The organism is Billgrantia sp. Q4P2 (assembly GCF_052806135.1).
In genome coordinates, this window is the sequence record NZ_JBRBAI010000016.1 from 1 (window position 1) to 57,671 (window position 57,671).

General features: G+C 63.7%; 48 protein-coding genes and 1 CRISPR repeat array (1 of these 49 running past the window's edge). Of the genes, 28 read left to right on the forward strand and 20 right to left on the reverse strand.

Annotated features, from left to right (window positions below):
• Positions 1–134: 134 nt before the first annotated feature.
• The gene (locus ACUY1T_RS20045; RefSeq protein WP_446025332.1) at positions 135–1,109 is read right to left on the reverse strand and encodes a GlxA family transcriptional regulator; all 975 of its coding nucleotides are present in this window, start codon (positions 1,107–1,109) and stop codon (positions 135–137) included.
• 106 nt (positions 1,110–1,215) lie between these two features.
• Here ACUY1T_RS20045 and ACUY1T_RS20050 point away from each other — a divergent pair, with 106 nt between their 5' ends.
• On the forward strand, positions 1,216–2,106 hold the full coding sequence (locus tag ACUY1T_RS20050) for an alpha/beta hydrolase (RefSeq protein ID WP_159548474.1): 891 nt from the start codon (positions 1,216–1,218) through the stop codon (positions 2,104–2,106).
• Between the two features lie 29 nt (positions 2,107–2,135).
• Positions 2,136–3,008, forward strand: coding sequence for an amidohydrolase family protein (locus tag ACUY1T_RS20055; RefSeq protein WP_446025333.1), 873 nt, complete (start codon positions 2,136–2,138; stop codon positions 3,006–3,008).
• Positions 3,009–3,093: 85 nt separating this feature from the next.
• On the opposite strand, the gene ACUY1T_RS20060 is transcribed toward ACUY1T_RS20055, so the two are convergent.
• The 7 genes from ACUY1T_RS20060 to ACUY1T_RS20090 all read right to left on the reverse strand — a co-directional run bounded on the left by ACUY1T_RS20060 (position 3,094) and on the right by ACUY1T_RS20090 (position 9,804).
• Positions 3,094–3,939: a nitrilase-related carbon-nitrogen hydrolase gene (locus tag ACUY1T_RS20060; RefSeq protein WP_446025334.1), complete on the reverse strand. Its 846-nt coding sequence runs from the start codon at positions 3,937–3,939 to the stop codon at positions 3,094–3,096.
• Positions 3,940–3,970: 31 nt separating this feature from the next.
• Positions 3,971–5,296: an MmgE/PrpD family protein gene (locus ACUY1T_RS20065; protein WP_446025335.1), complete on the reverse strand. Its 1,326-nt coding sequence runs from the start codon at positions 5,294–5,296 to the stop codon at positions 3,971–3,973.
• A gap of 73 nt (positions 5,297–5,369) precedes the next feature.
• Positions 5,370–6,254, reverse strand: coding sequence for a glycine betaine ABC transporter substrate-binding protein (locus tag ACUY1T_RS20070; protein ID WP_446025336.1), 885 nt, complete (start codon positions 6,252–6,254; stop codon positions 5,370–5,372).
• 36 nt (positions 6,255–6,290) lie between these two features.
• Entirely contained in the window at positions 6,291–7,034 is a 744-nt protein-coding gene (locus ACUY1T_RS20075) for an ABC transporter permease (RefSeq protein ID WP_446025337.1), read from the reverse strand.
• Positions 7,035–7,038: 4 nt separating this feature from the next.
• Positions 7,039–8,199 carry an ABC transporter ATP-binding protein gene (locus ACUY1T_RS20080; RefSeq protein ID WP_446025338.1) on the reverse strand — a complete coding sequence of 387 codons (1,161 nt, stop codon included), beginning with the start codon at positions 8,197–8,199 and terminating at the stop codon, positions 7,039–7,041.
• Between the two features lie 46 nt (positions 8,200–8,245).
• On the reverse strand, positions 8,246–8,911 hold the full coding sequence (locus ACUY1T_RS20085) for an ABC transporter permease (protein WP_446025339.1): 666 nt from the start codon (positions 8,909–8,911) through the stop codon (positions 8,246–8,248).
• Between the two features lie 302 nt (positions 8,912–9,213).
• Entirely contained in the window at positions 9,214–9,804 is a 591-nt protein-coding gene (locus ACUY1T_RS20090) for a DUF4202 domain-containing protein (protein ID WP_446025340.1), read from the reverse strand.
• Between the two features lie 160 nt (positions 9,805–9,964).
• Between ACUY1T_RS20090 and ACUY1T_RS20095 the strand changes: the two genes are divergently transcribed.
• Complete coding sequence (locus tag ACUY1T_RS20095; RefSeq protein ID WP_446025341.1) at positions 9,965–10,360, forward strand: DUF6746 family protein; 396 nt, start codon at positions 9,965–9,967, stop codon at positions 10,358–10,360.
• Between the two features lie 73 nt (positions 10,361–10,433).
• On the forward strand, positions 10,434–11,435 hold the full coding sequence (locus ACUY1T_RS20100; RefSeq protein WP_446025342.1) for an aldo/keto reductase: 1,002 nt from the start codon (positions 10,434–10,436) through the stop codon (positions 11,433–11,435).
• Positions 11,436–11,550: 115 nt separating this feature from the next.
• Positions 11,551–19,108: a CRISPR direct-repeat array (repeat unit 29 nt; unit sequence CGGTTAATCCCCGCTCCCGCGGGGATCGG).
• Between the two features lie 110 nt (positions 19,109–19,218).
• On the opposite strand, the gene cas2e is transcribed toward ACUY1T_RS20100, so the two are convergent.
• From cas2e to cas3, 8 genes are all read right to left on the reverse strand, one after another.
• Positions 19,219–19,512 (reverse strand): type I-E CRISPR-associated endoribonuclease Cas2e, encoded by a 294-nt coding sequence (gene cas2e / locus ACUY1T_RS20105; RefSeq protein ID WP_446025343.1) that lies wholly within the window; start codon positions 19,510–19,512, stop codon positions 19,219–19,221.
• Between the two features lies 1 nt (position 19,513).
• Positions 19,514–20,434, reverse strand: a complete 921-nt coding sequence (gene cas1e, locus ACUY1T_RS20110; protein ID WP_446025344.1) for a type I-E CRISPR-associated endonuclease Cas1e — start codon at positions 20,432–20,434, stop codon at positions 19,514–19,516.
• A 10-nt stretch (positions 20,435–20,444) separates the two neighbouring features.
• Positions 20,445–21,143, reverse strand: coding sequence for a type I-E CRISPR-associated protein Cas6/Cse3/CasE (cas6e, locus tag ACUY1T_RS20115; RefSeq protein ID WP_446025345.1), 699 nt, complete (start codon positions 21,141–21,143; stop codon positions 20,445–20,447).
• Positions 21,143–21,886: a type I-E CRISPR-associated protein Cas5/CasD gene (gene cas5e / locus ACUY1T_RS20120; RefSeq protein WP_446025346.1), complete on the reverse strand. Its 744-nt coding sequence runs from the start codon at positions 21,884–21,886 to the stop codon at positions 21,143–21,145. Before cas5e ends, cas6e begins: the two co-directional genes overlap by 1 nt.
• 8 nt (positions 21,887–21,894) lie before the next feature.
• Positions 21,895–22,968 carry a type I-E CRISPR-associated protein Cas7/Cse4/CasC gene (gene cas7e, locus ACUY1T_RS20125; RefSeq protein WP_446025347.1) on the reverse strand — a complete coding sequence of 358 codons (1,074 nt, stop codon included), beginning with the start codon at positions 22,966–22,968 and terminating at the stop codon, positions 21,895–21,897.
• A gap of 34 nt (positions 22,969–23,002) precedes the next feature.
• Entirely contained in the window at positions 23,003–23,674 is a 672-nt protein-coding gene (gene casB, locus ACUY1T_RS20130; RefSeq protein ID WP_446025348.1) for a type I-E CRISPR-associated protein Cse2/CasB, read from the reverse strand.
• On the reverse strand, positions 23,671–25,353 hold the full coding sequence (casA, locus tag ACUY1T_RS20135) for a type I-E CRISPR-associated protein Cse1/CasA (RefSeq protein ID WP_446025349.1): 1,683 nt from the start codon (positions 25,351–25,353) through the stop codon (positions 23,671–23,673). Before casA ends, casB begins: the two co-directional genes overlap by 4 nt.
• A gap of 537 nt (positions 25,354–25,890) precedes the next feature.
• Positions 25,891–28,569 (reverse strand): CRISPR-associated helicase Cas3', encoded by a 2,679-nt coding sequence (cas3, locus tag ACUY1T_RS20140; RefSeq protein ID WP_446025350.1) that lies wholly within the window; start codon positions 28,567–28,569, stop codon positions 25,891–25,893.
• Positions 28,570–28,720: 151 nt separating this feature from the next.
• Here cas3 and ACUY1T_RS20145 point away from each other — a divergent pair, with 151 nt between their 5' ends.
• Positions 28,721–29,587, forward strand: coding sequence for a WYL domain-containing protein (locus tag ACUY1T_RS20145; RefSeq protein WP_446025351.1), 867 nt, complete (start codon positions 28,721–28,723; stop codon positions 29,585–29,587).
• Between the two features lie 30 nt (positions 29,588–29,617).
• Here the strand turns inward: ACUY1T_RS20145 and ACUY1T_RS20150 are convergent, their stop codons facing one another.
• Both ACUY1T_RS20150 and ACUY1T_RS20155 read right to left on the reverse strand, forming a co-directional pair.
• Positions 29,618–30,211 carry a malonic semialdehyde reductase gene (locus ACUY1T_RS20150; RefSeq protein WP_446025352.1) on the reverse strand — a complete coding sequence of 198 codons (594 nt, stop codon included), beginning with the start codon at positions 30,209–30,211 and terminating at the stop codon, positions 29,618–29,620.
• A 57-nt stretch (positions 30,212–30,268) separates the two neighbouring features.
• Positions 30,269–31,303: a LacI family DNA-binding transcriptional regulator gene (locus ACUY1T_RS20155; protein ID WP_446025396.1), complete on the reverse strand. Its 1,035-nt coding sequence runs from the start codon at positions 31,301–31,303 to the stop codon at positions 30,269–30,271.
• A gap of 109 nt (positions 31,304–31,412) precedes the next feature.
• Here ACUY1T_RS20155 and ACUY1T_RS20160 point away from each other — a divergent pair, with 109 nt between their 5' ends.
• The 6 genes from ACUY1T_RS20160 to ACUY1T_RS20185 are packed head-to-tail and all read left to right on the forward strand — an operon-like array spanning position 31,413 to position 37,202.
• A complete protein-coding gene (locus ACUY1T_RS20160) occupies positions 31,413–32,417 on the forward strand; it encodes a TRAP transporter substrate-binding protein (protein WP_446025353.1) in 1,005 nt (334 codons plus the stop codon).
• Positions 32,418–32,420: 3 nt separating this feature from the next.
• Positions 32,421–32,918: a TRAP transporter small permease gene (locus ACUY1T_RS20165; protein WP_446025354.1), complete on the forward strand. Its 498-nt coding sequence runs from the start codon at positions 32,421–32,423 to the stop codon at positions 32,916–32,918.
• Positions 32,915–34,192, forward strand: coding sequence for a TRAP transporter large permease (locus ACUY1T_RS20170; protein ID WP_446025355.1), 1,278 nt, complete (start codon positions 32,915–32,917; stop codon positions 34,190–34,192). Before ACUY1T_RS20165 ends, ACUY1T_RS20170 begins: the two co-directional genes overlap by 4 nt.
• A gap of 6 nt (positions 34,193–34,198) precedes the next feature.
• Entirely contained in the window at positions 34,199–34,744 is a 546-nt protein-coding gene (locus ACUY1T_RS20175; protein ID WP_446025356.1) for a VOC family protein, read from the forward strand.
• Positions 34,741–35,988, forward strand: coding sequence for a RuBisCO large subunit C-terminal-like domain-containing protein (locus ACUY1T_RS20180; RefSeq protein ID WP_446025357.1), 1,248 nt, complete (start codon positions 34,741–34,743; stop codon positions 35,986–35,988). The genes ACUY1T_RS20175 and ACUY1T_RS20180 overlap by 4 nt, the downstream gene beginning before the upstream one ends.
• A 2-nt stretch (positions 35,989–35,990) precedes the next feature.
• A complete protein-coding gene (locus ACUY1T_RS20185; protein WP_446025358.1) occupies positions 35,991–37,202 on the forward strand; it encodes a four-carbon acid sugar kinase family protein in 1,212 nt (403 codons plus the stop codon).
• 20 nt (positions 37,203–37,222) lie between these two features.
• Here ACUY1T_RS20185 and ACUY1T_RS20190 read toward each other — a convergent pair whose 3' ends face one another.
• A complete protein-coding gene (locus ACUY1T_RS20190) occupies positions 37,223–37,699 on the reverse strand; it encodes a TspO/MBR family protein (protein WP_446025359.1) in 477 nt (158 codons plus the stop codon).
• A 118-nt stretch (positions 37,700–37,817) separates the two neighbouring features.
• Between ACUY1T_RS20190 and ACUY1T_RS20195 the strand changes: the two genes are divergently transcribed.
• The 13 genes from ACUY1T_RS20195 (at position 37,818) to ACUY1T_RS20255 (ending at position 52,733) form a co-directional block, all read left to right on the forward strand.
• Positions 37,818–39,350, forward strand: coding sequence for a winged helix-turn-helix domain-containing protein (locus ACUY1T_RS20195; RefSeq protein WP_446025360.1), 1,533 nt, complete (start codon positions 37,818–37,820; stop codon positions 39,348–39,350).
• A gap of 160 nt (positions 39,351–39,510) precedes the next feature.
• On the forward strand, positions 39,511–40,347 hold the full coding sequence (locus tag ACUY1T_RS20200; RefSeq protein ID WP_446025361.1) for a class I SAM-dependent methyltransferase: 837 nt from the start codon (positions 39,511–39,513) through the stop codon (positions 40,345–40,347).
• Positions 40,348–40,457: 110 nt separating this feature from the next.
• Positions 40,458–41,120: a hypothetical protein gene (locus tag ACUY1T_RS20205; protein ID WP_446025362.1), complete on the forward strand. Its 663-nt coding sequence runs from the start codon at positions 40,458–40,460 to the stop codon at positions 41,118–41,120.
• 142 nt (positions 41,121–41,262) lie between these two features.
• Positions 41,263–42,162, forward strand: a complete 900-nt coding sequence (locus tag ACUY1T_RS20210; RefSeq protein WP_446025363.1) for a metal ABC transporter permease — start codon at positions 41,263–41,265, stop codon at positions 42,160–42,162.
• A gap of 141 nt (positions 42,163–42,303) precedes the next feature.
• Positions 42,304–42,453, forward strand: coding sequence for a hypothetical protein (locus tag ACUY1T_RS20215; protein WP_162832591.1), 150 nt, complete (start codon positions 42,304–42,306; stop codon positions 42,451–42,453).
• Positions 42,453–43,187, forward strand: a complete 735-nt coding sequence (locus tag ACUY1T_RS20220) for a metal ABC transporter ATP-binding protein (protein WP_446025364.1) — start codon at positions 42,453–42,455, stop codon at positions 43,185–43,187. The genes ACUY1T_RS20215 and ACUY1T_RS20220 overlap by 1 nt, the downstream gene beginning before the upstream one ends.
• A complete protein-coding gene (locus ACUY1T_RS20225) occupies positions 43,184–44,074 on the forward strand; it encodes a metal ABC transporter permease (protein ID WP_446025365.1) in 891 nt (296 codons plus the stop codon). The genes ACUY1T_RS20220 and ACUY1T_RS20225 overlap by 4 nt, the downstream gene beginning before the upstream one ends.
• Positions 44,075–44,111: 37 nt before the next feature.
• On the forward strand, positions 44,112–45,245 hold the full coding sequence (locus tag ACUY1T_RS20230; protein ID WP_446025366.1) for a metal ABC transporter solute-binding protein, Zn/Mn family: 1,134 nt from the start codon (positions 44,112–44,114) through the stop codon (positions 45,243–45,245).
• Positions 45,246–45,621: 376 nt separating this feature from the next.
• Positions 45,622–46,845 (forward strand): ABC transporter substrate-binding protein, encoded by a 1,224-nt coding sequence (locus tag ACUY1T_RS20235; protein ID WP_446025367.1) that lies wholly within the window; start codon positions 45,622–45,624, stop codon positions 46,843–46,845.
• A gap of 243 nt (positions 46,846–47,088) precedes the next feature.
• Entirely contained in the window at positions 47,089–48,633 is a 1,545-nt protein-coding gene (locus tag ACUY1T_RS20240) for a fatty acyl-CoA synthetase (protein ID WP_446025368.1), read from the forward strand.
• A 3-nt stretch (positions 48,634–48,636) separates the two neighbouring features.
• A complete protein-coding gene (locus ACUY1T_RS20245) occupies positions 48,637–49,794 on the forward strand; it encodes an acyl-CoA dehydrogenase family protein (RefSeq protein ID WP_446025369.1) in 1,158 nt (385 codons plus the stop codon).
• A 52-nt stretch (positions 49,795–49,846) separates the two neighbouring features.
• Complete coding sequence (bktB, locus tag ACUY1T_RS20250; RefSeq protein ID WP_446025370.1) at positions 49,847–51,037, forward strand: beta-ketothiolase BktB; 1,191 nt, start codon at positions 49,847–49,849, stop codon at positions 51,035–51,037.
• Positions 51,038–51,080: 43 nt separating this feature from the next.
• Positions 51,081–52,733, forward strand: coding sequence for a fatty acid--CoA ligase (locus ACUY1T_RS20255; protein ID WP_446025371.1), 1,653 nt, complete (start codon positions 51,081–51,083; stop codon positions 52,731–52,733).
• A 1-nt stretch (position 52,734) separates the two neighbouring features.
• Here the strand turns inward: ACUY1T_RS20255 and ACUY1T_RS20260 are convergent, their stop codons facing one another.
• Positions 52,735–53,751, reverse strand: coding sequence for an AraC family transcriptional regulator (locus ACUY1T_RS20260; protein ID WP_446025372.1), 1,017 nt, complete (start codon positions 53,749–53,751; stop codon positions 52,735–52,737).
• On the opposite strand from ACUY1T_RS20260, the gene ACUY1T_RS20265 reads away from it, so the two are divergent.
• The 4 genes in view from ACUY1T_RS20265 to ACUY1T_RS20280 are tightly spaced (at most 48 nt apart) and all read left to right on the forward strand, a layout consistent with a single transcriptional unit that may run on beyond the window.
• Positions 53,732–54,127 (forward strand): nucleotidyltransferase domain-containing protein, encoded by a 396-nt coding sequence (locus ACUY1T_RS20265; protein WP_446025373.1) that lies wholly within the window; start codon positions 53,732–53,734, stop codon positions 54,125–54,127. The two genes, ACUY1T_RS20260 and ACUY1T_RS20265, sit on opposite strands and share 20 nt — an antisense overlap.
• Complete coding sequence (locus ACUY1T_RS20270) at positions 54,124–54,651, forward strand: hypothetical protein (protein ID WP_446025374.1); 528 nt, start codon at positions 54,124–54,126, stop codon at positions 54,649–54,651. The genes ACUY1T_RS20265 and ACUY1T_RS20270 overlap by 4 nt, the downstream gene beginning before the upstream one ends.
• A gap of 48 nt (positions 54,652–54,699) precedes the next feature.
• Positions 54,700–55,398: an ABC transporter ATP-binding protein gene (locus tag ACUY1T_RS20275; protein WP_446025375.1), complete on the forward strand. Its 699-nt coding sequence runs from the start codon at positions 54,700–54,702 to the stop codon at positions 55,396–55,398.
• Positions 55,398–57,671: the 5' portion of an FtsX-like permease family protein gene (locus tag ACUY1T_RS20280; protein WP_446025376.1), read on the forward strand. It continues 228 nt past the right edge of the window; only the first 2,274 of its 2,502 coding nucleotides appear in the window; it begins with the start codon at positions 55,398–55,400; its stop codon lies beyond the right edge, outside the window. Before ACUY1T_RS20275 ends, ACUY1T_RS20280 begins: the two co-directional genes overlap by 1 nt.

A 57,671-nucleotide genomic window follows, 5' to 3' on the forward strand; every position in this document is an offset into this window, starting at 1 on the left:
CGAGGATGAGGCCAACCGCGGCCGCCTGCTGGCCACCGGCTACTCCTGTCGCAGCCAGGCCAAGCGGCTCTCCGGCCACGCCTTGCCGCACCCGCTGCAGGGGCTACTGGCTGAGATCAAGCAGCACGGTTGAGTCAAGTCTTGCGCCGCTCTTTGGGAGAGATACCGAAGAACTTGCGATAACACTTGCTGAAATGGGAGGTAGAAGAAAAACCGGTTGCTGTGGCGATATCTATGATGGGCATCGACGTGTACCTCAGCAATCGATCGCCGTGCTCCAATCGAAAATTCAGGTAGTAGTTTGCTGGCGTGATCCCGAAATGCTGCTTGAAGAGCCGCTGCATCTGACGGTGAGAGACATCCACCAGCATCGCGATGCTCTCACAACTCAAGGGGTCTTCAATATGAGATTCCATGATTTTAATGGCAGCTATGAGCGTGGAGTTGTGAACCCCAAGTCTGGCTTCGTGGCTCATCCGCTGCTTCTCATGAGCCGAGCGAATATTCGGATGGATACACTGTTCAGCAATCTGCTTGGCCAACTCACTACCGTGCTGCCTCTCGATCAAGGAAAGCATCATATCCAAGCCAGCGGTACCTCCCGAACAGGTCATGATACCTTGATCGATCTCAAAGAGCTCATTGGAGACTATTATTTCCGGGTATTCCTCCTGAAGGCTGGCTTGGTTTTCCCAATGAATAGTGCAGTGCTTTCGATCAAGCAAGCCCGCCTTGGCCAGTAGAAAACTGCCAGTCGAGGTTGAGCCTAGCAAGCGGCGACTTCGCCCAACCTTTTTCAGCCACTGAAAAAGCCGCTCATCGGCGATCAGGTTGGTACCCAGACCAGCGACCAGAATGAGGGCATCGAGTTCTTGCCAATCCTCCATCGCTAGAGTTGGCATGAAAGGGAGACCATTACTAGCTTCCAAAGCTCGGTCGTCCAGACTCATAAGATGCCAGCAATAAAGTGATTTCCCGCTCATGCGATTAGCAATACGCAGCGGCTCAATTACGGAGCTGAACGACAGCATGGCGAACTGCGGAAAAAGGAGAAAACCCACCATAAAGGGAGAGTCGTCGTCTCGGAAAGGTTGATTATGGCGTGTCATGATCCTACCCACACATGTCGCTTTTGAACCTTAAACTCTGATTGGACTGCCGCAAGATGTCAATACTGCTCGGACAGGCATTAGTTTCATAACAGGAGATGAAAAAATGAATTCCGAAAGTATTTCGATCATTAGCGATGGTCTCAGGCTGGACGGCTCCTTCTACTGGGAGGAGTCGTCTCTCAAGAAGGACACTCCCCTGGTGATCGTCTGCTCCGGCTTTACCGGCTTGAAGCGGATTCACCCGGAGCGCTTTGCGCGTTTTCTCACCAAGCAGGGCTTCATGACGTTTGGCTTCGACTATCGCGGATTCGGCGATAGTGAAGGAGAGCGTGGCAAGGTTCTGCTCGAAGAACAGGTGCGCGATATTGCCAATGTGGTGGCGCTGGTCAGCAACCGCGCCAAGAATGAGGGGCGCAAGCTGGTGCTGGCCGGCTGGGGAATGGGCGGAGGGCTGGTGCTGGATGCCTATCAACATGCCGAGGAACTCATCGATGGCCTGATTTCCATGAATGGCTTCTTCGATGCGGTACGCGTTCAGAAAGCATTGCGAGGTGAACTCGGGTGGAAACAGTTCCGGGCCTTCATGAACGAGGAGCGTCGCTATCTGGCTCAGGGTGGCGAGCCGCGCAAGATCGATCCCTTTGATATCTATCCGCTGGATGAGATTTCCCGGGGGTACGTGGACGAGGTACTGCGCAAGACGCCGGGCTATGGCCTGACCTCGGTTCTGGACTTTGCCGACTCGCTGATTGCCTTCTGCCCGGAGGCACACATCGACGAGCGTTATGCCAATACGCCGCTGCTGATCGCCCACGGTGCCGAAAACGACCTGCACCCAGTCAGCGAGGCGCGGTCGCTGTATGCCATCTATCCGGGTCCCAAGTCGCTCTACCTGCTCCCCGAAGGGGGCCATACCGAGTGGATGCTCGACGACGACCCCAAATTCCAGACCTTCGCTGGACACGTCGCCGACTGGCTGCAGCGTGAATTCTGAGCCAAGCACGGCATGAGGAGAATGCGCCGATGATTCCCCTGTGTGCAGCTGCCGATCCTGCTCCGCGTATGCCTGGCTTCACCGTCCCTTCGGGGGCGGTGGACTGTCATGCCCATGTGTTCGGCCCGGAGGATCGCTATCCCTATCACCCCGAACGAACCTATACCCCGCCCGACGCGAGTCTGGGGGACTATCTGGCTCTGCACCGCACCCTGGGAATAGAGCGTGGCGTGCTGGTGCAGCCCAGCGTTTATGGCCTCGACAACAGGGCCACCCGTGATGCGCTACGGACCCTGCGTCGGTGCGGGCTGGATTACCGGGGCGTGGCCGTCGTGGATGGCAGCGTCGAGGAAGGCGAGCTGGATGCGTTGCAGCAAGACGGCTTCTGCGGGGTTCGTCTCAACCTGCTGTTCAAAGGCGGCATCGACTGGCAGGACGTGGAAGCGCTGGCGGGGCGGCTGGCGGAGCGCGACTGGCACCTGCAGTTCCTGGTGGATGTCTCGACCTTCGAAGACCTGGGGGCGCGGGTGCGGCGCCTGCCGGTGCCCGTCGTCGTCGACCACATGGGGCACATGCCCTGTGCGAAGGGGGTGAACCATTCAGGCTTCCTGGCCTTGTGCCGGCTGCTGGAAACCGGCAATGCCTGGGTCAAGCTATCCGGTGCCTATCGCATCACCGATGGCCAATTCCCGCCCTACGAGGATGTGCTGCCTTTCGCCAGGCAACTGCTCTCTGCCAATGAGGAGCGTTGCGTCTGGGGTTCGGACTGGCCACATCCCCATATTCCGGTGGCCATGCCCAATGATGGTGATCTTCTGAGCGAACTGGCACGCTGGGCTCCTGATGAGCGCTTGCGCCAGCGCATCCTGGTGGACAACCCGGAGCGCCTCTACTTCAGTTGAGCCAACACAACTTGTTCCTTTCGCACGACTCGACAGCGCCAGATGCTGCCGAGTCGTTACGTATTGGGCTGGGTCAGGACGGGGGTCAGGAAAGCCGAGCGGCCAGCAGTTGCTGGATCAGGGGGGTGTCGGCATCGCGATGGGTTGGCAGCTCGAAACGTGCCTTGGCAATCTCACGCCGCGACAGCGACGCAGTGATCAGCGCCTCGGCGTCCTCTGCCGTGATGAGAGTCTCGCCGCGCGGCCCGAGGATGCACGAGCCACCCCAAAAATGGCTTGTTCCCTCGGGGCCGAAGCGGTTGGCCATGATGACTGGAGTGCCGTAAGTCATGGCATAGAAGCGAACGTTGAGCAGCCAGTTACGCTCGTTGGAAAACTCGTCGCTGACGATGCCCGAAGCCGAGTTGATCGGCGCACACAGTACCGCCGGACGTGAGAGCAGGGCCGCATGCACCAGCGCCGGATTCCACAGGTCGGCACAGATCAACGACGTAGTGGTCCAGCCGGGGCATACGTCCGCATAGGTCAGCCGCGCACCCCGGCAGAACCATTTGCCCTCTTCGAGCCCCCCATAGGTCGGCAGGTTTAACTTGCGGTGAACGGCCACGACGCGACCGTGCTGCAGCACGCCGAGGGCATTGTAGTACTCCCCGGGGCCGGCCTCCTCCACGAAGCCCACGATGGTCTGCATCGCCTCGGCGGCCTCGGCCAGGGCGACAAGGCGTGGATCCTGAGCCGGCATGGCCACCTCCATCACCCGAGGGCCGAGCGCGTAGCCGGTCAGTGACAGTTCGGGGAAGACCAGCAGCTCGAGCTTCTGGCGGCGAGCCTCGGCAATGTACTCCTTGTGACGGGCAAGGTTGTGGTCCACGTCGCCCAGCTCCGCATTGAGCTGTACGGCGCCGACCAGCAGGGTGTCTTGATGGTGCATGGTGACCTCGAAAGAATGGAGGACTCGAGCCTCAGGCAACGGTAGCGGGGTCAGGGGCGCGCAGGCAACGCAGCAGGGCCGAGGCGGGCAGTTGTTCGAGCCGCGATACCACCTCGAGCAACCGCCGGGCATCGGCACCGAGCACCGGTTCGGCCAGAGACAGGAACTTGGCGTGTAACTCCTCATCGGACAAGGGCGAATGCGGATCGCCCCGGGCTTCCCGCGGCTCACTCTCTACGACACGGCCGTCGGCCAGATGGACTCTGGCGATAGCCCAGCGCTCACGCGGGAAGCGAAGATTGAAAAGCTCGCTCTCCTGGATCTCGACCCGAGCGGCCAGCGCCGTCAGCCTGGCATCGTCCAGGGCTGTCGTCACAGACTCGACATCTATACCGCCTGAAAGCAGGGCGCAGGCCACCGCCCAGGGTAGGCTGTACTGGGCCTCCTCCGTGGTGCGGGGGCGCACCGTATGCAGGCGCTTCGCCTCATGAAAGGTGACGATCTCGATGCGCCTGATCCGGGTCGGATCCCCTACCCCACCGCGCAGTGAGCGTACCGCCTCGACGGCGGGCTGGGCCCAGCGGCAAACAGGATAGGGCTTGAAATACTGTTCGTGGAGGTACCAGCGCGCTCCGAGATCTGCCCACAAATGGGCCACCTCCGGAGCGCTGACGCAGAGCGCCGGAGCGCCGGTGAAACCGTCCTGTGCCAGCAGGGCGGACGAAACCCCAGCCAGCGCTCCCCACCCCGAGCCGTCCTTGAGCATGGTGGGCGAATCGATGCAGCGCATCATCTGGCTGCGCGGTCCATAGAATTCGGCGATACCCAGGGCGTGATGGAGTCGCGGCGCATCAAGGCGTAGCAGGCGTGATGCCACTGCGGAAACGCCCAAAGCGTTCCAGGCGCCCGACGTATGGTAATCCGGGCTAGTGGCATGGAGCGCAATACCTGCTCGGGTCGCCACCTCGTAACCCATTGCCAGCAGCCCCAGCCACTCGCGCCCGGAGAGCGTTTCGGCCTCGGGCAGGGCGAGCAATCCGGGAAGAAGCGCAACCCCAGCGTGTCCCTTGGTCAGGGCCTGACCATCATGGGCATCGAGGGCATCGATTAGCCAGGCACCATGCAGGGCGGCACCGCAGGGTGAGGCGCGCCCCTCGGAGAACAGGAGGGGGCGAGCCCCCGGATATTGGCTAAGAGTGAAACGTCTCGCCTTGTTCGCCAGCGGCGTTCGCGTGGCGGCGGCGGCCACGCCGAGCAGATCGAGCAGGCAGCGCTTGGCCTGCGCCAGATGAGCATCAGCCAGCCGCCCTGGATCCTGGCCGATCAGCCAGGCCAGCAGTGCAGGAGCGGGGGTCATCTCGCTGTCTCCCGGTTCGCCCTATGCGTATCGAAGACCGGGGCCATCCAGTGGAGGCCCCGGCCGGTGGAGGTCAGAGCAAGCCATGCTCCTCGAGAAAGGTTTTCGCCACTTCCTCGACCGACAGGCGGCGCACGTCGACCTGAGCGTTAAGATCGGCCATGACATCATCGTCGAGCAGGGACGACAGGGCGTTCATCTGGTCTTCCAGTTCCGGGAAGGCCTCCAGGGTTTCCTCGCGTACCACCGGGGTCAGGGCATAGGCAGGAAAGAAGTTTTGGTCGTCTTCCAGCACCTTGAAGGCGAACGCGGGGATGCGACCATCGGTGGCAAAGACCAGGCCGACATCAACTTGTCCATCACGCAGCGCCTGGTAGACGAGACCGGAGTCCATGCGGTTCACATCGCGCCGGCCCACCTGGAAGCCATAAGCCTCTTGAAGCGGACGCCAGCCATCGTCTCGGGCATAGAACTCGGCATTGAGAGCGAAGCTCAGCGGCTCACCGTCATTGACGGCCCGGGCCAGATCGGAGAGAGAGTGAATGCTTCGCTCTTCGGCCACCCCAATGCGCATGGCCAAGGCGTAAGTATTGTTGGCAGCAGAGGGGTTCAACCATACCAGGCCCTTCTCTGCATCCAGCTCCTGCACGGTGGCGTAGGTCTCTTCCGGGCCAAGTCTCTCACTGATGCCGTTGAAGCTGATCAGCGAAGTGCCGGTGTATTCCCAGTAAAGATCGATCTGCCCGTTCTCCTGTGCCTGGCGCAGCACCGCCGAGCCCATGCCAGCCCGAGTATCCACTTGATAGCCAAGGCCTTCCAGGTACTGGCCGGTCATGCTGGCAATGATCTGCTGCTCGGTGAAGTTCTTGCCACCTACCACCAGATCGGAGGCGTGGGTGATGGAGAGAACGCCGGCCAGAGCCAGCCCGATGAGAGAGGGGGAAAATCTATTGAGCATGGAGGTGTTCCTTGAGTTGTTTGTTGTGGATGTCGCTCAAGCTTGTGCTGCTGCACGAGCGGGGTTAACACCGCGAGGCACCACCAAAAAGGCGATGGCGGCAACTAGGGCATCGACGCCGATGGCCAGCAGCGCGGTGGGAATGGCACCGGCCAACATCATGACGGGGTCATAGAGATCGATACCGGTGAAGATCAGCTCCCCAAGGCCGCCAGCGCCGATCAGGAAGGCCAGAGGAACCGTCCCAACGTTGATAGCCAGCGCCGTGCGGATGCCGGCGAAGATGACGTAGAGCGCATTGGGCAGCTCGACACGAAGCAGGCGCTGAACAGGCGACATTCCGATGCCAGCCGCCGCCTCCTTGAGGGCCGGCGAGACTCCCTTGAGGCCGGTGTAGGTATTGCGCGTAATCGGCAGCAAGGTGGCGACGAACAAGCCGAAAATAGCGGGCACCACACCAATCCCCAGCAGGCTCATGGAGAGTGCCAGCACTGCCAGGGTCGGAATGGTAGTGCCAACATTGAGTATCTGCATCGCCGATTCAGCCCAGCGTGCCATGCTGGGGCGCGACAGCAGCACGCCCAACGGAATAGCGACCAAAATGGCCAGACTGCCAGAAACAGCGGTGAGCCAAAGGTGCTCGGCCGCCAGGAACTGAATGTCAGGCAGATAAAACAGGAAATCATCGATCAGGCCGCTGGCATGGCTCCATGCACCGACGAAGAAGATGGCCAGCAGGAACAGAGCGCGCAGTGCCCCTTTCAGGGTCTGGATGGGCATCGGCTCACCCCTCCGTCAGCAGGCTGGTCGGCTGTGAGGCATCCTGCTGAGAGCGAAAGCGGGCACCCAGGTGATGCGTCATGTCGCGCTGCGTGATCTGCCCGCAGAGCCTCCCCGCGTCATCGGTGCAAGGGAGCCAGGTCATATCGTTGGCCAGCATCAGCGATACTGCCTTGCGCAGGTCATCACCGACATGCACGGTGGCCGGTACTTGCTGCGCATGGTCATGGCAGATGCCCCGGCTGGCCTTAGCCACCGCGCGGGGAATGATGCCAATGGGCTGGCGTTTCTCGTTGACCATGACGATGGCGTGCTGGTAGCCATAGTCATCGAGCCGCTTGAGTGCGGTCTCGAGGCTATCGCTGGGCGTCACGGTGGCAAATTCCCCACCGATCACTTCCTGGACCTTGACGAGATTCAGACGCTTCAGCGCCCGATCCTCACCGAGGAAAGACTCCACGAAGGCATCCTTGGGCGCCGCCAGCAGCTCGTCCGGTGGGGCGTACTGAACCAAGTGGCCTTCACGAAAGATAGCGATGCGATCACCCATCTTGATCGCCTCGTCGATATCATGACTGACGAACATGATGGTCTTCTTGAGTTCCTGCTGCATCTTGAGGAACTCGTCCTGAATTACGGCCCGGTTAATCGGATCGATGGCGCCGAACGGTTCATCCATCAGCATGACCGGCGGGTCGGCCGCCAGTGCCCGAGCCACACCGATACGCTGCTGCTGCCCTCCGGAAAGCTCGTTCGGATAACGCTTCAGGAAGGCATCCGGCTCCAGTGCAATCATTGCCATCAGCTCCCGGGCGCGCTCCCGATACCTGGATTTGTCCCAGCCGAGCAGCCGAGGCACGACGGTAATGTTCTCCTCGATCGTCATGTTGGGAAACAGGCCAATCTGCTGGATCACATAGCCGATATTGCGGCGCAGCGTCTGGGTATCCATGCCGGTGGTATCCTCACCGTCGATGAAGACCTTGCCGGAGGTCGGCCTGATGATGCGGTTAATCATCTTCAGCGTGGTCGTCTTGCCGCAGCCCGAAGGCCCCAGCAGAATACAGATCTCTCCGCTAGACACTTCCATGTTGATATGGTCAGCGGCCACCACCGCACCCTCAGGGGTATCGAAGACCTTGGTCAAGTTGTCCAGTCGAATCATTTCAGTATTCCTTATTATTGGATGGAGGTATCAGGAGAAGTGAATATCAGGCCCCAGCGGGAACTCCCTCCATCCCTTTTGGCGTCAAGTATTTCTGAAGACAAAGCAAAGCAAAATCGACAATGATAGCCAACAGACTGACGGCCACAGCACCGACTATTAACTGACGAGGGTCGGACTGAGAAATACCACGACTGATGAAAGTTCCAAGACCTCCAGCGCCGATATAGGCGGCAATTGCCATGACGCCAATATTGAGCACCACGGCGGTTCGTACACCCGCCATGATGACCGGAACGGCTAGTGGAATTTCCACCATGCGCAGGCGCTGATTGGGGCTCATGCCAACACCCCGTGCCGCCTCGCGCAATGCCGGGCTTACGTTATTGATCGCTGTATAGGTATTACGGATGATAGGAAGCTGCGAGTAGAGCAGGACAGCAATGATGGCAGGCACATAGCCAATTCCATGCCCGACAACCGAGAGCAGCGGAATCATTAGACCGAAAAGTGCAATGGAGGGAATGGTCACAATGATAGACGCAACATAGAGCACATGCTTAGCCAAGCGCTCATTCTTGGTGATGGCGATACCGATCGGCACTCCAGTCAGTGTGGCGATGCCCACTGCTATCCCGACAAGTACAATATGCTCAATAGTGCGTGAAACGAGCAGATCGAGATTAGCAATTGTAAAATGCATCAGCTCCATGACGTAGCCTCTTATTAGATTTGCTGGGTGCAGGCTAGACTCTATCCTAGTGCCATGAAGCAACACGGACTAACCAAAAGGCGACATAAAGGAACATAATCCTGTCATTGGCAGCGCAGCAGGAGGTCAGAACAGCTCCTGTGCTGCCTGAGCGAGACAAGAACTCATGGATTGGCTCGTCTTCAGTAGTCGGCAGCTGCACCCACCCACCTCTTCAGGCAGGGCCTGCATCACGCGATGCAGCACCGTGAAAGGGAGCGAATGCGCGAGGGGAACGATCCAAGGCGCCTTTGGGGAATCAGCTACCCCGCCAGCGCCTCTTCCACCACGGCCCGCGCCTCACTGCTCATGGGCAGCTCCAGCGCCAGTTCCCGGGCGCGTGGCGACATCTTCTTCCAGGTCATCTGCACGATGCGCACCAGGTGCTCGTGCTCCACCTGCTTGGAGAAATCGGCGAAATAGTTCTCGAGGAACACCAGGCAGGCGCAGTCTTCCACCGCCTGGGTGCCCGGGTCGCGGCCCAGGCCCTGCTTGCGGATCATCCTGGCCACCTCGGCGGCGTCTTCAGCGGAGTAGCCTTGCGCTTCCATCACCCGCGCCGTGGTCTCGCCGGCCCGCTTACCCTGGTCGCGGCGCCAGGTGAGATAGCCCACGCGCCCCTCCGGGTATTCATTGCGTGGCACCTCCCAGCGCTGCAGATGCTGCGAGCGCACCGCGATCTGCACCAGCTCGCTCGGGGCTTCCTCCACCCGCTCCAGCCAGGCACTCATGCGCCCCGCATGCCACAGCTCCAGGGGCAGGCTTTCACCCTCGACATCCACCCGGCGCGGATCCTCGGCGTGCAGGGCGTCAAGCTCGGCCATGGCACGCTGGAACGGAGTTTGATCTGACATCAGGTAGTCCTTGCAAGTCATTATCGCCACAGCATACCGCAACAGAGCAGGGCACCGACAATTTCTCCTTCTTCAAGGCGCCCCTTTGTAAAAACTTGTAAGCAACTGAATCTCAACTAACTTAGGTAATATCACACGAACGCCAAGGAGGGATTAAGACATGAAAACGACACTGGCGGCTCTCTTAGCCATACTGCTGACCTTGGGCCTCGCTCATGCCGAAGAAGAGGCACTGGAAGAGGATCTCGTCGAACAACTCGAAGAAGCACAGGGCCAACCCATCGACACCCTCCAGCAGGCCGTGGACGCCCTGCAGCTGCGCAACGACCTGCTCGACGTACTGATGCAAAAGGAGGAACTGACCGACGGCGACCTGGCCATCATCCAGCAGCTCACCGAGACCATCGAGAACGCCCTGGCCAAGGTCGAAGAAGAGGTCGGCATCATGCGTGAACGCGTGCAGGAAGTGCGTGCAGGCGCCGAAAAACAGGGCCAGGAAGACATCCGCGAGAGCGGCAGGGAGTACCTGGACCAGGTCAGAACGCTGATGCAGTAAGGCATGTTCTGTCTTGCGAGGTAAGCTCCGGGCTCGGCATGATACAAAGCCCCACCCCTGACCCGGAGCCTGTATGTCATTCTTCTCTCGCCTCAAGGAAGTGGCCTCGCCCAGCATCGGCCTGGGCTGCATGAACCTCTCTCACGGCTACGGCAACCCGGTTGCCGAAGCCGAAGCGCTGCGCGCCCTGGCTGAAGCCTTCGAGATGGGCTATCGCCACTTCGACACCGCCACCCTTTACGGCGCCACGGCCAACGAGCGGGTGGTGGGCAAGGCATTGGCGGGCAAGCGCCACCAGATCCTGCTGGCCAGCAAGTGCGGCATGGCCATGAACCCTGAGCTGGGCAAGAAGGTGATCGACGGGCGCCCCGAAACGATCCGCCGGCAGTGCGAGGCGAGCCTCGAACGCCTGCGCACCGACCACCTGGACCTCTACTACCTGCACCGCCTGGACCGCAACGTGCCCATCGAAGAGAGCGTCGGCGCGCTGGGGCGGCTGGTGGAAGAAGGCAAGGTGCGCGCCATCGGGCTCTCGGAAGTTTCCGCCGCCACCCTGCGCCGCGCCCGGGCCGAGCACCCCATTGCCGCGGTGCAGTCCGAATACTCGCTATGGACCCGCAACCCCGAGATCGCCCTGCTCGACGCCTGCCGCGAAGCCGACACGGCCCTGGTCGCCTTCAGCCCCCTGGGCCGCGGCTTCCTGGCCGGCGCCGTAACGGAAACCACCCAACTCACCGAGAACGACGTGCGCCGCGGCATGCCGCGCTTCAGCGCCGAAAACCTGCCGCGCAACCTGCGCCAACTGGAAAAGCTCCGGGCCATCGCCAGCGAACGGGACGTGACCACCGGCCAACTGGCACTCGCCTGGCTCAAGGCCCAGGGCAACGACGTGATCCCCATCCCCGGCACCCGCTCCATCGCCCACATGCGCGAAAACCTAGCGGCAGAAGAACTACGCCTGGATACCGCCACCCTCGCGCGGCTGAACGAACTGCTGACACCGGACCAAGTGGCCGGCGCCCGTTACAGCGAAGCGCTGCAGGCGGAAATCGATACGGAGGAGTTTGGAGGGTAGAGTGCGGTGGGAGTGGTGAATGTAGCTCTACCATTGAGCTGCACCCAAGACGGTTTGTTTTCCCCGCTACTGCGGGGGAACGAAGTCTCACCAATGAGACAATAAGCCGGTATTACGGTTTATCTCCGCTCCCGCGGGGAACAGCCGGCAGCAAGCGCTCGACTGCATCATGATCGGCGGTTTACCCCCGCTTCCGCGGGGATCGGTCGCAGTATTGCGCGATGTCGTAGAGCGCCCACGGTTAATCCCCGCTCCCGCGGGGATCGGTCGTCGAGCAGGCCATCGCTGAACCGGATGCTCGGTTAATCCCCGCTCCCGCGGGGATCGGTTCTTTTATCCTTTTATCCTTTCCTAAAATTCCGGTTAATTCCCGCATCATAGTACGGTTAATCCCCGCTCCCGCGGGGATCGGAGATCCTGCTTGCGGTCGATCACCACGCCGTACGGTTAATCCCCGCTCCCGCGGGGATCGGCTCCCACGACACCTCGGTTTTCGTTGTGAGGGCGGTTAATCCCCGCTCCCGCGGGGATCGGTACCGAGTTCGAGGAGGACCAGACTCCCCAGCCGGTTAATCCCCGCTCCCGCGGGGATCGGGCAGTGATAATTATTGTCACTGCAGCAGGTATCGGTTAATCCCCGCTCCCGCGGGGATCGGGGTTTAGCCAGCCATTTCAGTGGCTTGCCAATCGGTTAATCCCCGCTCCCGCGGGGATCGGTGCTTTTGCAGCGGCTGGCCTGAGCCGTCTGCCGGTTAATCCCCGCTCCCGCGGGGATCGGCAGCGCATTACTGGTAAGTACGGCAACAGAAACGGTTAATCCCCGCTCCCGCGGGGATCGGGTCTTGCGGTCGAGCATCACGTCGAGCTGATCCGGTTAATCCCCGCTCCCGCGGGGATCGGACGCGGCTGAGCTGCGTTGCGCTGTAGTAGGTCGGTTAATCCCCGCTCCCGCGGGGATCGGGCTAGCCTGCCCTGGTGTGACTTGAAGGTTGCCGGTTAATCCCCGCTCCCGCGGGGATCGGCTGATCGAGCGCATCCTCGAAAAGGTCGAGGACGGTTAATCCCCGCTCCCGCGGGGATCGGCCTGCGTTGGTCGAGGCATTGTCGATGAGCGTCGGTTAATCCCCGCTCCCGCGGGGATCGGGCGAGCTGGCCGGCGGCCTGGGCGGTCATCTGCGGTTAATCCCCGCTCCCGCGGGGATCGGCTCGAGGACGCCTATGCCGACGTGCGCGCGGCCGGTTAATCCCCGCTCCCGCGGGGATCGGACGCGCTGATTCGAGACTACTACCGCATCGAGCGGTTAATCCCCGCTCCCGCGGGGATCGGTTGCGAGGCCTGCCGGGTGGGCGGCCAGTGGGCGGTTAATCCCCGCTCCCGCGGGGATCGGTTGCGAGGCCTGCCGGGTGGGCGGCCAGTGGGCGGTTAATCCCCGCTCCCGCGGGGATCGGGGCGAGAAGGCCGGGGCCTTGTGGAATTGGGCCGGTTAATCCCCGCTCCCGCGGGGATCGGCTCCTCACTTTCATCGAAGATGGCGCTATTGCCGGTTAATCCCCGCTCCCGCGGGGATCGGGCGGTGCCCTTCTTCGGGTCGATGGTCACGGCCGGTTAATCCCCGCTCCCGCGGGGATCGGCCGGCGATACAGCAGCGGATAGACGCCGGGGGCGGTTAATCCCCGCTCCCGCGGGGATCGGGCTCTCATCAGCGTGGCAAAGAAGCTGCGCGCCGGTTAATCCCCGCTCCCGCGGGGATCGGTGTGTAGGACCATGTTCCTACTCAGACGAGAGCGGTTAATCCCCGCTCCCGCGGGGATCGGGCCGTGGGCAGAAGCACCAGTGCCGGCCGAACCGGTTAATCCCCGCTCCCGCGGGGATCGGAGTTTCCCCATGGGCTGTCGCGGCACTCATGGCGGTTAATCCCCGCTCCCGCGGGGATCGGGCACTACGAGTTTATCGTGGAACTCCGGTGAACGGTTAATCCCCGCTCCCGCGGGGATCGGGGGCAGGTGGTGAGCACGACCTCAACCTGAAGCGGTTAATCCCCGCTCCCGCGGGGATCGGGCGTTCGCGGCGGCCTGGTCGGCGATAGTCGACGGTTAATCCCCGCTCCCGCGGGGATCGGGGTCCGACATCAATATCGAAAAGCGCACGTGGCGGTTAATCCCCGCTCCCGCGGGGATCGGTTCGCCCGCCTTGGCCGCTCCGCGCAGAAACGCGGTTAATCCCCGCTCCCGCGGGGATCGGACGGCCGGTGACGGCGCGGCGACCTTGAATATCGGTTAATCCCCGCTCCCGCGGGGATCGGAAGCCCATCATCCGCGTCCGTGCCGGGGAGTCCGGTTAATCCCCGCTCCCGCGGGGATCGGGTCCTCAACGAAGCGAGTGAAAAGCTCAACGGCGGTTAATCCCCGCTCCCGCGGGGATCGGAATCCCCGTTTCGTCGATGCGGGCGATCTTGGCGGTTAATCCCCGCTCCCGCGGGGATCGGGAGTCAAGCGGCCTCCGGCACGTATTTGGTGGCGGTTAATCCCCGCTCCCGCGGGTATCGGATCGAGACGCTCGGCATCGGCCCCTACTACGGCGGTTAATCCCCGCTCCCGCGGGGATCGGGCGACGAACTCCATCTGCGTGGGGCTCTTGAGCGGTTAATCCCCGCTCCCGCGGGGATCGGCGGCGCTGGCGTGCCTGCTCGGCGGCCTCGGCCGGTTAATCCCCGCTCCCGCGGGGATCGGGAACACCGGCGCGTAGAGGCCGTAAGTGTCGTCGGTTAATCCCCGCTCCCGCGGGGATCGGCCTTCGGTCTTGGTGACCCGCGAGTAGACGACCGGTTAATCCCCGCTCCCGCGGGGATCGGGTTCGGACAGAGAAAGTCAGGAAATGCGGGGGCGGTTAATCCCCGCTCCCGCGGGGATCGGGGCACGCGAAGCGCCTCTTGTTCGATGCGTCGCGGTTAATCCCCGCTCCCGCGGGGATCGGAACGTCCGACTGGCACTCGCCCTACTGGCAACCGGTTAATCCCCGCTCCCGCGGGGATCGGCTGGTTGATATCGAGGATGACAAGGCGGCCGACGGTTAATCCCCGCTCCCGCGGGGATCGGCATGTCGAACACGCGCGACGAGCCGGGCAGGGCGGTTAATCCCCGCTCCCGCGGGGATCGGGTGCCCAGACGCTATTCGCAAACTGGTCGGAGCGGTTAATCCCCGCTCCCGCGGGGATCGGCAACTGGCGGTCCAGATCGCGGCGTGCTTCGTCGGTTAATCCCCGCTCCCGCGGGGATCGGCCCGCCGCCAGTTCGGTGGCCTGGACCATCATCGGTTAATCCCCGCTCCCGCGGGGATCGGCCGCTTGCCTAGGTCAGTCTACAGTGCGTAGACGGTTAATCCCCGCTCCCGCGGGGATCGGGAGCAAATGTGAATTCCTGGCGCTGGAACGAACGGTTAATCCCCGCTCCCGCGGGGATCGGTTACTCATTCGCCTTGTCTGCAAAGAGGCCATCGGTTAATCCCCGCTCCCGCGGGGATCGGCAGAGTCTGAGGCTCGTGAAGTCGGCTCTCGCCGGTTAATCCCCGCTCCCGCGGGGATCGGCAGACGCCCTACGATTACGTCAACATGGCGGGCGGTTAATCCCCGCTCCCGCGGGGATCGGGGGTGGAGTATCACGCGGTGTGGCAGGGCTGGCGGTTAATCCCCGCTCCCGCGGGGATCGGGAGCAGTTCGTGAAGTGGTTCGAGGACGGCACCGGTTAATCCCCGCTCCCGCGGGGATCGGGCGGTCACCGATTGGGCCATTGCCGGTTCCCGCGGTTAATCCCCGCTCCCGCGGGGATCGGCCGCGGTGATCGTAGTACACGTTATCGGGCAGCGGTTAATCCCCGCTCCCGCGGGGATCGGTAGGCCTGCGCCATACGGGTGTCGTAGGAATTCGGTTAATCCCCGCTCCCGCGGGGATCGGCGCGCACGGCTGCCGACGTTGAAGTCGGTGATCGGTTAATCCCCGCTCCCGCGGGGATCGGGGCAAGACGTTACCCACGATGCTGCACCGTGCCGGTTAATCCCCGCTCCCGCGGGGATCGGCTGTCGATGCTTGTCAGGTCGTCGATCGAAACCGGTTAATCCCCGCTCCCGCGGGGATCGGCTCACGCTGGCCCTGGTCCCGGTGCTGGATTACGGTTAATCCCCGCTCCCGCGGGGATCGGATCGGCGGCAGGCAGGAAGCAGACTACCGCCCCGGTTAATCCCCGCTCCCGCGGGGATCGGGGGCGGTGGCAAGACGCCATCGCGCGCATCTACGGTTAATCCCCGCTCCCGCGGGGATCGGATAATCATTCCTGAATTTGCATAGGCATACCACGGTTAATCCCCGCTCCCGCGGGGATCGGCCTGGCGAGGATGTTCATGGCTGTGACTCCAGCGGTTAATCCCCGCTCCCGCGGGGATCGGCTCGGCCTTTCTGCTCGCATACCGCCACACCGCGGTTAATCCCCGCTCCCGCGGGGATCGGTCCAGGAGCCGCTGCCAGATGCTGTCCGGATCCGGTTAATCCCCGCTCCCGCGGGGATCGGGGCGGGGTGGTGTCAAAGGCCACGGGTGGCAGCGGTTAATCCCCGCTCCCGCGGGGATCGGGCAGACCAAAGAGCATCGGGTTATCAAGGAGCAGGTTAATCCCCGCTCCCGCGGGGATCGGCCCTCGGCTTGGCGGCGGAGCTGTAGCATCGTCGGTTAATCCCCGCTCCCGCGGGGATCGGCCATCCCACGGGATCCAGCCGTCGTCGTCGGCCGGTTAATCCCCGCTCCCGCGGGGATCGGGCCAAGCAGTACCAGGAAACCGCCTGCGTCATCGGTTAATCCCCGCTCCCGCGGGGATCGGGGCCGCTGCCCAGCCGAAGCGCTTGGTCAGGGCGGTTAATCCCCGCTCCCGCGGGGATCGGAGGCCCGTGGTGAACGCGCGACGCTGCACCTCCGGTTAATCCCCGCTCCCGCGGGGATCGGTGGGCGCTGGGATCGAAGGCCTTCTCGACCGCCGGTTAATCCCCGCTCCCGCGGGGATCGGCCCGCCAACACCATCAGCAAGACGCTAGAAGGCGGTTAATCCCCGCTCCCGCGGGGATCGGGTGCTGCTGCTGGCCTCCCTGGGCCTGGGCGTCGGTTAATCCCCGCTCCCGCGGGGATCGGCCGCATATCAGGAGTCGCAGCATGAACCATGTCGGTTAATCCCCGCTCCCGCGGGGATCGGGCGCCACCGCTGCCGGCAGGCCTGTTCCCATGCGGTTAATCCCCGCTCCCGCGGGGATCGGTCCTGCATTTGCCGCTTTGTCTGGCGAGACGCCGGTTAATCCCCGCTCCCGCGGGGATCGGTAGTGCTCGACGGCGCTGCCCGTGATCGTCGGCGGTTAATCCCCGCTCCCGCGGGGATCGGCCGGGAATATTGGAAGGCATCCGTCATTCTGTCGGTTAATCCCCGCTCCCGCGGGGATCGGTTTCATGTATTTGCGTGGTTTCGCGGCTACAGCGGTTAATCCCCGCTCCCGCGGGGATCGGATTCATCTTGAGGAAGATCGTTCCGGTTTTCACGGTTAATCCCCGCTCCCGCGGGGATCGGGGGCATTACTGCTGGCCCTCGCCGGCACCCGACGGTTAATCCCCGCTCCCGCGGGGATCGGCACGCACAGCAGCCCAGCGGGACGGCTCCCAGCGGTTAATCCCCGCTCCCGCGGGGATCGGCGCCCAGTCGTCGCCGTCCAGCTCGTCGAGCTCGGTTAATCCCCGCTCCCGCGGGGATCGGATGCGGATGACGAGCGGTATTGAGCCTGGCGACGGTTAATCCCCGCTCCCGCGGGGATCGGCCAGTATTGCCACTCTCATAAAACCTCCTCAGCGGTTAATCCCCGCTCCCGCGGGGATCGGTTGTGCGGCCACTCCGCCAGCTCCATCGCCAGCGGTTAATCCCCGCTCCCGCGGGGATCGGTCGCGCAACGACAAAACGATGGAGCCCTCCCAGCGGTTAATCCCCGCTCCCGCGGGGATCGGAAGGTGCGCGTGCCCAAGGGATACCGCACCGACGGTTAATCCCCGCTCCCGCGGGGATCGGTCTTCTGGCTCAAGGAACAGTGCACGCTCTTCCGGTTAATCCCCGCTCCCGCGGGGATCGGGGTGTGCTGCTCTGGTCCCTGACCAAGTTGAGCGGTTAATCCCCGCTCCCGCGGGGATCGGGTGGCGCGTGGCCGGCTGCACATGCCCGGGTTCGGTTAATCCCCGCTCCCGCGGGGATCGGTTTTTGCTGCGGCGGTTTTTCATGCCCTGTGACGGTTAATCCCCGCTCCCGCGGGGATCGGTAGACGTAACGCTCCATGGGATCCAGGCCGATCGGTTAATCCCCGCTCCCGCGGGGATCGGCTTCACGATCCGACGCCACTCGGCCTTGGCATCGGTTAATCCCCGCTCCCGCGGGGATCGGCGGCCCAGCTTCGCCCGCGCCCGCCCCCATAGCGGTTAATCCCCGCTCCCGCGGGGATCGGGGCTACTACACCTTCGCCGCTGGCTTCGATTTCGGTTAATCCCCGCTCCCGCGGGGATCGGGAGCAGGTGCGGCTCATCACTGAGGATGTGCGCGGTTAATCCCCGCTCCCGCGGGGATCGGGGCTCCCTCGATGGAGAGAGTGGGGCTGTCGCGCGGTTAATCCCCGCTCCCGCGGGGATCGGTGAGCGAGATCGCCGCCAAGCCCCGAATCCGACGGTTAATCCCCGCTCCCGCGGGGATCGGTTAGGGTCTCTACCACAGCCATGCACTTTAGACGGTTAATCCCCGCTCCCGCGGGGATCGGGTGGGAGGAAGATTTTGAATGAGTAGCATTGGCGGTTAATCCCCGCTCCCGCGGGGATCGGTCCACCAACTCAACCAAGCTTGTTCCCGGCGCCGGTTAATCCCCGCTCCCGCGGGGATCGGAGCCACTGGGCCAGGTAGCGGCCGTCAATCTCCGGTTAATCCCCGCTCCCGCGGGGATCGGTACGCATGGGAGCTATACATGAGAAAAATAACCGGTTAATCCCCGCTCCCGCGGGGATCGGACGCTGCTTGTGGGCTGGCAAGGGTTCACCACCGGTTAATCCCCGCTCCCGCGGGGATCGGTCGCCGCTGGGCATGATCAACAAGATCAAGCGCGGTTAATCCCCGCTCCCGCGGGGATCGGTAGCCGGTGAGAAGGAACCGCTCGCCGTCGGGCGGTTAATCCCCGCTCCCGCGGGGATCGGCGCCGCACCATAGACACCGAGCGCGACGAGGCCGGTTAATCCCCGCTCCCGCGGGGATCGGTTCCTGGCGTTCCTGCCGGCGAAGCTTCCGGCCGGTTAATCCCCGCTCCCGCGGGGATCGGATTTGTCAAAGGCCTGCACGGAAATGCGCAGGCGGTTAATCCCCGCTCCCGCGGGGATCGGAGATCCACAGCATCCGTGACCGGGTGCGCGCCCGGTTAATCCCCGCTCCCGCGGGGATCGGATCAGGGCGGTGACGTGCACCTTGCTGGTGGGCGGTTAATCCCCGCTCCCGCGGGGATCGGCCCAGGGTGTACAGCAAGCCCCTGATGAAGCGCGGTTAATCCCCGCTCCCGCGGGGATCGGCGCTCTCGGTCGGCTGCTCGGCCTGTTCTCGCCGGTTAATCCCCGCTCCCGCGGGGATCGGACTAATCGTAGACGATTGATCTAAAAAAGGAAAATCGCCGGCAGTTTTCCCACCAGCGATTTTGCCTATTTTTTGTACAGCCTAGATTGTTAAAGAGCCAGGAAAATCAGTCAATTAGCCTCTAGCGGAAGAAAGCGTACCAGGCGCAATCCATCATGATCCCAAGGCTCGCGGCGATTTGAACCGTATGTCTGGAATTCAAAGCCCGATTCGTGATTGCTGGCCCAAGCCATGACGACATTGCCTTCCTCTGCCAGCGCATGAACCTGTTCCCAGATCATTTCGCGGATGCGCTTGCTGACATCGCCGATATACACACCGGCGCGAACTTCAAGCAGCCACACGGCGAGTCTGCCACGCAGTCGCGGCGGTACGGCTTCGGTCACTACGACGAGCATGGCCATGTCAGCCGCTCCTGTGGCCGGCATCACCCACCGATGCCGGTTCCGGTATTGCCGGTGGCACCGACTCAGGAGCGGGTGGTGGCGGCTCGATTTCCCCAGCAGAGAGCACTTCCTCGATCATCGGGATGAGGCTCTGGAGCAGACGCGTCTGCCGGAAGGCATCGCGACAGGCAATACGCACCTCCCGCTCGGGCATGGGTGGGTTTCGTGCCGCAACGCGGAAGGCAGCCGGCACCACGGTTTCGAACTTGACGATATCGGCAATATCGTAGACGAAGCTTTTTGGCTTTCCGGTGTGAAGAAAGCCGATGGCGGGCGCATAACCTGCCGCCAGAATCGCTGCCTCGGTAACGCCGTAGAGACAAGCGGTGGCAGCGGAGAGGCATTGGTTGACGGTGTCGGAAGCATCCCATTGGCTCGGGTCGTAACGGCGCCCTGTCCATTTGATGCCGTACTGTTTGGCCAAGTGTTGATACGTCTTGCGCACACGGGCGCCTTCGATTCCCCGCAACTGTTCGATACTGCGCCGCTCAGGTGCCGGCTCACCGAAGCGCAGCTCGAACATCTTGCGCACCACCTTGAGCCGTAGCTTCTCCTCCAGCACCAATCTGGCCTGATAAAGCAGCTTGTCGGATCGGGCACCACCAGGCTGCCCTGCACTGTAGAGCCGCACGCCGGCATCCCCAACCCAGATCAGCAGGGTGCCCACCGCCGCGGCAAGCTTGATGGCCGCATGGGAAACTCTGGTGCCCGGCTCGAGCAGCAGGCAGGCAACCGAGCCGACCGGTATATGCATGCGCTCGCCGTTGACATCGTCGATCACCACGAAGGCGCCATCACGTACGTCGATCTGACCCATGCCGATAAAGATCATCGACATGCGATCCTTCATCGGGATCGGCTTAAGGGGGATAAAGCTCATGTCACCCCCCTCAAGGTCGGCGCAGCATCAGCAATCCACAGCCAAACGCCTTGGCACGGCCGATACCATGAGCCAGTGTTTCGACCAAGCGCTCCGGATCGGTCACTTCCAGAAGCCCTTCATAATCGACGCTGGAAAACCGAATGGCATCGCGCCGACCGGGCTTGTGGAGAGCATGCTGGCGATAGGCGCCCACATTGGGCTTGACCGGCAGTCGAAATCCCCAGGACTCGGCCCGTGAGGAAAGCCAATCGTGAGCAGCCTGGTCCATGGCTTCCATGCAGGCTTGGCTGCTGCGAGCACCGCCCGATTCGAAAGGAAACTTGGCGGCCATCAGCACATCGGCACGCTGTCCCCGTTTGCCCTCTATCGCCTTGGCTACCGTCGGATTGGCACGAACACGAAACGCTAACTGCTTGCCTACCTCCAGCGCTGGGGCGAACGGTTTGCTCTGTACGTCGAGCAACCCCGCTACTGCCACGGGTTCGCGATCAGAAAGTATGTAGAACAATGGCAGCCCTTTGGGCGCTTGGTCCGGCCCTGCGGGCTCCTCCATTTCCTGGCGGAACAGGAAAGGACGAGCCTCCGAGTGGTCGGGGAAAAGTTGCCAAAGGAGCTGGTGTGCACCGTAGGCGCCACCGCCCATGATCTCGAATAGCAGTTCACGGGACAGGCCGTTGAGGTCCACACGTACGCGGGAAAGAAACATCAGCTGCCCTCCTCGAGACGCACGAAGCGGCGATATTCGGTACGCGGCCCAAACTGCCACCGCCTGCGGTTGAGCGGGCTGTCCCAGATATCGTTGGACTCTACCCCCTCCTCTTTACCGTCGAGCATGGCCGCTTCGCCCTCCCAGCAATAGAGCGACTCGCTGGGCAGGCGAAGCGCTTGCTGCTCATCGCGAATCAGTTTGGGAAACTCGGTATCGAGCACTTCTTTCAGCCGCTCTACAGTTACACGACGTGGATCCAGCGGGGCTGCCGGCGGGCACGCCTTGCGGCCAAGATACAACGGGAAGTGCGGGGTCTTGAGGGCTTGCTCCAGCGCCTCCAGTGTCAAGGTAGCCCCCGGCGCCAGCCAAACGGCAACGATCCAGAGCCCATCACAGCGGTAGTCACGGCTGGAGAGAATGGTGTTGATGACTTTGCGTGGTGCACTCAGCTCGTCACGGCGTGTGCGGTAAGAAACGCCTTTGCGCTCACCCGGTACCTGAGCCGTATGGTAATCGCGCAGCAGAATTCCCGGCGAACGCTGCTTGACCGCCACCCGCACGCTTTCGCGCAGCTCGTTCTGCCTTTCATCGTCATCACGCCGAATGCCGAGCGCGGCACCAAGCAGGCCCAGGATAGCGCCACGTCCCGGATGGGTAGCGCTGGGACGAGTTTCGCCTACTGCGGGTTCGCCCCAACTGGCTAGCGGCGCGTAGAGCCGGAAAACGAGATATTCCGTCATTACGCACCTCACTGGTCGGCTTTGAGGAAATCAACCAGCTCTGCCAGGCTCCCCTGTGCTACCTCACCCTCAAGCAGTGGGCCACGATAGTCCGGCTCGGCAGCTACGACAAAGCGTCGATCGGCACCGGCGCCATAAGCGGTATCGAAAGCTTTGGCCTGCTTTTCGAGCCGCTCAATGGCTTCTACGGCTTGATCCTGGCCGCTGACCGGACGCAAGAATGCCACCGACAGCGAGCGGGGCTGTTGCTCACCCTTTTCGGCAAGCAGGTAGCTGGCATGAGCGCGGGAACCAAAGCTGTTCTGCTTACCCTTGGGCGAGGTTCTTGCCGCAGCTTCGACCAGAGCGGCAATCGCCCTGTCGGCAAGCTCGGCGTCGCCCTTCAGATTCTCCACGAGCTGGTTGCGGTCGATGCAGACGTAGCTGTAAAACAACCCCGCCCCATAACCGGCCTCGCCGACGTGAGCGGCACCGCGATGCTCATTTCCCGTATTGAGATCATCCACGGCAGTAAAATAGTCATCTTCTACTTCAGCAGCGTGCACGGTAATGGCATGCGCCACCTGGCAGGCTGCTTCCACATTAAACTCAGGAACCGCGGCCAGCATGCGGCCGAACAAAGCAATATCGGCAGCTGTAGGCTTATGGCGCAACAAGTCGAGGTCTTCCTTTTCAGGCGGCCGCTTTTCATTGGCAAGGGTATCTACCAACGCATCGACTGCGGCCTGCTCTTCTGGGCCGATGTGTACGAGCTGACTGGTTTCCAGCTCGCCCTTGGCCACCTCACCGAAGACTTTGGCGATATCGGTTGCCCACTCCTGAGCCTCTTTCTCCTTTATTCCTTTCACGATCAGGCGCTGTTTAGCCTCGATGCCGATACGCTTGGTACGGTAGCCACGATGCTGACCGATGGCCTCTTCAAACAATGCAGAGGTACGCCATGCGCGCTTGAGGCTCTGGGAAGAGACGCGAAGGCGCTTGGCGCCGCCCATGATGGCAGTTTTGGGACGGCCCAGATCGTCACGATTGAGGTTGGCGGGCGGATAGGAGGTCAGCAAGTGCAGTTGGATGAAGTGGCTCATGTGTCAGCTCCCTGTCTCTTAATTAAAAGTTCGATTAGTCGTTATCGTGCTGATATCGGAGTTGAGTGCCGAAGTAGTCATTTGCCCATTGAAAAGACAGGCGCTGTGAAGGTCGGCTAGCAGCCCAACCTTGCGACTCACGCCACCTTTCAGCCCACCAGAGGGCAACGTTATCGGCCAGATAGACCGCACTGACGCCTCTCTTGTCGATCAGCGCCAATGCGCGACGAAGGTGGGTAATCAACTCCTCCGGCGAGCGACAGGCCAACAGGCGCTGGAAACGCAATTCGCTCATATGAGGCTTTCCGGTTTCTTTCTTCTGTTTGCCAAGCTGGCTACCCAAAGTGGCACCGGGACTTTCGGCCCTCACCTCGGCCAGCACTAGCGCGATGCATGCCCAGGTTTGCAGCCGATGATTGCGTTGCTTCTCACTTTCCTCTTTAGGCGTTGGCAACCGGTGCCAGAGAAGCCGAAAACCTTCGGTCAGCATGGCGGCCTCCGCGGTATCGCAACGCCTGAGCGTGGCCCGGACGCCCTTTGGCAACGGTGGTGCATCGCTGAAGGCCTTCAGTTCTGCTGCCGGCAGGGTCAAACGCTGCCACCAGCAACGCACCTGAAAAGCCTCGTCCGCACTCATCGCGAGCAGCCGCTCTTCCGGTACCGGTCGGGCTTCACTTACCGCCTCAGCGGTCTTCGCCTCACTCATGACATCCCCTCCGTTGCTTTATTTTTTTGGCCAGCCGTCAGACTGAAGCCTCCCTCTTTTGCAAATTGCTGGATGAACTTGCTCCCCTTGCTTCGCCCAGATAGCCAGGCCAAGAGATTTCGCCGTGCCTGGATAATACGGCGCATATCCAACTCTTCATGGGGGCCGCTGAGAGACAGAAGCTCAAACAGACGAAGCGCTTCTCGCCTCAACTCGCCATACCAACTTTCAGCGACATGAGAAGGCATGTGGATGTCTTGTTCGTTCTGAAGTGCTTGACGCAGTGCGAATAGATTTCGAAAGAAAGCAGCCTCGGTCGCATCGTAAAATTGCTCATCGATGCTGCTCATATCGCCCTTGGCATCGGCAGGACGAGAAAACCAGGCACCTTTTATCTGGTTGCGCAGCATCCAGGCAACTTGGCGCGCAAGCTCGGTAAAGGGCTGTACCCAACTCCTGAAGACTTCCTCGTACTTGGGTGGAATGGCTATCAGCGGCATCTCGACGCCATACCAGCAACGTGGCTTCATATTGTCCATGTCGTAGCCGAAGGCCCACAGACGCACCTGATTCAATAGCCTCTCGCTGATGTCACCTTCGCGGTAGGCCTCTTCGCTCGTCGGGGCCTTGCCATGCAAATAGTCATGCACGGCAGCGGCCGGCAGAGCTCCGCTCGACTTCGCATCCTGCAGAACCAGATGCGACCAGTGGCGATAGCCCAACCCACCAGGCTGACCTTTCTGCGAGAGCGGCGGCTCGTTCGGTTTCTTGGGATCCTCCCGGTAGGGTGTCAAAGGGTGCAGCCAAGGACCGTCATAGTTGGCACCATAATTCTTGGCCCGGATCTCCCGAACGAAGCGCGTCGTCTCTCTTCCGCACAAATCACACTGACACGCACCATCCTCGAAGAGCAGGCGGAACCGGCGTGGCATGGCCCAATAGGGATGCAAGGGATGCACTTCGTCCGGCGTCACAACGGCGCCCTTCTTATCGCTGACACGTGTTGGCCCCATCCAGGGAAAGAGCGTGTCGTCCTCGGGCTTGGTTTCGAGGTTGCGCCCGCCTGCTCCAGCAATCGAAGCCGTAGGCATGACATTCAGCCAAAGCCGCTGCCATAGTGTGGCATCCGCTCGCTCGGGCAATACCAGAGTCGTTAGCGGCCCTCCACCCCGTAAACCCACGCGATACCCCGCCCCGCCAGACGGTGCATTGATCTGTAAAGTGAAGAGAGCAAGCGCTGCGCAGTCGGGGCAGACGACTTCGACACGCCCACGCTTGGTAAAATGATCGGTGTTGAGCTTGATACCGTTGGCACCGGGGGAGTCGATCAGCAGCCCTGCGACCGGTGAGGGATTGGCTTCCTCAAGAGGATCGAGATCCTGCATGAAGCGCGGCCCATCGCCATCCAACTCGAAAGCGGCTGCCAGAGGAGAAAAAGCGCTTGCCAGCGCCTCGACTGTCGGGGGCTCCAGGTATCTAGCCAACCAGTCGTCGTGACTCTTGGGCGGAAGCGCCGTCTGCAACAACCCGATCAGAAACTGATAAGCCGCACCCTGAAAATCGGCTCGGGGCAGCGCCAGGTCGAGAATGTCCGGGTCGGCAATGGAAGAGGGTAGGCAATTGGCTATGTGGCTGTCTTTCGTTCGGAAAGGAAGCCAAGGACTAGTAAGTAAATTCATGGTAATGCCTCGTCTGGTGGTAGCAGCGAGCGATACAGCTGCCAGTTCCACTTGAAAGTGGAACTGGCTTCTCTAACCTCCTATCGTTTTGTCTTACCTTTCTTTTTTCGCTTACCAGACTGGATAGGCCATGCCTGATAGCCATATTCATGAGCATCAAGCACCTTTCCACTCTTTGTCCTTCTGTAACGACGGAAGAGCATAAGCGCCACCTCCATAGGGGCGTATTGATGGCTGGAGGCGACGACCCGCTTGCGCGGAAACACCGAATCACATAGCGTGTTGGTGCCAGCAACGTGCATGGGTCGGTGATTCGTCGCCGATCTGTGCACTCTGGCTGCAAACAGAAGAGTCACGATAATTCGGTTTGCGAGCACCAAGGTACGCATCATTGATATCCCTCTTCACGGAGGATGTCAACCGTGCCTGCCATTCAGTGCAGTTCGCCACAGTTGCGGCGATGAACCGAGTCAAGACAAATCGGTAGCTCGTTCCCCGCAGTAGCGGGGCATGGCCACCCTCCACCGAGGGTGGCCTCTACACTTCCGCCGACCGCCGAAACAGGCATCCAAGCACTTGGTCATAGGTCACCTCGGCGTCCTCCTCGGCCAACCAGGGCTGCACGAAACGCAGCGCCTTGAAGCGCTCTTGCAAGACCTCCCATTGGGCCAGGTATCTGGCTGGTAGCTCCGCCAGTTTCTTGGCCTGACTCTGGCGCAGCTTGAGCTGGCTGAGCATGTCGGTATGGCGCTCGCCCTCGGCCCATAACATCAGGGCTCCCGTAGCATCACGCTTGAGCAGCGCCACATTGACGGTAGGCTCGTCGATCAGCCGAGTACCGATCTCTTGCTCCTCCTGCCATTTGTGGCGATCCCAGACATATCCCGCCTCCAGTTCCAGTGCGCTGTAGAAGGCAGTGGACCCAGCAATTTGCTGCTGTCCTCGCTGCACAATACGCGCCTCATGCAGGCCATCCGGCACCTGGTCGATCACCGCGCCATAGACGGCCTCGATGAGCTCACGTGCCTCTTCCGGCATGCGGATCGCTTCGAGCTGCCGGAGCACACGCTGGGTCAGCCATAGGAGCGAGGTGTCTCGATAGACGGCTTGAGTACCGGGCTGCGCACGCTTCAGCCACTGTGCATCCGGCTCTTCCTCCCACTCCGGCGCCAGCACTCGCAGCACAGGCGGACGGCGCGGACCCCGTTGGTGACGCTGCAATCTCCCCGCGCGCTGAATCAGCAGATCGACAGGAGCAAGATCGCTGATCATCAGATCGGCGTCACAGTCGAGAGACTCCTGAAAAACCTGCGTAGTTACAATGACTTGGCTATCACGAACATCAGATGCAGACACTTTACCCAAGCGACGGAGAACATCGGACTCGATACGCTGACGGTCCAGCATGGCAAAGCGGCTATGGAATAGCAGGCATCGTTCAGGTTGCGGATGACGCTCCCGAATCGCCTCGTAAGCACGGATGGCGTCATCCACCGTGTTGCGCACCCAGGCAATGCACTCACCGGCCTCAACGGCTTCCATGACAATATCGATTGCCTGCTGCTCCTCAGTCAGCCATTCCACGCCGACCTCACGCGATACCTCGGGACGAGAATCGAGAGAAACTTCACGAACGGCTGCGCCGGAAGCTTGGGTCAACAGAGGGAAGTCACTGCACTCAAGCGAACCCGGGGGCAGGTTCAGCCCCTCCTGCCAGGCCGCTACCAACGCCTGTCGCATCGCCTGCGGCAAGGTAGCGGTCAGCAAAATAGCGCTTCCACCCTGGCGGGCATGATGACTCAACAGCCGACTGAGCAACGTCTGCATGTAGTGGTCATACGCATGCACCTCATCGACAATCAGCACCTTGCGGGCCAGCCCGAAGAGCCGCAGAGACTGGTGGCGAAACGGCAAGACTCCCATTAGCGCTTGGTCGATGGTGCCAACCCCAACCTCCGCCAACAGCGCCTTCTTGCGGGAATCGGCAAGCCATCGGTTGCATTGAGCAGTGGCAGAGGCCTCGCCTGGGCCATAGTCGAGATCCAGCGGCTGCGAGTTGTCGATGGCAGCCGAGAACGACTCGTTCAAGCGGCTGGCACCATGAGCCAGCACGAACGAGGGGTTGGAATCAGGTGTGTAGAAGCGGCGATGCAAGGAGCCTAGCCGTTCGTACATGGCATTCGAAGTTGCCATGGTGGGTAAGGCGAAATAGAGCCCCTCAGCGTGGCCGGCACCCAGCAGGCGTTGAGCCAGGATACAGGCGGCTTCCGTCTTGCCGGCCCCCGTGACGTCCTCAAGGATGAAAAGCTGGGGCCCAGACGGTATTGATAGTGACTCAGCCTCTTTCTGCAACGGCGTAGGTACAACTTCGCGACCGTCGAACCAAGCTTCGAGGCCAGAGTAAGGCAAGGGTGTGAGTGGCTGAGTAAATCCTACCTTTCGTAGAGCCGTCTCCGCTCTAAGCACCGCGCAGCATTCCCAATACTCGGCCAAGGACATCCGGTCCTGGCAGTAGTCGAAGTGCTCCTGGTTCGAGCCCAGCCAGTCGCTGAGTGTCGCCCACCCCGAGATGGTCCAGCTCAACGACAGGAAAGATGTTAGCCACTCTTCCGATAGCAGTTGCTCAATGGGCCAATCGACATCAATCAAGTCAGCCCACTCGGAAACGAAGAGTTTTGCGGACTCCACATCGCTGACGTGCTCATCTGAGCCAAAGAAAACCTCCAGACGGAGCTGGTCCGCCTCGACGGGCTGGCCATGGTGTCCAAAGAAGGGATTCACCAATGCTTTGATTGCATTACGCCGCCGCTGCCTTTCCCCAAGATCAAGCGCAACTTCCGGCCAGTGCAATACTCCTTCATCCAGCCAGTCGAGCCAGCACTCACGCCACAGCAGTAGACCCAGCCGATCATGTCGTACGGTGTATTCGTACCGCTCAAGGGGGGCAACCAGCTCTGCTCCCTCGGGCCGCGCCAACCCCTGAAAGGTGCGGGAGAACTTGCCGAGATCGTGCAACCCCAACAGGAAGACGAAGAAACAGCGCAGCGCCTCGGGCGACATCTCGAGCCGTGCCGCCAACAGCTGCGTCAGCGGACGCTCCGGGGCGAGCAGGTGCCAACCGACGGCAGCCACATCGAGGCTATGGTAGGGCAGGAGATGGCAGCTTGCGCCTTGCGAGCCTGGTTTCGCTTTTCCCCAATAGAGCCAATAGGTCACCGGCGAACTCCCTTTCGTTTGTTGTTCTCACTGCCCCTCATGTAATCACTTGTTAGGATGGGTAACTAGTGATGTATATCAAACCAGCGTACTAAGCAGCCCGGTCATTCCCTTTTCGCTTGAGAGCGCTGAAAACATGGAGAAGCCAACGATGGAAGCGACCTCACTGCCTTGGGACACTCAAGCCCGCTATCGCCTGATCGAGATCCTGGCGCTCTGGGAGGGGCGAGTGACGGCTTCACAGATCGGGGCAGTGTTCGGCATCGGCAGGCAGCAATCTCAAAAAATTATTCGGCAATACAGGGAGCTGGCGCCGAGCAGCCTGATCTACGACGAGTCGAGAAAAGGCTTCGTACCCACGGAAGATTTCAGCCCTCTCTTTACCCTCGGTCGGGTCGAAGAGTACCTACATCTGCAAGGAGCGAATCATCAGCTCGACTCGCCGTTTACGGGCTTGAGCCTAGGGGCAGCCAACACCGAGGCCCTGCCAATGCCCAGCCGTGAGATATCTCCCTTGGTGGTAAGGGAAATCGTCAAGGCCGCTCGACAAGGTTTGAGGCTGGAAGTTAATTACGCTTCGTTTTCCAATCCTCAGGGTGAGGATCGTATTCTCGTACCGCATACGCTGGTATTCGCCGCTGGCCGCTGGCATGTCCGAGCGTTCTGCGAGAAGCACCTGCAGTACCGTGATTTCGTGCTAAGTCGATTCCGTGACGTGCCGGAGTCGTGCGGCAGCATGTTGGATAATCACGACGGAATGCACGATGCCGATTGGCATGCGCAGGTAGAGGTTCGGCTGATTCCCGATCGCCGACTGCCGGAAGTCGAGCGCTCTCTGATTGCCAGGGATTACGGGATGGAAAACGGGGAACTGGCACTGACTTGTCGCGGCCCGCTCGTACTGTATGCCTTGAGGGAGTTGGGCCTCAACCCCCATCACACCGAGGTCAATCCTCGAGCTCAGCAGATCGAAATCGCCAATCCCGATGCGCTGGCCAAGTGGATACGCTGGGATTGAACTACTCCTCCCACCACTCTCAGCAAAGCCTCAAACCACCTCCGCCACCTCTTCAAACGCCAGCCTCGCCCCTCTTGGGCGCTGGCTTTCGGGATCGCCCACGCCCAGGTTGACCAGGAAGTTGCTCTTGTAGCGGCCGTCGGGGAAGAACTCCTCGTCGACGATGGCGTTGTCGAAGCCGCTCATGGGGCCGACGTCCAGGCCCAGCATACGGGCGGCGATGATCAGATAGGCGCCCTGCAGGGTGCCGTTGCGCCAGGCGGTGTCGCTGGTCTTTTCCGGGTTGGCGGCGAAGCGCTCGCGGGCGTTGGGCGAGCTGGGAAACACCTTGGGCATGTGTTCGTAGAAGCGGGTATCGACGGCGACGATCACCGTGACCGGGGCTTCGTGGGCCTTGTCGCGGTTGGCTTCGGAGAGCGCCGGCAGCAGGCGCGACTTGCCCTCTTCGCTCATTACGAAGACGTAGCGTGCCGGCTGGCAGTTCATCGAGGTGGGGCCCCACTTCAGCAGGTCGTAGAGCCGGCGCAGGGCGGCCTCGTCGACGGGCTCCGGCCGGAAGCCGTAGTGGGTGTGCGCTTGGCGGAAGACGGTGTCGAGCGCGATGTCGTCGAGGGGCGGTCGCATGGGGTCTCCTGCTGTAATAGGGTTTTTGTCCCTATGGCCGTGCTTGATTGCCTCGTATCACATCACATGATGCGCTGCGGGCAGGTTTTCGGAGAAGTAGATTTCCATGGCCACCGGGGCCATGTCCGCCTGTCCACCTGTCGCCGCGGCAATGGCTCGCGAATAGATCAGGTCGGGACTCTGGGTGATGACGGCATCCATCGTTCCATCGAGTAGCATGCTACGAGTATCGGGCGTCAGTCCATGACCTATGAAACAGATATCGGCATCACGTCGCGATTCGCGCAGTGCTCGCCCGATGCCATCCGACGCACCGCCCACGTTGTAGATGCCCACGATATCGGGATGCGCTTCCAGTAGGCGGCAGGTGTTCTGGTAGTTCTCGTCGCGGTTGTCGTGCCCTTCGTGCGGGCCGATCACGCTCAGGTAGGGGAAGTTCGCCTCCGTCAGGGCCAGAAATCCCATCTCGCGTTCCATGTGGGCACGGTAGGCCCGGCTTGCCGCAATGAGCGCCAGCTTGCCCGAGGTGACATGACAGAACCGCCCCATGATCTGGGCGGCGGTGCGCCCCGCGGCGAAGTTGTCGATACCGAGATAGAGGTGCCGGTTCGAGCTTGGCAGGTCCGAAATGATGGTGATGATGCGCTTCCCCGCCATCACGAGTTCGTCGATGGCCTGCCTGACCCGGGGGTGATCGATGGCCATGAACACGACGGTATCCGCGCTCCTGCCGTAGCGCCTCAGCGCCTGTGCCAACGCATCGGGATTGAAGCTCTCGATGAAGTGGCTCCGGACCTTGACCGGCCCGGGAGAGAGAGCCGCCAGTTCGCGTACGCGCGTATTGAGCCCCGTGAGGTAGGGGTTCGTTCCCCTGGGCAGTAGAAAGACCACCTTGGCAAAGCGCGGGCCGAGCCGTTTGCTCAACTCCTCCTCGTCCATGTAGCCGATGTGCACGGCCGCTTCGAGCACCCGGCGCAGCGTGGCCTCCCGCACGCCAGGGCGACGGTTCAGGACCCGATCCACCGTCGCCGTCGACACCCCTGCCATGGCGGCAATATCCGGTATCAGTGGTCGCCTTCCATCAAAAACCATCAAGAAGCCCTCATTGCCTCTTCGCAGGATCGTGCCCTAGCCTTGAGAATCGTAGGGTATGAACATCATTACCTACAAATAAATAAAAAAACATCATCCGGAGAACGTCATGCTTAACAAGATCAACAAGCTCGGCCGCCTGACGGCCGTGGCGGGTGCGCTGGCCATGAGCGTTGGCACGGCGGCGGCCCAGGAAGTCACCCTGCGCTATGGCCACATGCATACGCCGAACTCGATCGCCGGCATGCAGGCCGAGTGGCTGGCCGAGGCCATCACGGAGAAGACCAACGGCGAGGTCGCGGTGGATATCTTTCCCAATTCGCAGCTCGGCAAGCTTCAGGAGCTGGCCGAAGCGGTATCGACGGGATCGATCGCCATCTCCCACAACACGGCTGGCGCTATCGGCTCGCTCTATCCTCCCTTTGCCGCGTTCGATACGCCCTACCTGTACCGCGACATCGACCACTTGATGGCGGTGATGGATGTGGATTCGCCCGTGATGCAGGAACTCAACGAGGGCCTGGTGGACGCCTCCGGGGTGCGCTTGCTCTACGCCTTCTACTTCGGCACCCGCCACCTGACGACCAACCAGGAGATCAAGTCGCCGGACGATCTCGAAGGCGTCAAGGTACGGTCCATTCCCTTCCCGATCTACATGGCCACCGTCGAAGGGATGGGCGCGGTTCCGGTTCCCGTGGATTGGGCCGAGGTGCCCACGGCACTGGCAACCGGCGTGGTCGAAGGCCAGGAGAACCCGGTCAACGTGGTCGTTACCTCGAAGCTGAATGAGGTGCAGAGCCACATGATGCTGACCGGCCATATCAGCGCCGCCCAGGTCATCGTCATGAACGACGACACCTGGCAGTCGCTGTCGCCGGAGCATCGGGACGCCATCACCAAAGCTGCCGCCGAGGTTCGCGAGCGCGCCACGGCCGCCATGCTGGAGGCGGAAGCCGAGGATTTCGCCACCCTGCGAGCCGCGGGCATGCACATCGTCGGCCCAGAGGATGGCCTGGAACTCGAGGCGTTCCGCACCCGCGTCAGTGATCGTATTGCCGAGGAGTTCACCGCGCAGTACGGCGAGCTGTACGAGCAGATCGCGGCCGTCGACTGAACCATGAACGAGCACAAGCCGATTGTCGGGCGAGCGGTCACCTGGCTGACGCAAGCGTGCCTTGGGGTGGCGATGGTACTGCTGGTCCTCATTGCCGTATTGATCGTGACCCAGGTCGTGGCGCGCAACCTGTTCAACACTGGCCTGCCCAGGGTCGACGAGGCCGCCCGCTTTGCCGGCATCGCCATGGTCTATCTTGCCGCCCCGTTTCTGCTGCTGCGCGGCCAGCACGTGGCGGTCACGCTACTGGTGGAACTGCTGCCCCGGCTGGGGCGCCGGCTCTGCCTGGTGGTGGGCGAACTGGCCACGCTGGGGTTCTGCGCCCTGATGCTGTACGGCTTCTATCGCTTCCTGTTGCGTGCGGGGCGCTTCGCCACACCGGCAATGGGCATGCCGAACCTGTGGTTCTACATGCCTGCGCTGGTGGGGCTGGCCATTCTCGCCGTGGTGGCCGCCTACCGCCTCGGCCTGTTGGCGACGGGCAGGGAGGTCGAGGAATGACCTTTACCCTGCTCATGCTGTTCGCCCTGGGCCTGCTCATCGGCGCACCGGTAGCCGTCAGCCTTGGCCTGTCGGCGGGGCTTGTCATCCTGATTCACGACCTGCCGGTCACGGTACTCGCCCAGCGGGCCGTGAACACCCTCGACAGCTCGCCGCTGCTGGCGGTACCGCTGTTCATACTGGCCGCCTCGCTGCTGGGGGCGACGGGTGTCACGACCCATCTCTTCGATCTGCTGCGCATGCTCGTGGGGCGAATCCGCGGTGGCATGGCCCACGTGAACGTGCTGGTCAGCCTGATATTTTCCGGCATGTCGGGGGCGGCGCTGGCGGATATCGGCGCGCTCGGCGGCATCCAGACCCGCCAGATGGTGCACCAGGGCTACAGCCAGCGCTTCGCCTCGGGCGTTACCATCGCGGCGGCCACCATCGGCCCCATCTTTCCGCCTTCCATTCCGCTGATCATCTTCGCCACGGCCGCCGAGGTGTCGACCATTCGCGCCCTGCTGGCGGGCGTGGTGCCTGCCCTGGTGGTGGCCTTGGCACTGATGATCCAGATCGCGGTGATGGCGCGCCGTCATGACCTGCCGCGCGACGACATCCGGCCCACCCTGCCCGCCATTCGGCGCAAGGCTTGGATCTCGCTGCCTGCGCTGCTCGCGCCCGTGCTGCTCGTTGGCGGCATGATCAGCGGTTTCTTCGGTCCCACCGAAGCGGCCGGGGTGACGGTGGCCTATGCCGTGCTGATCGGGTTGCTGGTCTATCGTTCGCTCACCCTGGAGGGATTTGTCGGCTGCACACGCGACACGGTGCTGGCCACGGCCAACGTGCTGTTCGTCGTAGCGGCGGCGGCGCTCTTCGCCTGGGTATTGACGATGGACCGGGTGCCGGCACGGGCCGGGGCGTGGCTGCTGGAGGTGTCGGAAAACCCGCTGGTCCTGCTGCTGATCCTGAACCTGCTGCTGCTGGTGGTCGGCATGTTCCTGGAGGCCATCGTGGCCATCCTGATCATTGCGCCCATCGTCACCCCGGCGCTACTGCAGGCAGGCGTTCCGCCCGAGCAACTGGGTGTGGTCTTCGTGCTCAACCTGATGCTCGGCTTGCTGACACCCCCGGTGGGAATGAGCCTCTACATGGTCTCGATCATCACCAAGATGCCGCTGCTGTCGGTCATCCGCGGCGTCGCCCCTTTCTACCTTTCCCTTTTCGCAGCCCTTGCGCTGGTAACGCTGGTTCCCGGCCTTTCCACCTGGCTGCCCAACCTTGTCATGAAGTGAGATTCCATGAGCAGACATCTCGGCGCGATCCGCCAACTGGGGTACGTGGTAACGGATATCGAGGAAGCGATGGACCATTGGTCCCGGGTCATGGGCGTCGGCCCGTTCTTCTACAATCCGCGCGTGCCGATAGAGAACTACACCTACGAGGGGCAGCGGTACGAGGTTCACAACTCGGTCGCCCTGGCCAACTCGGGATTCATCCAGGTCGAGCTGATCCAGACGCGCAACGATGCGCCCTCGATGTATCGCGACTTCCTCCAGGCCGGGCGCACCGGGCTCCAGCACGTGGCCTTCTGGACCGAAGAGTACGATACCGACCTGGCCGCCATGGAAGCCCAGGGGTTTAACGTCAAGATGAGTGGCGAGGTCGGCGAGAACGGGCGTTTCGCCTATTTCGACCGCGAGCATCACCCCGGCACGGTGATCGAGCTTTCCGAAGTGCGTGGCCCCAAGGGCGACATGTTCCGCCTGATACGCGAGGCCTCGCAGGGCTGGGATGGCAGCGACCCGGTTCGTCCCTTCCCTTCGCTCGACAGGGGCAGCGCATGATCCGTGCCTCCTATCTCGTGGAAACCCCGCTTGACCCTCGCACGGTAGCGGAAATGATGGCCGGGGAGCAGAGTTCGGGGACTTTCGTGCGCGTCGAAGGTGAGACCGAGGCGCTGCGAACGCGATTCGGTGCCCGTGTGGCCAGGGTCGAGGTGATCGACGAGCAGGACCACCCCAGCCTGCACAGCGCCTACCTGGAGCGCAAACGCGTCTCGGGCCCATGGCGCCGCGTGGCGGTGGAGATCGACTACCCCGAGGAGAACGTGGGCCTCAACCTGCCCAACCTGGCGGCAACGGTGGCCGGCAACCTCTTCGACCTGGGAGAGGTGACCGGGCTACGCCTCACCGGGCTCACCCTGCGCCCCGAGTACCGGGACCGCTACTTGCTGCCCCGCCTGGGCGTGGCCGGTACACGCGCGGCGCTGGGCGTTCAGGAGAGACCGCTGTTCGGCACCATTCTCAAGCCCAATATCGGCCTTTCCCCCGAGCAGACCGCCGATCTCGTCGAGCGGCTGTGTGAAGCGGGGGTCGACTTCATCAAGGATGACGAGATCGCCGGCAACCCTCCCCACTCCCCGGTGCGCGAGCGGATCAGCGCGGTGATGGCACGGGTGCGCCGCTGGCGACAACGCAGCGGCCGCGACGTGATGGTGGCTTTCAACATCTCCGACGAACTGGATGCCATGCGCGGCCATGCCGACCACGTCGAGGCAGAGGGCGGCACCTGCGTGATGGCCAGCCTCAACTGGTGCGGTCTCTCGGCGATGCAGAGCCTGCGCGCCTCGACGCCGCTGGCCATTCACGGGCATCGCAACGGCTTTGGCGCCTTCGCTCGTCACCCGGCGCTGGGAATCGATTTCTCCGCCTACCAGGTACTCTACCGGCTGGCGGGAATCGACCACCTGCATGTCCACGGCATGGGCGGCAAGTTTGCCGACCTGACCGAGGAAGTGGCCCACGCGGCGAAGCTCTCGCTGCAGCCGCTCGGGCATTCGGACGACCGGGTGATGCCGGTGTTCTCTTCCGGGCAGTGGGCAGGCACCCTGCCGACGACGCTGACGGAAACCGGCAGCGCCGACTTCATGTTCCTGGCCGGCGGCGGCATCCTGGCCCACCCCGACGGAGCCGCCGCGGGGGTCAGGAGCCTGCGCGAGGCCTGGGACGCCATACAGGCCGGCGAAGCGCTGGAAGCTCCCGGTCGCCCGGCGCTTGCCGCCGCGCTCGACTTCTTCGGAGCGCGCTAGGCATGCGCTACGTCTTCGTTGCGGATGACTTCACCGGGGCGTCCGATACGCTCGCCACGCTGAGCCGGGCGGGCCTGAGGACACGGCTTTACCTGGCCCCGCCCACCCTGGCGGAAGTGCGCGACCTCGACGCCTTCGGCATCGCGACGGCAGCCCGCAGCATGGAGCGGGATGAATTGACCGCGACCATGCGGCACATCGCCGAAGCCCTGAAGCCCCATGCGCCAGAGGTCATCCACCTCAAGGTCTGCTCGACCTTCGACAGCAGCGCAGCCGTTGGCAACATCGCCGCTGCCATGCAAGTGCTGACCGAAGGCCTGGCCCCGGCTACCACGGTCATCCTGGGGGGCCAGCCAAGCCTCGGCCGCTACTGTCTGTTCGGCAATCTGTTCGCCAAGGGAGGCGATGGCAACCTTCACCGGATCGACCGCCACCCCGTCATGCGAGACCACCCCGTCACTCCCATGCGCGAAGCGGACCTGCGGCGCCATTTCGACGCCCTGGGGCTGCCGAACCTGGCGCTGCTCGATCTCCTGGCGCTACGCAGCGGCGAGACACTGCCCGGCAACCCGATGCTGTGCGACGTACTGGACGAAAGCGACCAGCGAGCGCTCATGGCGCGGCTGCAACACTCACCGTTTCCCCAGCTCTGGGTCGGGCCCAGCAGCGTGGCCGAGACCTGCTTTCCCGAGGCTTCTCCACCTCAGTTGCCGGACACCTTGCCCGGCCCCCTGCTGGTGTTCGTCGGCAGCCGTTCGCCCATGACCGCCGCCCAGGTAACAGCCGCCACCGGGTTTGCCAAGGTCGTCATTCCCGCCGACTCCCTCGCGCACCGGCCTGACGAACCCTATTGCCGGCTCCACGAACTCCTGGCTTCGGGCCATCACGTGCTGGCGGTGCTCGACGAGGACCTGGGCCACGGCCTGTCGCCTGCCGCCATGGCGCAGCGCTCTGCCGAGCTGCTGGCACGCCTGATGGCCGAGCATGCCGCCGGCACGGTGCTGGTGGCGGGGGGCGATACCTCCAGCCTGTCCATCCACGCCCTCGCCCCGCGCAGCATCGACTATACGGGGCAGCTGTCGCCGGGCGTCGCCATCTGCTGCGCGCACTTCGCGGATGGCAAACGGCTACCCGTCATTCTCAAGGGTGGCCAGATGGGCGAAGTCGACTTGTTCGACAAGGTTCGCGCCATGGTCCGGCGGGAACCGCTGTGACATGGCGACTGGCGGCTCGCCTACCCGTTCAGCCAGCCGATGCCCGCATTGAGATACCCCGCGAAGCCAACCCAGGCCAGGTAAGGCACCAGCAACCAGGCGGCGAGTGACGAAACGCGGGCGAAGCGGCTGATCGTGAGCAGGATGAGGGCCCACAGCAGCAGCAGGTCGGCCAGGGCAACGAAGATCCAGTGCAGGCCGAAGAACAGGATCGACCAAAGCCCGTTGGCCGCTAGCTGGGCGACGAGCGGCCACAGCACCGTGAAGCGCTCCGCGGCAGGCACCCGAAGCGTAGCCCGCCAGGCGGCCACGGCCATCATCAGGTAGAGCGTCGTCCATGCCACCGGGAACAGCCAGTCAGGCGGGGTGAGCGGCGGCTTGTCGAGTGCGGCGTACCAGGCGCCGGGCGGCGTCAGCACACCGGTCAACGCGACGAGGGCGACCAGCAGCAGCCAGCCGAAAAGAATCGCCATCGAATGGCGGGGGGCGACAATCATTGCAGCATCTCCTTTGCGGCTCGGTATCGCCAGTGGGACGAGGCGATTGCGTGCACCCTGCACCATACTCTAAACCAGACTAACGACACCCAATGAACGCCTGGGACGGCGCAACGCCATGACCCTCCGGTTTGATGATTTCGAACTCGATACGGCGCACTACGAACTGCGTCGTCACGGCGAGCTGCGTCGCGTGGAGCCGATGGTGTTCGATCTGATCGTGCATTTCGCCCACCATCCGGATCGGGTCTTCAGGCGCGACGAACTGATCGATGCCGTATGGGCGGGGCGGATCGTCTCGGATGCCACCGTCGCTTCCTGCATCAAGCAGGCACGCCGCGCGCTGGACGACAGCGGCGACACCCAGACCTACATCAAGACGGTACGCGGCCGCGGCTTCCGCTTCACCGCGAACGTCTCCGAGACCGACGATGCTCCGCCGAGACGTTTCGCAACCGTCGCTACCCCGGCAATCAACAGCAACGACCCCTCCCTGCTCATCCTGCCGCTGCGAGCGCTTGCCGACACGCCCGAACTCGTTCGGTTTGCCGATGCGCTGACTGACGAGTTGAGCTCCGTCCTCACGCGAATACCGTTGCTGCGCCTGAGCGCACAGAGTGGACATTATCATGACCGTCCGGTGACGCCGGCAGCGCGTGAGATTCACGAGGCACTGGGTATCGATTACATCCTGGAAGGTAGCGTACAGGCTTGGCTCGACGAGGGTACGGAGCGGATGCGCGTCACTGTGCATCTGGCCGATGCCAGGGCCGGCTTTCGTCTATGGGCCGAGACCTTCACCCTGGCCGGCCCAGTGTGCGAGGCCCTCGAGGTCGGCGTGCCCATGATCATCGCCAAGCTGGAACCGCAGCTGCACCGTGCCATCTATCAAACGGTGAGCAGCATCGATGGCGAGCATAGTGCACGTCAGCTCTATCTCGAGGCCAGCGGCATCCTGGCGCTCAAGGGCTGGCATCACGAGTCCTTTTCGGTGGCGGCGAACCTCCTGCGGCGCAGTTGGCGGCTGGAGCCGGGATTCGCCTTGGCGGCCGCCTATCTCTCGTTGGTATGTGGCCTGGGGCATCGCTTCGATCTGCTGAGCGATCGCGAGCAGGCATGGGCGGAATCGCTCGATGCCGCCGAGCACGCGTTGCAACTCGATAGCATGGACTCGATCGTGCTCGGTTACGCCGGCTGCGCATTGGCCGATATCGGTTATCCCGACCGTGGCGTACCAATACTACGCAAGGCCGTGGAGCTCAATCCGACCAATGCCCAGGCCTGGGCGGCACTGGGCTCTGCGTCCCTGGCCGGAAATCGCCCGGAAGAAGCGGTCGTCCACCTGAGCCACGGCATTCGTATCAGCCCGCTCGATAGTCGTCTGTCGATCTGGGGCGCGGTACTCGCCATGGCACACCTGATCCTCGGCGATCGCAGCGCCGCCCGCGAGCAAGCGGAGCTGGCCTGCCAGCGTGACGACCGCTGCTACATGCCCCACATCGTGCTGGCCGCAATCCACCGACGTGATGGCAGGCATGACCTTGCACGCCAGGCGCTGGGCAATGCCTACCGAATCAAGCCCGACCTGACGTCCGAGCAGGTTGTGGCACTGGTCGGGCAGAAGCATGGCATGCGTTTGTTGGCACTGTAGCGCCGGCCGCCACGTCTTCACCACGAAATTCCCCACAAATTCCCCCTCGGCCCACAAGCCGCCGTCGACGGCACGGCATAGGCTGAGTTTGTCGTTCGGGAGTGCCCGCCCAGGGATGACCGACGGCAGCACTATGACAATCCATCAAAGGAGTTTTGCCATGACCCTCTCTACCTCTCTCGAATCGCAAGTCGCCGGTCCCGACTACACGGCTATCAAGGCCAGGCAACAAGCGGTTTGGGGTGCCGGTGACTATGCCCGCATCGGCGTTACCCTGCAGATCGTCGGCGAACAGCTCTGCGAAGCCATGGACCTGCGTGCCGGCCAGTCCGTGCTAGATGTGGCAGGCGGCAACGGCAACGCCTCGCTGGCCGCGGCCCGACGATTCTGCAAGGTCGTCTCTACCGACTACGTCGAGGCGCTGCTGGCCAAGTCCGCCAAGCGTGCCGAAGCGGAAGGACTGGCGATCGACTACCAGACGGCGGATGCCGAGAATCTGCCGTTCTCCGAGGGCACTTTCGATAACGTGATCTCCACCTACGGGGTGATGTTCACGCCCAACCAGGGCCAAGCCGCCGCCGAGTTGCTCCGCGTGTGCAAGCCCGGCGGCAAGATCGGGCTGGCCAACTGGACCCCGGCGAGCTTCATCGGCCAACTGTTCAAGACCGTCGGCCGCTACGTGGCGCCGCCGGCAGGCCTGAGCTCCCCGGCGGCGTGGGGCACGCGGGACTTTCTCGATACGCATTTCGGTCCGCACGTGCAGGCGATCGAGGCCCAGCCGCGGCACTTTACCTTCCGCTATCAGTCGCCACAGCATTGGCTGGATGTGTTCAGCACCTACTATGGGCCGACACTGAAGGCGTTCGAAGCGCTGGATAACGAGGCCGGCCAGGCGCTACGTGGGGAGATCCTCGCTCTGATCGATGCTCAGAACCGCGCCACGGACGGCACCATGGTGCTGCCCTCGGAGTATCTGGAGGTCGTCATCACGCGGTAGTCGGGTGCGCCTGCCCTTTGCCGGGTGCGCCATTTCGGCGCTCCCGGCTTTCGTCTTGTGCTGTAATGACAACGACCACACACCCTCTATGACCTGACAAGGAATTCCTCATGCCCCGTCGTCCCTTCCTGCCATTCGCGTGCGCTGTTGTGATGCTCTTCTCACCGTTGGCCTTGGCCCAGCAGCCCACGCAGGAGTACCAGGCCTACGAGGATGCCCTGGCCCGCGGCGAACGCCAGGCCAACGTATGGCAGTACGGCTGGGCCGGGGTCTACGCCACTTCATTGGCGTTCAATGGCTACCAGGCCAGCGAGGCGAACGACCGCGACGACCGCTACGATGCCCGGGTGGGCGTGGTGAAGTCGGCGCTGGCACTGGCCGGCACGCTGATGGATCGCCAGCCGCATCCGGCGGCCTACCGTGAACTGCGCGAGGGCGATGGCGATATCGAGAGCGCTCGCCGGCTGCTGCATGCGGTGGCCGAGGAGGAACGCCAGCGCCGTAGCCTGCAGGCACGCCTGGGCTCGCTGGCGATAAACGCCGCTTCGGGGCTGTTGATCGGCGTGGGCGATGGCCGCGGTCGCGACGGGGCGATCAACTTCGCCACCGGCATGCTGGTCAGCGAGCTGCAGCTGCAGACCCAGCCGCGCCAGGCCTCGGTGGCCATCAACCGTTTCAAGCCGGCACGGGTCTCGCTGGGCGATATTCATCTCGAGGGCGAGTATGCACTGCTGGTGGCGCCCAATCAGGTGGGAGTCGCGTTGCGCTATTGAGGGCTGGGCTGGCTGCCTCCCGCCCCTTCCAAAGCACGCCACTAGCGAAAGGGGCACCAGGCTGACACCTGAGCGAGATTAAACCTGCCATCGATCTTGTTATGATATAACATATACGCAAAAACGACCCTTGGCTTGCCTCATGCTCGATACGCTTCTCTGGTGGCTCACGTCACCTTTCGACTACGTCTTCATGCGCCGCGCCCTGGCGGCCTGCCTGGCGCTCTCCTTCACGGCGCCGATCCTCGGGGTGCTATTGACGCTGCGCGGCATGAGCCTGATGGGCGAGGCGCTGTCGCATGCCATCATGCCGGGCGTGGCCATTGCCTTCCTGCTGGCCGGCTTTTCCTTGCCGCTGATGATGTTCGGGGGCGTGCTGGCGGGCCTGGTTACCGTGGCGCTCGCCGGCGGCGTAACGCAGTTCAGCGGCCTCAAGGAGGATGCCGCCATGGCCAGCCTGTTCCTGATTGCCATGGCCGGCGGGGTGACCATCGTCAGCCTTTCGGGCAGCGCCCTGGATCTCGGCCATGTTCTGTTTGGCAGCATATTGGCGGTGGATGGCCGCACGCTGTGGCTGGTGGCGCTTGGCAGCAGCACGATCCTGGTCGGCCTGGCCATCTCCTTTCGTATCTTGGTGGTCGAGTGCCTCGATCCGCTGTTCCTGACGCTGCAGGGGCGCCACGCCGGCTGGACGCATGCGCTGTTCATGGTACTGGTCGTGATCAGCCTGGTGGTCGGCTTCCAAACGCTGGGCACCTTGATGGCGGCCGGGTTGATGCTGCTGCCTGCCGCGGCGGCGCGCTACTGGAGCCAGCGGCTCGAAGGCATGATCGCCATTGCCATCGGCATCGCCCTGGCGTCCAGCGTGACGGGGCTGCTGGTGTCCTACCACGCTGGCCTGCCTTCCGGCCCTTCGATTATCCTGCTGGCGGGGCTGGGGTATGGCGTGTCGGTCATACTGGGCCCCTATCGGGGGTTGAAAACGGGCACCACCAGGCCGAAGCGCGTCATGTCGTCGCGGCAGGCCGGGCAGTTGCGCTGAATGGTTCCCTTCTGCGCCAAATCCTGGATACTGCCGCCCTTGGATCGGCCGATTGCCGTTGCTCAATGTCGCAATGAAGACTCCCCCTTTGTCGGGCGTCTTGTTATGTTATATCTTAATTGGTTTTTGCGAGGGCCACCCATGGCACACCGCACGCATCGGCATCGCCCCGAGGGGCCGTGCCATTTTTCGTTGATGTCGCTTTCCGCTACGCGGCGCCTGTTGCTGGCCGCCGCACCGCTGGGCGTGCTCTGGCTCGCCGTCTCCTGGGCGGCAGGATGGTGGGGCTGATGGCCGAGACGCACCCTTCACGCCTGGAGCTTCACGACCTCCAGCTGGCCCAGGCCAACCGCACCGTGCTCGAGCACGTGAGCGGCCGCTTTCGCGACGGTGCGATCACCGCCCTGGTCGGCGCCAACGGCGCCGGCAAGAGCACCCTGATCCAGGGCATCATGGGCATGCTGCGCCCCATGGCGGGCAAGGTGATCTGCTCGGTTCCCAAGGAGCGGCGCGCCTGGCTGCCCCAGCAGTTGGCGCTGGACCTCACCTTCCCCATGAGCGTGGAAGAACTGGTGATGACCGGTAGCTGGCCGAGCCACGGTGCGCTTACCGGCTACTGCGCCCGTCACTATCGCCGTGGCCGCGAGGTGATGGCGCGCCTGGGCATTTCCCACCTGGCCCATCGCCCCCTGGGCGAGCTCTCCGGTGGCCAGCGCCAGCGCGCGCTGATCGGCCGTACCCTGATGCAGGAAGCCGAACTGCTGCTGCTCGACGAGCCCTTCGCCAACGTCGATGCGGAAACCGTCGAGGTACTGATGACGGTGCTGCGGGACATGGCGGCCGAAGGCGCCACCATCATCGTGGTGTTGCACGACATGGAACAGCTTGCCCGCCTGGCGGAGGAAGTCGTGGTACTGACGGGCGGGCACGCCCGCTGGACTACTGCCCAAGCCGTGCTTCAGAGCCAACCCGCCAGCGTCGGTTCGGCACGGCTGGCCCTGGGCATTCCGGGGGTCGACGCATGATGGAAGTGCTTTACGAGTGGCTGATCGCCCCCTTCGACTACGGTTTCATGCGCCGCGCGGCGGTGGCCGGCCTGGCCCTGTCGCTGGCGGCTCCGCCCATGGGCGTGTTCCTGATGCTGCGCGGCATGAGCCTGATCGGTGACGCCATGGCCCATGCCATTCTGCCCGGCGTGGCACTGGGCTTTCTGCTGGCGGGCTTCTCGCTGCCGGCCATGAGCCTGGGCGGCGTGCTGTCGGGGTTGTTGATTGCGGTACTGGCCGGCAGCGTGTCGCAAATGACCGGGCACCGGGAGGACTCGGCCATGGCCAGCTTCTTCCTGATCTCGCTGGCGGCGGGGGTCATGCTGGTCTCGCTGGGCGGCAGCAGCGTCGATCTCACCCATGTGCTGTTCGGCTCGATCCTGGCGGTGAACTCCACTGCGCTGGTGTTGATCGCGGCGATCAGCAGCGTGATCGTGATCACCCTGGCGCTGATCTTCCGCGCCCTGGTGGTCGAATGCCTCGACCCGCTGTTCCTGCGCGGCCAAGGCATGCAGGGCAGCCTGGTGCACGGCATTTTCCTCGGCCTGGTGGTGCTCAACCTCACCGCCGGCTTCCAGACCCTGGGCACCTTGATGGCCGTGGGCCTGATGATGCTGCCGGCTACCACGGCGCGCTTCTGGAGCAAGCGCCTGGAGGGGCTGATTACCGTCGCCATCCTGCTGGCCGTTGTCGCCAGCCTCGGCGGCCTGCTGCTTTCCTACCATCTCAGCGTTCCGTCGGGGCCGGCCATCATCCTGCTGGCAGGCGTGGGCTACGTGCTCTCCGCCCTGCTCGGCCGCCACCACAGCCTTAGGGCGAAGCTGCAGCGCCATGCCGTACCCCTCGGCACGCCAGAACCGCACTGAAGATACCCAAAACGCTTATCACCTGAGGAGACTTTCCATGCGACACGCTACATCCGCTGCCCTGATGCTGGGCGCCTCGGCCATGCTGGCGCTGCCTGCCGCCATTGCCGCCGAACGCGTTCAGGTCGTCACCAGTTTCAGCATCCTGGCCGACATGGTGCAGAACGTGGGCGGCGAGCATGTGGAGGTCACCCCGCTGGTCGGCCCCGACAGCGATACCCACGTCTTCTCCCCCAGCCCGCGTGACGCTCGCTCGCTGGCCGATGCCGACCTGGTGGTGTTCAACGGCCTGCTGTTCGAAGGCTGGATGGAACGGCTGATCGACTCCAGCGACTACCGCGGTCCGCTGGTAACGGCCACTGACGGTATCGACAAGCTCGACTACCATGGCCACGATCATGGCCATGCCCATGGTCACGACGACCATGAAGATGACGATGACCATGATGACCATGGCCACGACGATCACGACGATCACGGCCACGATGACCACGACGATCACGGCCACGACGATCACGACGATCACGGCCACGATGACCACGACCATGACGACCATGACGAGCACGATCATGGCGACGACGACCCGCACGGCTGGCAGGATCTGGCCATGGGCAAGATCTACGTGGTCAACATCCGCGATGGCCTGATCGAGGCGGACCCGGACAACGAGGCCGCCTACCGCGAGAACGCCGAGCGCTACATCAACGAGTTGGAAGCCACCGACGCCGAAATCCGCGAGCTGCTGGGCGAGGTCCCGTCTTCCACCAGCGTGATCACCGGCCACGACTCCTTCGGCTATTTCGCCAACGCCTATGGCATTCGCTTCCTCTCGCCGGTAGGACTCTCCACCGAAGCCGAACCCAGCGCCGCCGACATGGCACAGCTGATCGACGTGATTCGCAAGCAGAACGTACGCGCCCTGTTTCACGAGAACATGACCAGCCCGGCGGTGATCAACCAGCTCGCCGAAGAGACCGGCCTGGAGATTGCGGGCACGCTCTACGCCGATGCGCTTGCCTCGGAAGGCGAAGCCAGCACCTACCTGGGCATGATGCGCCACAACGCCCAGGTGCTGCATGACGCCCTGGCCGAGCCGGGCCATAACGATGACGATGACGATGACGACCACGGCCACGGCCACGATGATCATGGCCACGGTCATAGCCATTGAGGCCTAATCGATAGTATCCACAGGGGTGCCAGCGGCACCCCTTTTTCGTACTCCCCCTTCAAGCCTTCCTGCTACTGACTGACTCAGGCGTGTTTTATTGAGACCCGTGGCACGTTCTGCATTTGCATTCTTTGAACGAAAGTCTCACCTCCCTCTTTGCCATGAAAATATGGCACGAAATGCAAAGACTGTGGCGCGATGCGTAAACCTGGCCAACCACTTTTTTCCTACCATGAACGAGCATTCATAAGGGCATAGCCGCCCACACAAGGCAGCCCACACCCTTTGCACAAAAGTTCACCAGATTATGCACAGACTTATCCACAGCTCGCTCTGGTAATGCCAGACGCCACAACAACAAGCCAAAGGCCACACAATGACAACGACACGCCGCTTCGCTCTGGGTGCGCTTGCCGCCTCCATCCTATTTGCCGGTCAGGCTGCACAGGCCGAAATCACCGACAACGAGATCCGCATCGGCTATCTGGCCGACATGTCGGGCCCCTACCGCGACCCCATCGGCCCCATGGGGCTGGATGCCATCCAGATGGCCATCGAAGACGTGGGTGGCAGCGTGGCCGGCGCCAGCATCGAGGTCTTCAGCGCCGACGACCGCAACAGCCCCGACGTGGGCTCGAGCGTGGTGCGCGAGTGGATCGACCAGCGCAACGTCGATATGGTCACCGGCCTGGTGGCCTCTTCGGTCACCCTGGCCGCCGTTGGGCTGCTGGAAGAGGAGAACCGCCTGGGTCTGGTCAACGGCGCCGTCTCCTCCGGCGTGACCAATGAGAGCTGCTCGCCCAACCACATTCATTGGGTCTACGACACCTGGGCGATGTCCAACGGTACCGCCAAGGCGATCACCCAGGAAGGCCATAAGAACTGGTACCTGCTGAGCGCCGACTACGCCTTCGGACACGCCCTGGAGGGCGACGTTGAAAGAGTGGTCACCGAGAACGGCGGAAGCGTCGTGGGCAAGGCACGCCACCCCTTCCCCAGCAGCGACTTCTCCTCGTTCCTGCTGCAGGCCCAGGCCTCCGGCGCCGACGTGATCGCACTCAATAACGCCGGCTCCGACACCATCAATGCCATTACCACCGCCGGCGAATTCGGCATCACCCAGGCGGGCCAGGTGCTGGCCGGCATGGTGCTGTTCAGCACCGACGTGCGCAGCATCGGCCTCGATGCCGCCCAGGGGCTGCAGTTCACCAAGGCCTGGTACTACGACCTCAACGACGAAACCCGCGCCTGGGCCGAACGCTTCCGCGAGCGCACCGGCAGCATGCCGACCATGGTTCACGCCGGACTCTATTCCAGCACCCTGCACTATCTCCAGGCAGTCGATGCCGTCGGTACCGACGAGGCCCAAGCCGTGCGCCGGCAGATGGCGGCAACACCGATCAACGACATCTTCGCCACGGGCGGCTACATCCGCGAGGACGGCCGCATGGTGCATGACATGTACCTGGTCGAGGTGAAGACGCCGGAAGAATCCCAGAACGAGGACGACCTGTTCCGCGTGGTGCGCACCATTCCCGCCGAGGAAGCCTTCCGCCCGCTATCTGAGAGCCAGTGCCACCTGGTGACTAACGGTGCCTGACACGACGGGAGGAACCGGTATGACATCCAGCGATTTTGACGCCTCTCTCCTTGCCGTCCTTTGCCCTGAGGAGCGGGATATCCGCCCCGCTTCCGAGGAACGGGCACTCGCCCAGGCACAAGCGCGAGAGGATGAAACTGGGCAGCGAGGCACCCCGGAGAGCGTCGACGGCAGCGCCACCGGGACAGGCTTGCTCCCCCTGCACCTGGTCCGGGCATCTCACGGGGCAAGGAGGAACTGGAGATGACAGCATCACAGCGTATTCAGCAGCACACCATCGGCGCCGCGCTCAGCCGCAGCGCGCGCAAGCATGGCGACAAGCTGGCGCTGGCCTTCGAGGGCCGGCGCTGGAGTTACGCCGAGCTGAACCGGGCGGTGAACCGGGTCGCCAATCGCCTGCTTGCGGCGGGTCTGTCGCCAGGCGACCGCCTGGCGGCCTACGGCAAGAACTCCGACGCCTACGTGATCGCCTGGCTCGCCGCCACCCGCGCCGGCCTGGTGCACGTGCCGATCAACTTCGCCCTGAGCGCCGACGAGCTGCACTACATCCTCGAGCAGTCCGGCGCGACTGGGCTGCTCAGCGACCTGAGCCTGGCCGAGAACGTGACGAAGGCGAGCGGAGGGCTTGGCCTCACGCTCTCCGGCACCCTCCATGCGGAAGCGTCGGAAGGCTTCGACGTACTGCAAACGGCCCTAGACCAAGACAGCGACGCCAGTGAGCCGGGCGTGGCCGTGGCAGCCGACAGCCTGGCCCAGCTGCTCTACACCTCGGGCACCACGGCCGCCCCCAAGGCGGCGATGATGACTCACCAGGCGCTGCTCGCCGAGTACATGGCCTGCATGGTGGAGCTGGATATCAAGGGCGACGAGCCGATGCTGGCCGCCCTGCCGCTCTATCACTCGGCGCAGATGCACGTCTTCCTGATGCCGGGCTTGTTGCTGGGTGCTCCGGTGCACCTGCGCATGGCGCCGCTGCCTGACGACTGCCTGGCGCAGATCGCCAGCGAGGGCATCGCCTCGTTCTTCGCCCCGCCCACGGTGTGGATCGGCCTGCTGCGTCATCCCGACTTCGACACCTTCGACCTCTCCACGCTGAAGAAGGCCTACTACGGCGCTTCGATCATGCCGGTGCCGGTATTGGAAGAGCTGCAGCAACGCCTGCCCGGCGTGGGGCTCTACAACTGTTATGGCCAGAGCGAAATCGCTCCGCTGGCCACCGTACTGCGCCCCGAGGAGCACGCCGAGCGCCCGGCATCGGCGGGCCGCCCCATCCTCACCGTGGAGACCCGCGTGGTCGACCTGGAGTTGAACGACGTGCCGCATGGCGAGCATGGCGAAATCGTCCACCGCTCACCGCAGCTGCTCACCGGCTATTGGGACAAGCCCGAGATGACCGAGGAAGCCTTCGCCGGCGGCTGGTTCCACTCCGGCGACGTGGGCTACTTCGACGAGGCGGGCTATCTCTACATCGTCGATCGCATCAAGGACGTGATCAACACCGGTGGCGTGGTGGTGGCCAGCCGCGAGGTGGAAGAGGGCTTGTTCAAGCACCCTGCCGTTTCCGAAGTCGCCGTGGTGGGCCTGCCCGACGCGAAGTGGATCGAGGCGATCACCGCCGTGGTGGTCACCAAGGAAGGCGCCGAAGTGAGCGAAGAGGAACTGATCGCCCACGCCAAGGCCCACATGGCGCCCTACAAGGTGCCCAAGCGGATCCTGTTCGCCGAAGCCCTGCCCAAGAGCACCGCCGGCAAGATTCTCAAACGCCACCTGCGCAAGGAGCTGGGCTGATCCATGAGCACGCCGCAAGACGACCTGACGCCGCTGTTCCACGACACCATCCGCCGCTTCCTCGAGCAGGAAGTGGCGCCCCACTACGAGGCGTGGGAGGCCGCCGGCGAGATGCCACGCTCGCTGTGGCAGAAGCTCGGCGAAGCCGGCCTGCTGGGTATCGACCTGCCCGAGGAGCTGGGTGGCAGCGGCGCCGACTTCGCCATCGTCCAGTTGGCGCTGGAGGAGATCTCGCAGCAGGGCTTCGGCGGGTTGGCCAGTGCCTACAACATTCACGCCAACATCGTGATGCCCTACCTGCTGCACATCGCCACGCCGGCCCAGCGCGAGCGCTGGCTGCCGGCCATGGCCAGCGGCGAGGCGATCGGCGCCATCGCCATGACCGAGCCCGGCGCGGGCAGCGACCTGGCGGCAATGAAGACCCGCGCCAGCCGTACCGAAACGGGTTGGCGGCTGGACGGCAGCAAGCTCTTCATCACCAACGGTCAGGTGGCCGACCTGGTGATCGTCTGCGCCAAGACCGACCCCGCTGCCGGCGCCCGCGGCGTCTCGCTGTTCCTGGTCGACACCTCGCTTGCCGGCTTCTCCCGCGGCCAGCCGATCAAGAAGATCGGCCAGCACGCCAGCGACACCGCCGAGCTGTTCTTCGATGACCTGCGCCTGCCCGAAGATGCCCTGCTCGGCGAAGCGGGGGCCGGCTTTGCCTACCTGATGCAGGAGCTGCCCCGCGAGCGCCTCGGCGTGGCGGCCCAGGCGCTGGGCGCCATGGAGGGCGCGCTGGCGCTGACCCTCGACTACGTGCGCGAGCGGCGCGCCTTCGGCCGCGCCGTGGGCGACTTCCAGAACACCCGCTTCACCCTGGCCGAGGTGCGCGCGCAGATCGACATGGGCCGCGCCTACTTCGAGCAGTGCGTGACCAAGTACCGCCAGGGCGAGATGAGCGCCACCGACGCCGCCATCTTGAAGCTTCAGCTCAGCGAGATGCAGTGCCGCACCATCGACGCCTGCCTCCAGCTGTTCGGCGGCTATGGTTATACCCGGGAATACCCGATCTCGCGTTTCTACCTGGATGCCCGCGTGCAGACCCTCTACGCCGGCACCTCGGAAATCATGAAGGAAGTGATCGCCCGCTCGCTGCTTGGCAAGAGCGACGCCGCCTGATCGCTTGCTCACGGCAATTCAGAAGGGCAATTCAAGAAGACAGGAGAACTCCATGCGGCTCGATTCCGTCGTCATTCTCGGCAGTGCGCGCACTGCCATCGGCAGCTTCGGCGGCAGCCTGGCCGGGCTCGCCCCGTATGAGCTGGGCACCGTTACCGCCCGCGAGGCGCTGGCCCGTGCCGGCGTCGAGGCTGGCGAGATCGACCACGCCGTCTACGGCCATATCATCACCACCGGGCCGCAGGATGCCTACCTGGCCCGGCACATCGCGCTGGAAGCCGGCGTGCCCGAGGGTGCGGCGGCCTTCAACGTCAATCGCCTGTGCGGCTCCGGCGTGCAGGCGATCCTCTCGGCGGCACAACAGATCGTGCTCGGCGACAGCCGCCTGGCACTGGCCGGCGGCGCCGAGTCGATGAGCCGCGGCGCCTACTTGCTGCCGCCCCAGGCGCGCAACGGCCTGCGCATGGGTCACGCCAACGTCACCGACCTGACGCTGGGCGTGCTCAGCGACCCCTTCGGCAGCGGCCACATGGGCGTGACCGCGGAGAACATCGCCAAGCGCTGCGGGCTCGGCCGCGAGGAGATCGACCGCTTCGCCCTGGAAAGCCACCGCAAGGCTGCCCGCGCCATCGCCGAGGGCCGCTTTGATGAGCAGATCGTGCCGGTCACGGTGCGTGAAGGTAAGAACGAACGGCAGTTCGACCGTGACGAGCACGTGCGTGACGGCGTCACCCTGGAAGATCTCGCCCGGCTCAAGCCCGCCTTCGCCAAGGAGGGGGTGGTCACCGCCGGCAACGCCTCAGGCATCAACGACGGCGCCGCCACCCTGGTGCTGGCCCACGCCGACGAGGCCAGTCGCCGCGGACAGACACCGCGAGCCCGGCTGATCTGCGCCAGCACTGCCGGGGTCGAACCCAGCCTGATGGGCCTGGGTCCGGTTCCCGCCGTGCGCCGCTGCCTCGACGAGGCCGGGCTTTCCATCGCCGATATCGACGTGATCGAGTCCAACGAAGCCTTCGCTGCCCAGGCCATGGCGGTGGCACGTGAGCTCGACTTCCCCGCCGAGCGGCTCAACCCCAACGGCGGCGCCGTGGGGCTGGGGCATCCCGTCGGCGCCACCGGCGCCATCCTCACCATCAAGGCGCTGGCCGAGCTGGAACGCACCGGCGGCCGCTATGGGCTGATCACGCTGTGCATCGGCGGCGGCCAGGGTATTGCCCTGTTGATCGAAAGGACGGCTTAGGCAAGCGCCCTCTCAGGACGGATACAAATACAAGGAGCCGCATATGAACACCGTCACACCGAAGATCCTCCCCGCCACGCCCTCCGCGACCAACCCGCCGCTGCTGATCGGCGAGCTGCTCGATTCGGGCGTGCGCATGGCCGGCAACAACCAGATCGTCTACCGCGACCTGAGCCGCCACGACTACCGGCGCTTCCGCGAACGGGTACATCAGCTCGCCCACGTGCTCAGCACTCAGGGCGTAAAGGCCGGTGACGTGGTGGCGGTACTCGACTGGGACAGCCACCGCTACCTGGAGGCGTTCTTCGCCATTCCCATGCTGGGCGCAGTGCTGCACACCGTTAACGTGCGCCTGTCGCCGGAGCAGATCCACTACACCATGGAGCACGCCGAAGACGACTTCGTGCTGGTACACGAGGACTTCGTGACGCTGCTCGAGCCGCTTTCAGAACGTCTGCCGCGCATACGCGGCTACCTGCTGTGCCAGGATGCTCCTGCCGAAATACAGAGTTCGCTGAACCTGGTCGGCGAGTACGAGGCGCTGCTGGCCGAGCAGCCGACCCGTTACGACTTTCCCACCTTCGACGAGAATGCGGTGGCCACGCTGTTCTACACCACCGGCACCACCGGCAACCCCAAGGGCGTGTTCTTCACTCACCGCCAGCTGGTGCTGCACACCTTGGGCGAGGCCAGCACCTTCCAGACGCCGGGGTTCGAGCTGCTCAACCGCGACAAGGTGTACATGCCGATCACCCCGATGTTCCACGTGCATGCGTGGGGCGTGCCCTACACCGCCACGCTGATGGGCGCCACCCAGGTCTACCCGGGGCGCTACGAGCCGGAGATGCTGGTCAAGCTGCTGGTGGGCGAGAAGGTCGACTTCTCCCACTGCGTGCCGACCCTGCTCAACATGGTGGTCAGCGCCGAGGCGATCGCTTCGGGCAAGGTCGATCTCACCGGTTGGAAGGTGCTGGTGGGCGGCAGTGCCCTGACCCAGCCGCTGGCGCAGAAGGCGTGGGAGCTCGGCATCGACACCCGCAGCGCCTACGGCATGTCCGAGACCTGCCCGCTGCTCACCGCCGATATACTGCCCAAGGACATCAACGAGGCCGATTTCGCCACCCAGCTGCCATGGCGCTGCAAGGCCGGCGTGGCCGTGCCGCTGGTGCATCTTCAGGTGGTCGACGAGAGCGGCACACCGCTGCCCCACGACGGTGAGAGCGTCGGCGAAGTGCGCGTGCGCGCCCCCTGGCTGACCCAGGGCTACTACAAGGAGGAGATACGCAGCGAGGAGCTGTGGCGCGACGGCTGGCTGCACACCGGCGACGTGGCGGTGGTAGACGAGCGCGGCTTCCTGCAGATACGCGACCGCATCAAGGACGTGATCAAGACCGGTGGCGAATGGATCTCCTCGCTGGAGCTGGAAAACCTGATCGGCCAGTGCCCGGGCATCTCGGAGGTGGCGGTGATCGGTGTGGCCGACGAGAAGTGGGGCGAACGCCCCGCCGCGCTGGCGGTACCCAGCGACCTCAACGCTCCGCCCAAGGCCGAGGAGGTCCAGGCGTTCCTTGAACGCTTCGTCGAGGAGGGCCGCATCAACCGCTGGGCAATTCCCTCCTTCGTGCGCTTCGTCGATGAAATTCCCAAGACCAGCGTGGGCAAGCTCGACAAGAAGCGAATCCGTCAGGAGGTGTGAATCAGGCAGGCTGAGGCAAGGCCGCGATCGCCCGCCGATAGGCGGCGGGTGAGTTGCCCGTCCACGCCTTGAAGGCGCGGCTGAAGCAGGCTAGATCGCGAAACCCCAGCTCGTCGGCAATGGCCAGCAGCGGCCGTTCGGAGCGGATCAGGGCCTGGATGGCGAAGTCGCGCCGGAACTCGTCCTTCACTGCCTGGAAGTGGGTGCCCTCGGCAGACAGCCGACGCGCCAGGGTGCGTACCGACATGTGCAGCGCCCGCGCGACGTCGTGCACCGAGCCCGACGTGGCCAGGTTCCTCGCCAGGTGCTCCCGCACCCGGTGCGACACCAGCCGCTCTTCGAAGGAGACGTAGAACCAGTCGGCCGGTGCCCGGCGCAGGAAGGCGCCCAGGTGCTTCTTGGTCTGGCGGATCGGCTGCTCGAGCAGGGCGGCGTCGAAGTAGATGGCGGTTTGCGGCCGCTCGAAGCTCACCTTGCCCGGGTAGAAGTAGAGGTAGTCGGCGCTGTGAGCCGGCTGAGGATAGGCGCACTCCATCTTCACCGGCGGGATCTTGCGCGCGATCATCCACGAACTGATGCCGTGGAACAGCTTGAGCATCAGCTCGTGCACCAGGATACGACTGCCCGCCGGTGGCCGGTGCTCCACCAATGCCACCCGCGCCAAGCCATTCTCGACGCGGTACTCGTAGCCGAAGTCGTCCAGCACGATGCGGAAGAACAGCGTGTAACGGTGCAGCGCCACCTTCAGCGTCGGCGCTTCCAGCACACTCAGGCACAAGAGTTTCAGCGTGCCCCCGCGCAGCGGCCGCGAGAAGAACCCCGGCGTCTCGTCGTCATGCTCGTTGACCAGGAGCCGATAAAGGGTGGCGAACTGCTCCACGGTGACCCGCCCATGGGGCGCCGCGAGCAGGAACGGCGAGATACCCGCGCGGGCGAGATAGGCCTCACGGGCCGCCTCGCTCTCGGGCACGCCGCGAAACAGCTCGTTGACGAAATGCATGGATACCGTGACGGTCAAGGCTGGCTCACCTACAAGCGTAATATTGCGTAATGATGCTAGACTCATCATGCCATTGATGGAGCACACCGCAATGCGCCTGACACATGAACAGGTTCATATCATCCTGACGACTGTCCACGATATTATCGGTGGAGACGTCGAAGTGCGGTTGTTCGGCTCTCGCCTGGACGACAACCGCAAGGGCGGCGATCTCGATCTTCTGCTCATCTCTTCAAGTCCGCTGCCACGCCTTTCCCTGGCCGAGATCAAGTGCAAGCTCGAAGAGAGGCTTTACCTGCCTGTGGATATTTTGGCTTACTCGCGGGACAGGAAGCCTTCGCCTTTCCAAGCCATTGCCCTTAATCAAGGTTGCCCATTGAAAGAGGCGGCATGACACACGACCTGCTCGAAGAACAGCGACTCCACCTTGCCAGGCTGCTCGAAGCCATTCAGCGCTGCGCATGGTTTCTTCATCAGTCTGATGGCAAGCTCGAGTGGCCGATCGATGCTGCCCAGTTGGAAGCGCAGAAGAAGGACGTCGACCTGTTCGAAACCTTGGCTGCCATCAATGAGCGATTTGCCAAGCTGCAGGACTCCCTCGCTTCCGCCATGCGGCACAGCGCCCTGCTGATGGGTGAGCCTACCGACAGCTTCCTGAAGGTACTCGCCTTTTTCGAGAAACAGGGTGTCGTCGAATCAATGGATGACTGGCAGCGCTGCCGCATGGTTCGAAACATGGCAGCACCTGACTATGCCACGGACTACAGCGAGATCGCTGAGCATTTCAACTTGCTCCATGACCTCAGCAAGATGCTGTTCCAGACAGCACGCAGGTTGCTCGATCTTTGCCAGCGCCTGATCGGGATTGAGCCCGCCTCCGCCGACTTCAGCAACGAGTTCGAACGCATCTTCGCCTGAGCCGTCCGCTTGTGGGACGATGAGCCTTTACCCAAGGAAGGCCCGGCCATGCTCGAATTTCGCCAGGTTCACAAGACCTACGCCACGCCCCAGGGGTCGCTTGCAGTGCTGGAAGGCGTCGACCTCGAACTGCGGGCCGGCAAGAGCCTGGCGCTGATGGGCGAGTCCGGCAGCGGCAAGTCGACACTGCTACACCTGGCGGCAGGACTCGACCTGCCGGATGCCGGCGAGGTGCTCGTTGCCGGTCGTTCGATCTCCACGCTGGACGAACCGGCCCGCGCCCGGCTGCGCCGCGATACCCTTGGCCTGGTGTTCCAGCAGTTCCACCTGGTGCCGAGCCTGAACGTCATCGACAACCTGCGCCTGCAGGCACGGCTGGCCGGGCGCGAGCAGCCTGACTGGTCAGCGCATCTCATGCAGCGACTGGGACTTGCCGGCCTCGAGCGGCGCTACCCGGAGCAGCTCTCGGGTGGCCAGCAGCAGCGCCTGGCCATCGGCCGCGCGCTGGCACCGCGCCCCGCCCTGCTGCTCGCCGACGAGCCCACCGGCAACCTCGACGAGACCACTGCCGACGAAGTTCTCGAACTGCTGCTGGATTTGGTTCGAGAAGCCGGCAGCGCCCTGCTGATGGTGACCCACAGCCCCCGGGTGGCGGCGCCGCTGGACCGCTGCCTGCGCCTGACCCATGGCCGGCTTGACCCGGCCCATGCAGTAGAAAGGTCAGAACGAGAGCCGAGCCGCCGCTGATGCTGACTGCCTTCGCCACCCTGCTCTCCCACTACAAGCGCCATCCGGGCCAGCTCGCCATGCTGCTGCTCGGGCTGTGGGTGGCAAGCGCGCTGTGGAGCGGCGTGCAGGCGATCAACGCCTCGGCCCGCGACAGCTACGCCCGTGCCGAGGCGCTGTTCTCTACAGGGCTCGACCGCCTGGAGCGCCGCGACGGCGAGCCGCTGACCCGTGCCGACTTCCTGCGCCTACGCCGCGACGGGTTGCCGGTATCACCCTTGCTGGAGGGCACCATCGAAGCCCCCGACGGCACCCGGCTGACGGTGATCGGCATCGACCCCTTTACCCTGCCCGGCGACAGCGCCTTCGCCGCCGCCTCGAGCCAGGGCGAGCTGACCGATTTTCTCACCCCGCCGTGGCAGACACGCATCGCCCCGGACACCCTGCCCGCCCTGGGCCTGAGCCACCGCGAGGCACCGGGCGCCGAGCCACGCCTGGCCGTGGGTCGCCTGCCGCCGCTGACGCTGGCCCCGGCGCTGCCGCCCGACACCCTGGTGATGGATATCGCCGCCGCCGCGGCGCTGCTCGACAGCGGCGAACGGATCACGCGGCTGGTCACCGTTCCCGAGGCACTCGCTCAGGCCCCGGCAGGGCTGGTGCTGACCCGCACGGCCACCCTGGTCTCGCCCGGCCAGCTCACCGAGAGCTTCCATCTCAATCTCACCGCCATGGCGCTGCTGGCGCTGGTGGTGGGGCTATTCATCGTGCAGGCCGCGCTGGGCCTGGCGCTGGAGCAGCGTCTGGGGCTGCTGCGTACGCTGCGTGCGCTGGGTGTATCGGGGCGCGGCCTGGTCGCCCTGCTCGCCCTGGAGCTTCTGTTGCTGGGTTTCACTGGCGCCCTGGCCGGCATCGTCAGCGGCGTGTGGCTGGCGCGCGTGCTGCTGCCCGACGTGGCGGCCACCCTGGGCAGCCTGTACGGCGCCGATGTGGCGGTGACTCTCAACCTACCCTGGCACTATTGGCTCGGCGGGCTGGCCGTAACCCTGGGCGGGCTGCTGCTGGCCGGCAGCGGCGTGCTGTGGCGGGCGGCACGGCTGAGCGTGCTGGGGCTGGGTCAGGCCCAGGCCTGGCGCGCCGGCTTCCTGCGCCAGCTGCGATTCATGAGCGCCGCAGGCGCCATCGTCGCCCTGGTGGGCCTGGCCCTATGGGCGTGGCTGGCGCGCCAGCCCGCCGGCGAGGGGCAGCTGGCCGGTTTCGGCCTGGTCGGTGCCCTGCTGCTCACCAGCGCCCTGCTGCTGCCGCCGCTGATCACTCAGCTGCTAGCCGGGCTCGGCCACTTGCTGCGCCGCCAGCCCTTGGCCCAGTGGGCCCTGGCCGACCTGCAGCTCCAGCTACCGCGGCTGGCACTTGCCATGATGGCGCTGTTGATCGCGCTTTCCGCCAACCTGGGCGTGAGCAGCATGGTCGGCGGCTTCCGCCTCACCTTCCTCGACTGGCTCGACCAACGCCTGGTGGCGGACTTCTACCTGCGCCCGCCCGTCGAGCAGCACAATGACATCCACGCCTGGCTGGCCGAGCGCCCCGAGGTCGAGGAGTTGCTGCCCACCCGACGCAGCGAGGCCACCCTGCTTGCCGTGGAACGCGACGAAGAAGTTCGCGGGCTGGCGCTGGCGGTGGGCGTCTACGGTATCACGCCCGGCGCGGCGCTGATCCCAAGCTGGCCGCTGCTCACGACCCAGGCCGGCGGGCGCGATGCCGCCTGGCAGGCGTTCGCCGCGGGCGAGGCCGCCTTCGTCAACGAGCAGCTCGCCATCGACCTGGGGCTCGCCCCGGGGGACCGGCTCACGCTCACTGCGCCGGGCGGGCAGGAGACGCTGCCGGTGGCCGCCATCTACCCCGACTACGGTAATACCCAAGGCGAAGTGCTGCTGGCCACATCGCAGTTGGCCAGCCGCTTCGCCGCCCCGCCGGGCTCCATCGGCATCGTGCTGGCCCAAGGTCATACTGGCACAGCACTGAGGGAGGGACTGCGCCAGCGCTTCGCGATCGGCAGCGACGAACTGGTGGACCAGCGCGAGGTAAAGCGCATCGCCACCGGCATCTTCGAGCGCACCTTCACCATCACCCGGGCGCTCTCCGCGCTGACCCTGGCGGTGGCCGCGCTGGCGCTGCTGGCGAGCCTGCTGGCCCAGGCCCGGGAACGTCGTCGCCAGCTGGCCCCACTATGGGCGCTGGGCGTGCCGCGTGCGCGGCTGGTGACGGTACAGCTGGCCCAGCTCGGCGGCGCAGCCTTC

Coding starts and splice junctions, on each gene's coding strand:
- bktB (WP_446025370.1), top strand. CDS start 49,847: ATGCGGCTCGATTCCGTCGTCATTCTCGGCAGTGCGCGCACTGCCATC.
- ACUY1T_RS20255 (WP_446025371.1), top strand. CDS start 51,081: ATGAACACCGTCACACCGAAGATCCTCCCCGCCACGCCCTCCGCGACC.
- cas1e (WP_446025344.1), bottom strand. CDS start 20,434: ATGAGCTTTATCCCCCTTAAGCCGATCCCGATGAAGGATCGCATGTCG.
- ACUY1T_RS20210 (WP_446025363.1), top strand. CDS start 41,263: ATGCTCGATACGCTTCTCTGGTGGCTCACGTCACCTTTCGACTACGTC.
- ACUY1T_RS20175 (WP_446025356.1), top strand. CDS start 34,199: ATGAGCAGACATCTCGGCGCGATCCGCCAACTGGGGTACGTGGTAACG.
- ACUY1T_RS20070 (WP_446025336.1), bottom strand. CDS start 6,254: ATGCTCAATAGATTTTCCCCCTCTCTCATCGGGCTGGCTCTGGCCGGC.
- ACUY1T_RS20080 (WP_446025338.1), bottom strand. CDS start 8,199: ATGATTCGACTGGACAACTTGACCAAGGTCTTCGATACCCCTGAGGGT.
- ACUY1T_RS20145 (WP_446025351.1), top strand. CDS start 28,721: ATGGAAGCGACCTCACTGCCTTGGGACACTCAAGCCCGCTATCGCCTG.
- ACUY1T_RS20270 (WP_446025374.1), top strand. CDS start 54,124: ATGACACACGACCTGCTCGAAGAACAGCGACTCCACCTTGCCAGGCTG.
- ACUY1T_RS20240 (WP_446025368.1), top strand. CDS start 47,089: ATGACAGCATCACAGCGTATTCAGCAGCACACCATCGGCGCCGCGCTC.
- ACUY1T_RS20245 (WP_446025369.1), top strand. CDS start 48,637: ATGAGCACGCCGCAAGACGACCTGACGCCGCTGTTCCACGACACCATC.
- cas6e (WP_446025345.1), bottom strand. CDS start 21,143: ATGTTTCTTTCCCGCGTACGTGTGGACCTCAACGGCCTGTCCCGTGAA.
- ACUY1T_RS20200 (WP_446025361.1), top strand. CDS start 39,511: ATGACCCTCTCTACCTCTCTCGAATCGCAAGTCGCCGGTCCCGACTAC.
- ACUY1T_RS20090 (WP_446025340.1), bottom strand. CDS start 9,804: ATGTCAGATCAAACTCCGTTCCAGCGTGCCATGGCCGAGCTTGACGCC.
- ACUY1T_RS20170 (WP_446025355.1), top strand. CDS start 32,915: ATGACCTTTACCCTGCTCATGCTGTTCGCCCTGGGCCTGCTCATCGGC.
- ACUY1T_RS20100 (WP_446025342.1), top strand. CDS start 10,434: ATGTCATTCTTCTCTCGCCTCAAGGAAGTGGCCTCGCCCAGCATCGGC.
- ACUY1T_RS20185 (WP_446025358.1), top strand. CDS start 35,991: ATGCGCTACGTCTTCGTTGCGGATGACTTCACCGGGGCGTCCGATACG.
- ACUY1T_RS20195 (WP_446025360.1), top strand. CDS start 37,818: ATGACCCTCCGGTTTGATGATTTCGAACTCGATACGGCGCACTACGAA.
- ACUY1T_RS20165 (WP_446025354.1), top strand. CDS start 32,421: ATGAACGAGCACAAGCCGATTGTCGGGCGAGCGGTCACCTGGCTGACG.
- cas5e (WP_446025346.1), bottom strand. CDS start 21,886: ATGACGGAATATCTCGTTTTCCGGCTCTACGCGCCGCTAGCCAGTTGG.
- ACUY1T_RS20180 (WP_446025357.1), top strand. CDS start 34,741: ATGATCCGTGCCTCCTATCTCGTGGAAACCCCGCTTGACCCTCGCACG.
- ACUY1T_RS20095 (WP_446025341.1), top strand. CDS start 9,965: ATGAAAACGACACTGGCGGCTCTCTTAGCCATACTGCTGACCTTGGGC.
- casA (WP_446025349.1), bottom strand. CDS start 25,353: ATGAATTTACTTACTAGTCCTTGGCTTCCTTTCCGAACGAAAGACAGC.
- ACUY1T_RS20220 (WP_446025364.1), top strand. CDS start 42,453: ATGGCCGAGACGCACCCTTCACGCCTGGAGCTTCACGACCTCCAGCTG.
- ACUY1T_RS20150 (WP_446025352.1), bottom strand. CDS start 30,211: ATGCGACCGCCCCTCGACGACATCGCGCTCGACACCGTCTTCCGCCAA.
- cas2e (WP_446025343.1), bottom strand. CDS start 19,512: ATGGCCATGCTCGTCGTAGTGACCGAAGCCGTACCGCCGCGACTGCGT.
- ACUY1T_RS20065 (WP_446025335.1), bottom strand. CDS start 5,296: ATGACCCCCGCTCCTGCACTGCTGGCCTGGCTGATCGGCCAGGATCCA.
- ACUY1T_RS20265 (WP_446025373.1), top strand. CDS start 53,732: ATGGATACCGTGACGGTCAAGGCTGGCTCACCTACAAGCGTAATATTG.
- ACUY1T_RS20155 (WP_446025396.1), bottom strand. CDS start 31,303: ATGGTTTTTGATGGAAGGCGACCACTGATACCGGATATTGCCGCCATG.
- ACUY1T_RS20190 (WP_446025359.1), bottom strand. CDS start 37,699: ATGATTGTCGCCCCCCGCCATTCGATGGCGATTCTTTTCGGCTGGCTG.
- ACUY1T_RS20050 (WP_159548474.1), top strand. CDS start 1,216: ATGAATTCCGAAAGTATTTCGATCATTAGCGATGGTCTCAGGCTGGAC.
- ACUY1T_RS20075 (WP_446025337.1), bottom strand. CDS start 7,034: ATGCCCATCCAGACCCTGAAAGGGGCACTGCGCGCTCTGTTCCTGCTG.
- ACUY1T_RS20230 (WP_446025366.1), top strand. CDS start 44,112: ATGCGACACGCTACATCCGCTGCCCTGATGCTGGGCGCCTCGGCCATG.
- cas7e (WP_446025347.1), bottom strand. CDS start 22,968: ATGAGCCACTTCATCCAACTGCACTTGCTGACCTCCTATCCGCCCGCC.
- ACUY1T_RS20085 (WP_446025339.1), bottom strand. CDS start 8,911: ATGGAGCTGATGCATTTTACAATTGCTAATCTCGATCTGCTCGTTTCA.
- ACUY1T_RS20045 (WP_446025332.1), bottom strand. CDS start 1,109: ATGACACGCCATAATCAACCTTTCCGAGACGACGACTCTCCCTTTATG.
- ACUY1T_RS20060 (WP_446025334.1), bottom strand. CDS start 3,939: ATGCACCATCAAGACACCCTGCTGGTCGGCGCCGTACAGCTCAATGCG.
- ACUY1T_RS20055 (WP_446025333.1), top strand. CDS start 2,136: ATGATTCCCCTGTGTGCAGCTGCCGATCCTGCTCCGCGTATGCCTGGC.
- ACUY1T_RS20215 (WP_162832591.1), top strand. CDS start 42,304: ATGGCACACCGCACGCATCGGCATCGCCCCGAGGGGCCGTGCCATTTT.
- casB (WP_446025348.1), bottom strand. CDS start 23,674: ATGAGTGAGGCGAAGACCGCTGAGGCGGTAAGTGAAGCCCGACCGGTA.
- ACUY1T_RS20275 (WP_446025375.1), top strand. CDS start 54,700: ATGCTCGAATTTCGCCAGGTTCACAAGACCTACGCCACGCCCCAGGGG.
- ACUY1T_RS20225 (WP_446025365.1), top strand. CDS start 43,184: ATGATGGAAGTGCTTTACGAGTGGCTGATCGCCCCCTTCGACTACGGT.
- ACUY1T_RS20235 (WP_446025367.1), top strand. CDS start 45,622: ATGACAACGACACGCCGCTTCGCTCTGGGTGCGCTTGCCGCCTCCATC.
- ACUY1T_RS20205 (WP_446025362.1), top strand. CDS start 40,458: ATGCCCCGTCGTCCCTTCCTGCCATTCGCGTGCGCTGTTGTGATGCTC.
- ACUY1T_RS20160 (WP_446025353.1), top strand. CDS start 31,413: ATGCTTAACAAGATCAACAAGCTCGGCCGCCTGACGGCCGTGGCGGGT.